Annotated in this window: 53 protein-coding genes, 1 rRNA gene and 1 pseudogene (1 of these 55 running past the window's edge); 19 read left to right on the top strand and 36 right to left on the bottom strand. The window is 53.3% G+C overall.

Annotated elements, in window-relative coordinates:
* Together NA389_RS04130 and NA389_RS04125 are read left to right on the top strand one after the other, a co-directional pair.
* Window positions 1–60, top strand: partial view of a hypothetical protein gene (locus tag NA389_RS04130; protein ID WP_000432213.1) — the final stretch only. 396 nt of this gene lie to the left of the window's left edge; only the last 60 of its 456 coding nucleotides appear in the window; the start codon falls outside the window, past its left edge; its stop codon occupies window positions 58–60.
* Window positions 47–385 (top strand): hypothetical protein, encoded by a 339-nt coding sequence (locus NA389_RS04125; RefSeq protein WP_000146586.1) that lies wholly within the window; start codon window positions 47–49, stop codon window positions 383–385. Before NA389_RS04130 ends, NA389_RS04125 begins: the two co-directional genes overlap by 14 nt.
* Here NA389_RS04125 and NA389_RS04120 read toward each other — a convergent pair whose 3' ends face one another.
* The 6 genes from NA389_RS04120 to dnaB form a co-directional block, all read right to left on the bottom strand.
* A complete protein-coding gene (locus NA389_RS04120) occupies window positions 386–742 on the bottom strand; it encodes an MmcQ/YjbR family DNA-binding protein (RefSeq protein WP_000155665.1) in 357 nt (118 codons plus the stop codon).
* 2 nt (window positions 743–744) lie between these two features.
* Window positions 745–1161, bottom strand: a complete 417-nt coding sequence (locus tag NA389_RS04115; RefSeq protein ID WP_000270392.1) for a secondary thiamine-phosphate synthase enzyme YjbQ — start codon at window positions 1159–1161, stop codon at window positions 745–747.
* Between the two features lie 128 nt (window positions 1162–1289).
* Window positions 1290–2003 (bottom strand): acid phosphatase AphA, encoded by a 714-nt coding sequence (aphA, locus tag NA389_RS04110; RefSeq protein WP_000724436.1) that lies wholly within the window; start codon window positions 2001–2003, stop codon window positions 1290–1292.
* 186 nt (window positions 2004–2189) lie between these two features.
* Complete coding sequence (tyrB, locus tag NA389_RS04105) at window positions 2190–3383, bottom strand: aromatic amino acid transaminase (RefSeq protein WP_000486913.1); 1194 nt, start codon at window positions 3381–3383, stop codon at window positions 2190–2192.
* A 185-nt stretch (window positions 3384–3568) separates the two neighbouring features.
* Complete coding sequence (gene alr / locus NA389_RS04100) at window positions 3569–4648, bottom strand: alanine racemase (protein WP_001147301.1); 1080 nt, start codon at window positions 4646–4648, stop codon at window positions 3569–3571.
* A 31-nt stretch (window positions 4649–4679) separates the two neighbouring features.
* Window positions 4680–6095, bottom strand: a complete 1416-nt coding sequence (gene dnaB, locus NA389_RS04095; protein ID WP_000918353.1) for a replicative DNA helicase — start codon at window positions 6093–6095, stop codon at window positions 4680–4682.
* Window positions 6096–6159: 64 nt separating this feature from the next.
* Between dnaB and NA389_RS04090 the strand changes: the two genes are divergently transcribed.
* A complete protein-coding gene (locus NA389_RS04090) occupies window positions 6160–7143 on the top strand; it encodes a quinone oxidoreductase (protein WP_000235555.1) in 984 nt (327 codons plus the stop codon).
* A 174-nt stretch (window positions 7144–7317) separates the two neighbouring features.
* Here the strand turns inward: NA389_RS04090 and pspG are convergent, their stop codons facing one another.
* The 3 genes from pspG to NA389_RS04075 all read right to left on the bottom strand — a co-directional run bounded on the left by pspG (window position 7318) and on the right by NA389_RS04075 (window position 10124).
* The gene (gene pspG, locus NA389_RS04085) at window positions 7318–7560 is read right to left on the bottom strand and encodes an envelope stress response protein PspG (protein WP_000891414.1); all 243 of its coding nucleotides are present in this window, start codon (window positions 7558–7560) and stop codon (window positions 7318–7320) included.
* A 167-nt stretch (window positions 7561–7727) separates the two neighbouring features.
* Window positions 7728–8726: a tRNA dihydrouridine(20/20a) synthase DusA gene (gene dusA, locus NA389_RS04080; protein ID WP_001182224.1), complete on the bottom strand. Its 999-nt coding sequence runs from the start codon at window positions 8724–8726 to the stop codon at window positions 7728–7730.
* 87 nt (window positions 8727–8813) lie between these two features.
* Window positions 8814–10124 (bottom strand): conjugal transfer protein TraF, encoded by a 1311-nt coding sequence (locus NA389_RS04075; RefSeq protein WP_001039323.1) that lies wholly within the window; start codon window positions 10122–10124, stop codon window positions 8814–8816.
* A 246-nt stretch (window positions 10125–10370) separates the two neighbouring features.
* Between NA389_RS04075 and zur the strand changes: the two genes are divergently transcribed.
* On the top strand, window positions 10371–10886 hold the full coding sequence (gene zur, locus NA389_RS04070; protein ID WP_000416271.1) for a zinc uptake transcriptional repressor Zur: 516 nt from the start codon (window positions 10371–10373) through the stop codon (window positions 10884–10886).
* A gap of 99 nt (window positions 10887–10985) precedes the next feature.
* Here zur and NA389_RS04065 read toward each other — a convergent pair whose 3' ends face one another.
* The 5 genes from NA389_RS04065 to NA389_RS04045 all read right to left on the bottom strand — a co-directional run bounded on the left by NA389_RS04065 (window position 10986) and on the right by NA389_RS04045 (window position 13916).
* On the bottom strand, window positions 10986–11195 hold the full coding sequence (locus NA389_RS04065) for a CsbD family protein (RefSeq protein WP_001030592.1): 210 nt from the start codon (window positions 11193–11195) through the stop codon (window positions 10986–10988).
* A 21-nt stretch (window positions 11196–11216) separates the two neighbouring features.
* Complete coding sequence (locus tag NA389_RS04060) at window positions 11217–11330, bottom strand: hypothetical protein (RefSeq protein ID WP_001575282.1); 114 nt, start codon at window positions 11328–11330, stop codon at window positions 11217–11219.
* Window positions 11327–12652 carry an MATE family efflux transporter DinF gene (gene dinF / locus NA389_RS04055; RefSeq protein ID WP_001128113.1) on the bottom strand — a complete coding sequence of 442 codons (1326 nt, stop codon included), beginning with the start codon at window positions 12650–12652 and terminating at the stop codon, window positions 11327–11329. The genes NA389_RS04060 and dinF overlap by 4 nt, the downstream gene beginning before the upstream one ends.
* A 178-nt stretch (window positions 12653–12830) precedes the next feature.
* Window positions 12831–13439: a transcriptional repressor LexA gene (lexA, locus tag NA389_RS04050; protein ID WP_000646079.1), complete on the bottom strand. Its 609-nt coding sequence runs from the start codon at window positions 13437–13439 to the stop codon at window positions 12831–12833.
* A gap of 108 nt (window positions 13440–13547) precedes the next feature.
* Complete coding sequence (locus NA389_RS04045; RefSeq protein WP_000002900.1) at window positions 13548–13916, bottom strand: diacylglycerol kinase; 369 nt, start codon at window positions 13914–13916, stop codon at window positions 13548–13550.
* Window positions 13917–14086: 170 nt separating this feature from the next.
* Between NA389_RS04045 and plsB the strand changes: the two genes are divergently transcribed.
* Window positions 14087–16507, top strand: a complete 2421-nt coding sequence (plsB, locus tag NA389_RS04040; RefSeq protein ID WP_000017360.1) for a glycerol-3-phosphate 1-O-acyltransferase PlsB — start codon at window positions 14087–14089, stop codon at window positions 16505–16507.
* A gap of 98 nt (window positions 16508–16605) precedes the next feature.
* Here the strand turns inward: plsB and ubiA are convergent, their stop codons facing one another.
* The 5 genes from ubiA to malK all read right to left on the bottom strand — a co-directional run bounded on the left by ubiA (window position 16606) and on the right by malK (window position 21807).
* Window positions 16606–17478 (bottom strand): 4-hydroxybenzoate octaprenyltransferase, encoded by an 873-nt coding sequence (gene ubiA, locus NA389_RS04035; protein WP_000455247.1) that lies wholly within the window; start codon window positions 17476–17478, stop codon window positions 16606–16608.
* Between the two features lie 13 nt (window positions 17479–17491).
* Window positions 17492–17989, bottom strand: coding sequence for a chorismate lyase (ubiC, locus tag NA389_RS04030; protein WP_000019217.1), 498 nt, complete (start codon window positions 17987–17989; stop codon window positions 17492–17494).
* Window positions 17990–18169: 180 nt separating this feature from the next.
* Window positions 18170–19087, bottom strand: coding sequence for a maltose operon protein MalM (gene malM, locus NA389_RS04025; protein ID WP_000782502.1), 918 nt, complete (start codon window positions 19085–19087; stop codon window positions 18170–18172).
* 163 nt (window positions 19088–19250) lie between these two features.
* Window positions 19251–20609, bottom strand: a complete 1359-nt coding sequence (locus NA389_RS04020) for a maltoporin (RefSeq protein WP_000973678.1) — start codon at window positions 20607–20609, stop codon at window positions 19251–19253.
* A gap of 88 nt (window positions 20610–20697) precedes the next feature.
* Window positions 20698–21807, bottom strand: a complete 1110-nt coding sequence (gene malK / locus NA389_RS04015) for a maltose/maltodextrin ABC transporter ATP-binding protein MalK (protein WP_000179176.1) — start codon at window positions 21805–21807, stop codon at window positions 20698–20700.
* A 361-nt stretch (window positions 21808–22168) separates the two neighbouring features.
* On the opposite strand from malK, the gene malE reads away from it, so the two are divergent.
* Entirely contained in the window at window positions 22169–23359 is a 1191-nt protein-coding gene (gene malE / locus NA389_RS04010) for a maltose/maltodextrin ABC transporter substrate-binding protein MalE (protein ID WP_000695415.1), read from the top strand.
* Here malE and NA389_RS04005 read toward each other — a convergent pair.
* A pseudogene (locus NA389_RS04005) lies at window positions 23308–23448 on the bottom strand (hypothetical protein); the annotation flags it as partial. The gene malE and the pseudogene NA389_RS04005 sit on opposite strands and share 52 nt — an antisense overlap.
* A gap of 42 nt (window positions 23449–23490) precedes the next feature.
* On the opposite strand from NA389_RS04005, the gene malF reads away from it, so the two are divergent.
* The 3 genes from malF to xylE all read left to right on the top strand — a co-directional run bounded on the left by malF (window position 23491) and on the right by xylE (window position 27735).
* The gene (malF, locus tag NA389_RS04000; protein WP_000382573.1) at window positions 23491–25035 is read left to right on the top strand and encodes a maltose ABC transporter permease MalF; all 1545 of its coding nucleotides are present in this window, start codon (window positions 23491–23493) and stop codon (window positions 25033–25035) included.
* Window positions 25036–25049: 14 nt separating this feature from the next.
* Entirely contained in the window at window positions 25050–25940 is an 891-nt protein-coding gene (gene malG, locus NA389_RS03995) for a maltose ABC transporter permease MalG (RefSeq protein WP_001252081.1), read from the top strand.
* Between the two features lie 319 nt (window positions 25941–26259).
* Window positions 26260–27735 carry a D-xylose transporter XylE gene (gene xylE / locus NA389_RS03990; protein ID WP_001091898.1) on the top strand — a complete coding sequence of 492 codons (1476 nt, stop codon included), beginning with the start codon at window positions 26260–26262 and terminating at the stop codon, window positions 27733–27735.
* A 45-nt stretch (window positions 27736–27780) separates the two neighbouring features.
* Here xylE and psiE read toward each other — a convergent pair whose 3' ends face one another.
* From psiE to pgi, 6 genes are all read right to left on the bottom strand, one after another.
* Window positions 27781–28191, bottom strand: a complete 411-nt coding sequence (psiE, locus tag NA389_RS03985) for a phosphate-starvation-inducible protein PsiE (protein WP_000982752.1) — start codon at window positions 28189–28191, stop codon at window positions 27781–27783.
* A 142-nt stretch (window positions 28192–28333) separates the two neighbouring features.
* Window positions 28334–30430 carry a YjbH domain-containing protein gene (locus NA389_RS03980; RefSeq protein WP_000750790.1) on the bottom strand — a complete coding sequence of 699 codons (2097 nt, stop codon included), beginning with the start codon at window positions 30428–30430 and terminating at the stop codon, window positions 28334–28336.
* On the bottom strand, window positions 30430–31167 hold the full coding sequence (locus NA389_RS03975; RefSeq protein WP_000977974.1) for a capsule biosynthesis GfcC family protein: 738 nt from the start codon (window positions 31165–31167) through the stop codon (window positions 30430–30432). The genes NA389_RS03980 and NA389_RS03975 overlap by 1 nt, the downstream gene beginning before the upstream one ends.
* Window positions 31164–31802, bottom strand: a complete 639-nt coding sequence (locus NA389_RS03970) for a YjbF family lipoprotein (protein ID WP_000824809.1) — start codon at window positions 31800–31802, stop codon at window positions 31164–31166. The genes NA389_RS03975 and NA389_RS03970 overlap by 4 nt, the downstream gene beginning before the upstream one ends.
* Window positions 31803–31865: 63 nt before the next feature.
* Window positions 31866–32108 (bottom strand): exopolysaccharide production protein YjbE, encoded by a 243-nt coding sequence (gene yjbE, locus NA389_RS03965; RefSeq protein ID WP_001541297.1) that lies wholly within the window; start codon window positions 32106–32108, stop codon window positions 31866–31868.
* A 443-nt stretch (window positions 32109–32551) separates the two neighbouring features.
* On the bottom strand, window positions 32552–34201 hold the full coding sequence (gene pgi / locus NA389_RS03960) for a glucose-6-phosphate isomerase (protein WP_000790032.1): 1650 nt from the start codon (window positions 34199–34201) through the stop codon (window positions 32552–32554).
* A gap of 387 nt (window positions 34202–34588) precedes the next feature.
* Between pgi and lysC the strand changes: the two genes are divergently transcribed.
* From lysC to NA389_RS03930, 6 genes are all read left to right on the top strand, one after another.
* A complete protein-coding gene (lysC, locus tag NA389_RS03955) occupies window positions 34589–35938 on the top strand; it encodes a lysine-sensitive aspartokinase 3 (RefSeq protein ID WP_000136392.1) in 1350 nt (449 codons plus the stop codon).
* 377 nt (window positions 35939–36315) lie between these two features.
* Window positions 36316–37905, top strand: coding sequence for a PTS sugar transporter (locus NA389_RS03950; protein ID WP_000716847.1), 1590 nt, complete (start codon window positions 36316–36318; stop codon window positions 37903–37905).
* Window positions 37906–37928: 23 nt separating this feature from the next.
* Window positions 37929–38768, top strand: a complete 840-nt coding sequence (locus tag NA389_RS03945; RefSeq protein ID WP_000472332.1) for a hypothetical protein — start codon at window positions 37929–37931, stop codon at window positions 38766–38768.
* 16 nt (window positions 38769–38784) lie between these two features.
* Complete coding sequence (locus NA389_RS03940; protein ID WP_000924656.1) at window positions 38785–39648, top strand: Cof-type HAD-IIB family hydrolase; 864 nt, start codon at window positions 38785–38787, stop codon at window positions 39646–39648.
* Window positions 39635–40393: a DeoR/GlpR family DNA-binding transcription regulator gene (locus tag NA389_RS03935; protein ID WP_001068171.1), complete on the top strand. Its 759-nt coding sequence runs from the start codon at window positions 39635–39637 to the stop codon at window positions 40391–40393. The genes NA389_RS03940 and NA389_RS03935 overlap by 14 nt, the downstream gene beginning before the upstream one ends.
* 210 nt (window positions 40394–40603) lie before the next feature.
* Window positions 40604–40876 carry a DUF3811 domain-containing protein gene (locus NA389_RS03930; protein WP_001207627.1) on the top strand — a complete coding sequence of 91 codons (273 nt, stop codon included), beginning with the start codon at window positions 40604–40606 and terminating at the stop codon, window positions 40874–40876.
* Here the strand turns inward: NA389_RS03930 and rluF are convergent.
* From rluF to NA389_RS03915, 3 genes are read right to left on the bottom strand one after another with little or no spacing between them, the layout of a single operon-like run.
* Complete coding sequence (gene rluF, locus NA389_RS03925) at window positions 40873–41742, bottom strand: 23S rRNA pseudouridine(2604) synthase RluF (RefSeq protein ID WP_000954619.1); 870 nt, start codon at window positions 41740–41742, stop codon at window positions 40873–40875. The two genes, NA389_RS03930 and rluF, sit on opposite strands and share 4 nt — an antisense overlap.
* Before the next feature lie 46 nt (window positions 41743–41788).
* A complete protein-coding gene (locus tag NA389_RS03920) occupies window positions 41789–42328 on the bottom strand; it encodes a DUF2058 domain-containing protein (protein ID WP_001096724.1) in 540 nt (179 codons plus the stop codon).
* 34 nt (window positions 42329–42362) lie between these two features.
* Window positions 42363–42464 carry a hypothetical protein gene (locus tag NA389_RS03915; RefSeq protein WP_001541281.1) on the bottom strand — a complete coding sequence of 34 codons (102 nt, stop codon included), beginning with the start codon at window positions 42462–42464 and terminating at the stop codon, window positions 42363–42365.
* A 71-nt stretch (window positions 42465–42535) separates the two neighbouring features.
* On the opposite strand from NA389_RS03915, the gene pepE reads away from it, so the two are divergent.
* Window positions 42536–43225 carry a dipeptidase PepE gene (pepE, locus tag NA389_RS03910; RefSeq protein ID WP_000421776.1) on the top strand — a complete coding sequence of 230 codons (690 nt, stop codon included), beginning with the start codon at window positions 42536–42538 and terminating at the stop codon, window positions 43223–43225.
* Between the two features lie 74 nt (window positions 43226–43299).
* Here the strand turns inward: pepE and NA389_RS03905 are convergent, their stop codons facing one another.
* Together NA389_RS03905 and metH are read right to left on the bottom strand one after the other, a co-directional pair.
* On the bottom strand, window positions 43300–44931 hold the full coding sequence (locus NA389_RS03905; protein ID WP_000956811.1) for a Na/Pi cotransporter family protein: 1632 nt from the start codon (window positions 44929–44931) through the stop codon (window positions 43300–43302).
* Window positions 44932–45197: 266 nt separating this feature from the next.
* Window positions 45198–48881 (bottom strand): methionine synthase, encoded by a 3684-nt coding sequence (metH, locus tag NA389_RS03900; RefSeq protein ID WP_000095984.1) that lies wholly within the window; start codon window positions 48879–48881, stop codon window positions 45198–45200.
* 303 nt (window positions 48882–49184) lie between these two features.
* Between metH and iclR the strand changes: the two genes are divergently transcribed.
* Window positions 49185–50009, top strand: coding sequence for a glyoxylate bypass operon transcriptional repressor IclR (iclR, locus tag NA389_RS03895; protein ID WP_000226434.1), 825 nt, complete (start codon window positions 49185–49187; stop codon window positions 50007–50009).
* Between the two features lie 10 nt (window positions 50010–50019).
* A complete protein-coding gene (locus NA389_RS03890; RefSeq protein WP_010989091.1) occupies window positions 50020–50427 on the top strand; it encodes an ASCH domain-containing protein in 408 nt (135 codons plus the stop codon).
* On the opposite strand, the gene aceK is transcribed toward NA389_RS03890, so the two are convergent.
* The 4 genes from aceK to metA all read right to left on the bottom strand — a co-directional run bounded on the left by aceK (window position 50391) and on the right by metA (window position 56379).
* The gene (gene aceK / locus NA389_RS03885; protein WP_001137275.1) at window positions 50391–52142 is read right to left on the bottom strand and encodes a bifunctional isocitrate dehydrogenase kinase/phosphatase; all 1752 of its coding nucleotides are present in this window, start codon (window positions 52140–52142) and stop codon (window positions 50391–50393) included. The genes NA389_RS03890 and aceK overlap by 37 nt on opposite strands.
* Before the next feature lie 101 nt (window positions 52143–52243).
* Window positions 52244–53548, bottom strand: coding sequence for an isocitrate lyase (gene aceA / locus NA389_RS03880; protein ID WP_000857878.1), 1305 nt, complete (start codon window positions 53546–53548; stop codon window positions 52244–52246).
* Between the two features lie 31 nt (window positions 53549–53579).
* Window positions 53580–55181: a malate synthase A gene (aceB, locus tag NA389_RS03875; RefSeq protein ID WP_001069371.1), complete on the bottom strand. Its 1602-nt coding sequence runs from the start codon at window positions 55179–55181 to the stop codon at window positions 53580–53582.
* Window positions 55182–55449: 268 nt separating this feature from the next.
* Window positions 55450–56379, bottom strand: coding sequence for a homoserine O-acetyltransferase MetA (metA, locus tag NA389_RS03870; protein ID WP_001122763.1), 930 nt, complete (start codon window positions 56377–56379; stop codon window positions 55450–55452).
* 156 nt (window positions 56380–56535) lie between these two features.
* Here metA and NA389_RS03865 point away from each other — a divergent pair, with 156 nt between their 5' ends.
* Complete coding sequence (locus NA389_RS03865; protein WP_000973248.1) at window positions 56536–56973, top strand: acetyltransferase; 438 nt, start codon at window positions 56536–56538, stop codon at window positions 56971–56973.
* A gap of 333 nt (window positions 56974–57306) precedes the next feature.
* Here the strand turns inward: NA389_RS03865 and rrf are convergent.
* A 5S ribosomal RNA gene (gene rrf, locus NA389_RS03860) occupies window positions 57307–57422 on the bottom strand.
* Window positions 57423–57671: the final 249 nt, after the last annotated feature.

Raw genomic sequence — 57671 nt, 5'->3', positions numbered from 1 at the left:
GGTGAGTGTCTGCATTGGGGCGCACGCTGTACTCAGGGAGAAGAAAATGGCGTCTATTAACGAAATACATAACCTGATGACCACCGCCCGGGCCGAACATCCTGTAGCCTCCTCGGCGATTGCCGAGTTTATCCAGGCGTATAAGCAGGCAAGAGAAGACAGCGACGACGGTATACGCGAGTCCGCTGCGTTTATCGCCCGCGCGCTTCAGGAACATGCTCGCGGCTGGCTGGACGACGACGATATGATTATTCTGCTGGAAGGACAGCGGGACCTCGCCAGGCTACGCGCCAATAATGCGCAAATCGCCCTCGACAGCCGTATCCGGTCTACGGTCATCCGCCTCATTGATATCGCCCTGGCGTTGTTGGTCGGCGCGCTATAATCAGGACTGCGGCAACTGCTTGCGTTTATCTTCCGGCAGCGCATTTACCGCCTGTTGATAAGAGGCATCGACCAGATAATAGAGTTGTGAATCCGGCAGCGATCCGTCCAGATAGACCGTGCTCCAGTGCGCTTTATTAAGGTGCCGACTCGGTCGTACATCGCTGTGCTGCTGACGTAACAACTCTGCCAGTTCCGGGCTGGTTTTGAGAGAGGCTGCCGGGCGTCCTTCAACTTCTTTTACCATCGCGAAAAGTACATCTTCCACTTTAATTTGCGTCGCTTTCCAGTCGCTGTGGACGCTCTGCTCTGCGCCAGGTTTTGCCATGCAGTATTGCAGTAATTCCGAAATGGTCATTATCATTCCCCTTGTAGTGTCGCGATGATTTTACGTGGACCGCCGTGAATACGGTGCTCTCCCAACCAGATACCTTGCCATGTTCCTAACTGTAAACGCCCCTGGCGTACAGGCAGCAGCAACGAGACGCCCAATACTGACGACTTAATATGCGAAGGCATGTCATCTGCGCCTTCGTAATCATGTTCATACGCCGCATTATCGGGAACGGTTTTCAGGAAATGGCGCTCCATATCAGCGCGCACGGTGGGATCGCAGTTTTCGTTTAACGTCAGCGAGGCCGAGGTATGTAGTAACAACAGATGCAGCAAACCCGTTTCGACAGGCGGTAAGCCAGACAATTTATCGATAATTTCATCTGTTATCAGATGAAACCCGCGCGGCTTCTCGCTCAGTGTAATGGTGCGCTGATACCACATAGGCTGCTCCTTCCTAAAAACAAACGTCTCCTGAATAGTGTGCAGCAAGTCTGGAAAAGGTAAAAGCCAGCGGGGCAAGTTTGTGCAAAAATCATGCAAAAAAGGAGAGCCTGTCGCTCTCCTGATTTTTAGTACTCCGAGTTGACAATGACTTCCTCGCCAAACGCTCCTGCCTGCGGCAGCGGTTTGTAGGTGGAGTTAGCCGCGCGCAGGATGCGAATACCGCGGATACCACAATCACGAGCCGCAGTAATATCGTTATCCGAATCGCCGTAGAAGATACGCATATTCTTCTCCTGCAGCCACTGAACTTTCGTATTTTGTCCCGGTTTATCGCCGGCGAAAATCACCGGATTCATATTCGCCGCCGGAATATGGAAGTTATCCGCCAGCGTTTTCGACACGGTTTCCGTTTTCGTCTGACTACGACCAGTGACAAAGTAAATACTGTCGCCACGGCGAACATGCATATCAATGAGCTGTCGGGCCACTTCTTTTGGAATACTGAACTCATCCCAGCCGTTGTTCATTTTTTCCCAAAAGGCCGGATTTTTCAGATAATCGTCGCTGTCCGGGGAGTAGGTTTTCTTTCCGCGCCAGAATCCGGGGCTGGAAAATAACACGGTGTCGTCAATATCAAAGCCGACCGCCATCGGCGGGCGTCCGGTGAGGCTGTTTTCAATCTGGGCGACAGAGACCCAATGGACAGGCGCTTGTTCCGCGAGTTTTGCAACGTTAGTGCCCGGATTGAGCGTCGAAGGGGAAGATACTAACGCATTCGCGGAATGGTTTAGCGTAAACAACAAACAGACGGCACTCAGCGCCAGGGTTATTTTTTTCATGCTTTTCCCTTAAAATTCAGAATATTATAGTTATTAAGATGAGTCTTTGCTCAAAAAACTATCTGACCATAACGCCAGTAACGGTCAAAAGGAAGGATTATCTGCGGTTTTGTTACGAAAAAAGAGGATGATCACAACAGCTATTGTCAGGCCGGAGGGCACTGTTATCGCCGTCCGGCCTGAATATTACATGACAGCGGCAAATGCCTTCGCCACGCGGTGTACATTTGAATCATTAAGCCCGGCGACACACATGCGGCCACTGGCAATCAGGTAAACGCCAAACTCATCGCGCAACCGCTCGACCTGCTCCTCGCTTAACCCGGTATAGCTGAACATACCGCGCTGCTCTAACAAGTAATCAAAGTTGCGGTCAGGCATCTCCGCCTTCAGCTCCTTCACCAGCGTCTGGCGCATCGATATAATGCGGTTACGCATCGCGTCGACTTCCGCCAGCCAGCTCGCTTTTAACGCCTCATCGCCCAGGACCGTAGCGACCACCTGAGCGCCGAAACACGGCGGACTGGAGTAAATTCGGCGCACCGTCGCTTTTAGCTGTCCCAGAACCCGCGCGGCGATTTCGGCATCTTCACACACCACGGACAGGCCGCCGACGCGCTCGCCGTACAGCGAGAAAATCTTCGAAAAAGAATTACTGACTAACGCAGGTAACCCGGCGCTGGCAATGGCGCGAATAGCGTAAGCATCCTCGTCCATGCCTGCGCCAAAACCCTGATAGGCAATATCAAGGAACGGAATCAGATCGCGCGCTTTCACTATCTCAATCACCGCATCCCATTGCGAAGGTGTTAAATCCGCCCCGGTCGGGTTGTGACAACAGGGGTGCAGCAGCACGATACTGCGTGCAGGTAACGTATTCAGCGTGGCCAGCAGATCGTTAAAACGGATGCCGTTAGTCGCGTCGTCATACCAGGGGTAAGTACTCACTTCGAATCCTGCCCCGGCAAATATCGCAATATGGTTTTCCCAGGTGGGGTCGCTCACCCATACGCCTGCGTCGGGGAAATAACGCTTCAGGAAATCCGCGCCCACTTTCAGCGCGCCGGAACCGCCTAATGTCTGGATAGTGGCCACGCGCTGTTGCTGAAGAACCGGGTGATCGGCGCCAAAGAGCAAAGGCGCGATAGTATGGCGATAAGTATTGAGTCCTTCCATCGGCAGGTACAGCGAAGCGCCATGCGGCTGCGCGTTAAGCCGGGCTTCGGCTTCGGCCACCGTTTTGAGCTGTGGGATAATCCCGTCTTCGTTGTAATACAGGCCAATGCTCAGATTTACTTTGTCGTGACGGGAGTCGTCTTTAAAACGCTCCATCAGTGAAAGAATCGGATCGCCGGCATAGGCGTCAACTTTTTGAAACACGCGATGGTTCTCCAGGTTTACAGAGGGCAGGAAATAACACAATAAACCGGAAGGACGAGAAGATCGAGAGGATGTTGTGGTGGATGCGCATATTGCCGGATGGCGGCGTGAACGTCTTATCCGGCCTACAGCCAATGCGCGAGACAAGCCGGATAAGCGCAAGCGCCACCCGGCCTGCCGCGTATTTAATCAATATACTTCATCGCCACCCTTGAAGTCAGGCGCGTGATAAGTTCGTAAGCACTTACTTTTGTCATTTCAGCGATACGTTCAACCGGCAGACCTTCGCCCCATAAGACCACCGGATCGCCCGCGTTATCCTGCGCGTTTGGCCCCAAATCCACGCAAATCATATCCATCGCCACCCGCCCGACAATCGGGACTTCACGACCATTGACCAGCACTGGCGTACCGGAAGGCGCCGCTCGTGGGTAGCCATCGCCATAACCCATCGCCACCACGCCCAGGCGTGTGTCGCGCTCACTCACCCATGTCCCGCCGTAGCCCACTGGTTCGCCCGCTTTGTGGTCACGCACCGCGATCAAACTGGAGGTTAAGGACATCACTGGCTGAAAACCAAAATCCGGCCCCCAGGGTTTGTGCTCCAGCGGCGATACGCCATACAAAATGATGCCCGGACGCGCCCAGTCAAAGTGAGACTGCGGCCACAGCAGGATACCGCCAGACGCGGCAATAGAGCGCTGCCCGGGTTTACCCCGACAGAAGGCATTAAAAATGTCGAGCTGATGTTCGGTAGCGCCGCATTCCGGCTCATCCGCACGGGCAAAATGGCTGACAATATTCACCGGCTGGCGTACATTTTTACAGTGCGTCAGACGCTGGTAGAACGCCTCCGCCTCTTCGGGACGCACGCCGAGACGATGCATACCGGTATCCAGTTTCATCCAGACCGTTACTGGCTCCGCCAGCTCCACCGCCTCCAGGGCGGCAAGCTGCTCCTGATTATGTACGGCGGTATGCAGACATTGCGCGGAAATGGTCGGCAGATCGGCGGCGTCGAAAAAACCCTCCAGCAGCAGGATAGGCTGCGTGATCCCGCCCGCTCGCAGACGTAGAGCCTCTTCAAGACGCGCCACGCCAAAAGCGTCAGCATCAGGGAGCGTTCGCGCGGTCTCCAGAAGACCGTGTCCATAAGCGTTCGCTTTCACCACCGCAACCAGCTTACTGGCAGGCGCCAGTTCACGCAGACGTTGCAGGTTGTGTCGCAGAGCGCGGCGGTTAATGACGACTGTTGCCGCTTGCATTTGAATTCCTTGTTAACAGAATGACGGAGAGTTACTCATCATCGTATTGCGGTCCCGCATAGTTATCGAAGCGCGACCACTGACCATTGAACGTCAGACGAACCGTACCGATAGGACCGTTACGTTGCTTACCAATAATAATTTCAGCAATGCCTTTTAAGTCGCTGTTCTCGTGATAAACCTCATCACGGTAGATAAACATAATTAAGTCGGCATCCTGTTCAATAGAGCCGGATTCACGCAGGTCGGAGTTCACCGGACGTTTATCCGCGCGTTGTTCCAGGGAGCGGTTAAGCTGCGATAGCGCCACGACTGGCACCTGAAGCTCCTTCGCCAGCGCTTTCAACGAGCGGGAAATTTCGGCGATTTCCAGAGTACGGTTATCAGAAAGCGACGGCACACGCATCAATTGCAGGTAGTCGATCATAATCAGACTTAACCCGCCATGTTCGCGGAAAATACGCCGTGCGCGCGAACGGACTTCTGTCGGCGTAAGACCTGAGGAGTCGTCAATATACATATTGCGTTTCTCCAGCAGAATGCCCATCGTGCCGGAGATTCGCGCCCAGTCTTCATCATCGAGTTGACCGGTACGAATACGTGTCTGATCGACGCGGGACAGCGAGGCCAGCATACGCATCATGATCTGTTCGCCGGGCATCTCCAGACTGAAGATCAGTACCGGTTTATCCTGCAACATCGCCGCATTTTCGCAGAGGTTCATCGCAAAAGTGGTTTTACCCATGGAGGGACGCGCCGCGACGATAATCAAATCCGAACGCTGTAACCCTGCCGTCTTTTTATTGAGATCCTGATAGCCGGTATCCACGCCTGTAACGCCATCGTGCGGTTGCTGGAACAACTGCTCAATACGCGCCACGGTAGCGTCGAGAATCTGGTCGATGCTTTTCGGGCCTTCGTCTTTGTTGGCCCGGTTTTCCGCGATCTGGAAGACGCGCGACTCCGCCAGATCCAGCAGTTCGTCGCTATTACGCCCCTGTGGATCGTAACCAGCGTCCGCAATTTCATGCGCCACCGCGATCATATCGCGGACCACGGCGCGTTCGCGCACAATGTCCGCATAAGCACTGATATTCGCCGCGCTTGGCGTGTTTTTAGACAACTCCGCCAGATAGGCGAAACCGCCGACGCTGTCCAGTTGGCCCTGCCGCTCCAGCGATTCCGCGAGCGTAATCAGGTCGATAGGACTGCCGCTTTCCTGCAAGCGCCCCATCTCCGTAAAGATATGGCGATGCGGGCGGGTATAGAAATCTTCCGCCACCACGCGCTCGGCCACATCGTCCCAGCGCTCGTTATCCAGCATTAAACCGCCCAACACCGACTGTTCCGCTTCAATCGAGTGCGGCGGCACTTTTATCCCGGCAACCTGCGGATCGCGGTCGCGGGCATCAGTCTGTGGTTTGTTGAAGGGTTTATTTCCTGCCATAGTGAATGGAGTTACCGAGATAGTGATTGGGTCGAAAGATTACCACATTTCTTTTGGAGGAAGCATGGCAACGCGTATTGAATTTCACAAGCATGGTGGTCCGGAAGTGCTTCAGACCGTGGAGTTTACGCCAACGGAACCGGCGGAACACGAAATCCAGGTTGAGAACAAAGCCATTGGTATCAACTTCATCGACACCTATATCCGTAGCGGACTCTATCCGCCCCCGTCGTTGCCTGCGGGCCTGGGAACCGAAGCTGCGGGTGTGGTCAGTAAAGTCGGCAACGGCGTGGAGCACATTCGCGTCGGCGATCGCGTCGTCTACGCGCAGTCAACGCTCGGCGCTTACAGTTCCGTCCATAACGTCCCCGCAGATAAAGCCGCGATTTTACCTGACGCCATTTCCTTCGAACAGGCGGCAGCCTCTTTTCTCAAGGGATTGACCGTTTTTTACCTGTTGCGCAAAACCTATGAAGTGAAACCCGATGAACCCTTCCTGTTTCATGCCGCTGCGGGCGGCGTCGGTCTGATCGCCTGCCAATGGGCGAAAGCGCTGGGCGCGAAGCTTATCGGTACCGTCGGTAGCGCGCAAAAAGCGCAGCGGGCGCTGGACGCCGGCGCCTGGCAGGTAATTAATTACCGTGAGGAGAGCATTGTAGAACGGGTAAAAGAGATCACCGGCGGCAAAAAAGTCCGCGTGGTCTATGACTCCGTGGGGAAAGATACCTGGGAAGCCTCACTGGACTGCCTGCAACGTCGGGGACTGATGGTCAGTTTCGGCAATGCGTCCGGCCCCGTCACCGGCGTGAATTTAGGTATTCTGAATCAGAAAGGTTCCCTGTATGCCACGCGACCTTCACTACAGGGGTATATTACGACGCGTGAAGAACTAACCGAAGCCAGCAATGAATTGTTCTCATTGATCGCCAGCGGCGTGATTAAAGTCGATGTGGCTGAAAATCAACGCTATGCGTTAAAAGATGCACGTCGCGCGCATGAGGTGCTGGAAAGCCGGGCCACACAGGGCTCAAGCCTGCTGATTCCGTAATAGCTCTGCAAAGAAATTGGGCTTCCACCCGGGAAGCCCTTTCTTTTTTTGTTCGGCTGTATGTAGGGTACAGCGCGATGAATTCGTTACCTGCGCAATCATGACAGATTTAATAATCGATTCCTATTTGCCTGTGAGGGCAAAGTTCCAGGTTGTGACGAACCGCTCAATACCTTAGTAAAACCGACGGTTATTGCGCTGATACTGTGGGATTTTTGGCGTTTTTACTGCTTTGATCACCCACACCACAGCCACCGCCAGCAGTAGCCACGGTAACAGCTTGATCATCAGGGCGAACATTCCGCCCAGGAACATGACGGCAGTCGCTACAACCAGCGCGGCCAGAATACCCAGCAAGGAGACGCCCGTCACCATTAACATCAGAAAAAAGCCAAGCACAAAAAGTAGTTCCAGCATAGTCGTTCCCCATAAAGATGGCATTGCCCGGCGGCATGGCGCTTACCGGGTCTGGTCAGGTAAGCTATTACAAAAATCATGCCAATATTTATATTGTTGATATATAAAGAAAATGCCCTGCAAAACTGCACAGAGCGTGGTGAGATTGACTAATTTTTGGCGAACTTTTAACGCTTGTCTGCCACCAGTTTTAGCGCCTGCTCCAGTACAGCAACATCCGCGCCAGCTTTATGGGCGTTTTCGCTCAGATAGCGACGCCACTGCCGCGCGCCGGGGATGCCCTGGAACAACCCCAGCATATGGCGAGTGATATGCCCCAGATACGCTCCCTGGCTCAATTCACGCTCAATATAGGGATACATCGCGCGAACCACCGCAACCGGGTCGGCATCGGTGGTATCGGCGCCAAAGATCTCCCGATCCACCGCGGCCAGTATACCCGGATTCTGATAAGCTTCGCGGCCAACCATGACGCCATCCATATGGCGCAAGTGCTCCTTCGCCTCTTCCAGCGATTTGATGCCGCCGTTAATGGACATGGTCAGGTGCGGAAAATCCCGCTTTAGCTGATAGACGCGCGGGTAATCCAGCGGCGGGATCTCACGATTTTCTTTCGGGCTTAAGCCAGAAAGCCAGGCTTTGCGCGCATGGATAATAAACATCTCGCATTCGCCCTGACCGGAAACCGTATCGATGAAATCACACAGAAACGCATAACTGTCCTGATCGTCAATACCAATGCGGGTTTTTACCGTCACCGGAATCGAGACGACATCACGCATGGCTTTAACACAATCGGCGACCAGTTGCGCATTGCCCATCAAACAGGCGCCAAACATACCATTTTGCACGCGATCGGAAGGGCACCCCACGTTGAGGTTAATTTCATCGTAGCCACGCGCTTCCGCCAGCTTTGCACAATGCGCAAGCTGAGCCGGATCGCTTCCACCAAGCTGTAGAGCGACCGGATGCTCTTCTTCGCTGTAAGCCAGATAGTCACCCTTACCGTGAATAATCGCGCCCGTGGTCACCATTTCGGTGTAGAGCAGCGTCTGGCGAGACAGCAAACGCAGGAAATAGCGGCAATGTCTGTCCGTCCAGTCGAGCATAGGCGCGATGGAGAAGCGATAAGCAGGAAAAGCGGAGGACTGGGTTTCAGGCTGCATGGCGAATAAATAAGCATCCGGTTAAAAAAGGGGCGTTACTATAGCATAACGCTAAACCGGAGGCGTAGCGCCTCCGGTGAAAGCACCTCAGAATGTCATTGTAAGCTGCGCGCCTGCCCCCCAGGTTTCATCTTCGCCGTACAGTCCCATTAAGTCGAGATGCACACGGTTAAAGGGCGCAAAGCCAAGACCGCCGGTAACCACATTGCTATCGTTATTTTTCACATCCGCACGATACCCTGCGCGCACCGCCAGCCATGACAACGGTCGAACTTCAGCGCCGACACCCACGTACTGTGAATTGTCTTCGCTCTTAAAGCCTTTCGTTTCCGTCAGATCGCCATCGGCACTTACGGTCAGCAAATCGTTATGCCATGCGATGCCCGCGGTAACCAGGGGGCGGATTTGGTATGTATCTTTGTAGTTGGTGGTTTCTCCCGTCATACCATTAGTGATGTAAATATCTTTCGTATCGATATCGCGAGATACCAAATTTTGCCCGCTCAGCCCCAGCGTCCAGTTTTCACCGATATCGGCAGCAAGCCCCGCATCAATGTTAAAACCCGTATCGTCATTGCGATAACGGCTGCTATTCCAGTCGCTACTGTCGTAGTTATAAATTGAGGTGGTGTAGTTATAGAGCCAGGTTTTTTGCAGTTTTGGCGTAACGCCAATGGAAACAGGCACCTCGCCCACCACAAACTGCTTCGCCAGCGCAATACCGTAGTCAGACACAATCGCTACCCGCCCCGACGCGGTAGAGTTTAAATGCTTTGTAATTTCGTCAGACCCCAGCAAAGCAGCGCGTCCTGCTTCACGAAGCGCGACACGTTCATCATGCTGGATATCACGCAGATACTGAATATCGTTCTGATCAATGGACGAACTCACGCGCCCATGCGCATAACCTTTGGCGATAAACGCCACGGAAAGCGTTTGTCCTGGAATACTTACCGCCAACCCGGCGCCGGCATTGGCGCGAGCGGTTTTCCCGTTGAGATATTCCAGCTCATCGGCCAGGTCGCGCGCGGCGCCCTGAAATTGATTCAGCACGCCTCGCGGATTGAGCAGAACTTGCCCCAGCGTAAGGTTATCGACGACCTCATCGTAGTAATCCACTTTATCGCTGATATCGTCAATTTCATCCTGGAGATTGTCTTTATCCGTAATCTGGACGCCGACCGCAGGAAGGACAACAGTGATATTGTCTTCCGGTTTGGCTTTTGCCAGTAACGCCGGATTTAACAGTACTCCGCTGCCATAATTCGCGGACGCGACGCCCGTCCCGCCCATTGCGTCATTACGCGCTTCCGTCCAGGTATTGGCGGCGCCCGCCTGCTTTGCCATAAAAAGCGAGACCGCGATAGCAATCAGTGAAAGTTTGACGTTTTTGTTCACAGTTAGCCCATCTTATTATCAGGTGAAGTAATCCCTCCGCCACGCTTTATCGGACAGAGGCGAACCATTGCTGTGAAATAGTGATGTTAAATCCTGTTGTTATAATATCGACCCTCATTATGTATAGATGAGAATACTGGCGCGGAAAAGCTTAGCAGGCGATATATTGTCGCGGGGTAATTTCAGAGTTTTAAGCAGCTCGTGGTAAAGTAGCGGATTAGACTTTCATGCCATTCGAGGTGCTACATGGAAAAGACCACAACGCAAGAGTTACTGGCGCAAGCTGAAAAACTCTGCGCGCAGCGCAACGTGCGCCTGACGCCTCAGCGCCTCGAAGTGCTGCGCCTGATGAGTCTGCAACAGGGTGCCATCAGCGCATACGATTTGCTCGATTTGCTGCGCGAAACGGAACCACAGGCCAAACCGCCCACCATCTACCGCGCGCTGGATTTTTTGCTCGAACAGGGTTTTGTCCATAAAGTGGAATCCACCAATAGTTACGTGGTTTGCCACCTGTTCGACCAGCCGACGCACAGCTCGGCCATGTTTATCTGCGATCGTTGCGGCGTGGTGAAGGAAGAGTGTGCCGAGGGCGTGGAAGACATCATGCATACGCTGGCGGCTAAAATGGGCTTTGCGCTACGACATAACGTTATTGAGGCGCACGGTCTGTGCCCTGCGTGCGTAGAAGTGGAAGCGTGTCGCCATCCGGGCGACTGTGGTCACGATCACTCGGTGCTGGTGAAGAAAAAACCACGTTAGCCTGAACGGAAAAACGGGCGGCAGTAGAGAGGGGCACGCCCGCATTCACAGGCAAACAGGGGGAAGCACATCCATGTACTCCTGGTAGGGGAAAACATATTACCAGCGATAGTTGTTACGGGTTTCCCAGTCAACAACCTCTTTTTCCGCCTGATCTTTCTGGTAACCGTAACGCTCCTGGATTTTACCTACCAGTTGGTCGCGTTTACCTTCGATAACGGTCATATCGTCATCGGTCAGTTTGCCCCATTGTTCTTTCATTTTACCTTTAAACTGTTTCCAGTTACCGCCGGCTTCGTCTTTATTCATCATCTTGTCCTCATCATTCGGTTAGGAATAGCAGGTGTTATTCGCCCAAATGCACTGCAATTTCTGCTGGACGTGATAATAATTGTAGGCAGGAATTCGGCCTTCGGTTTTATATTCAGAATTTTTAACCGTCACGATCTGGCAAACCATGTACCCTCGCGCCAGTGACGACGCCAGATAAGGCTCAACGACAGACCGCGAAGCGCCAGGAACACGGTTAATGCCAGCCATAAACCATGATTTCCTAATACCGGCAGGGCGAAGAGCGTCAGCGCAAATCCTCCCGCGGCGACTGCCATGCTATTGCGCATTTCGGCGGCGCGCGTCGCGCCAATAAACATACCGTCGAGCAGATAGCACCATACGCCCACCAGCGGTAATACCACCTGCCAGATAAGATACCGATCCGCCAGTAGCTGTATTTGCGGCAATGAGGTCAGTAACGCGACAATATGTTCGCCTGCCAGGGCATAGACTGTGGAAAACAACAAGGCCACAATTCCTGACTGACGACACGCCGCTCGCCAGACGTCCAGTAGCTTGCTACCGTCACGCGCGCCGTAAGCCTGACCGGAGTGCGCCTCCACCGCATAAGCAAAACCGTCCAGCGCATAGGCCGTAAAGGTGAGTAAGGTCATCAGGACTGCATTTACCGCGATAATATCGCTGCCCAGCCGCGCGCCTGACACCGTGATTGCGCCAAAACAAAGCTGAAGGAGCAATGAGCGCAGCATGATATCGCGATTGAGCGCTAAAAGGCGGCGCACGTTGCCGCGCCAGGCCTGTTTTAGCATATCCAGCGACACACCGCGGAGATGGAGAACTTTACGTACCATCATGAGGCCGATCAGTAACGTGGCATATTCTGCGATGACCGTCGCCAGGGCGGCACCCTGCACGTTCATATGAAGTCCCATCACCAGCCACAGGTCGAGCGCGATGTTGAGGATATTGCCCACGACCAACAAGATAACCGGCGCCCGCGCATACTGAACGCCTAACAGCCACCCGAGCAGCACCAGATTCGCCAGTGACGCGGGAGCGCTTAGCCAACGAATTTCAAGGAAGCGTCTCGCCTGCACCAGGACAGCGTCGTTCCCGCCGACAATATGTAAAGCCAGCTCGATAAGCGGCGTGCGAAATAGCACAATCATCACGCCTGCGCCCAGCGCCAGCAATAACGGTTGAATGAGCGCCCGGGCTAACGCCTGCGGATTTTTGGCGCCAAATGCCTGCGCCGTTAGGCCGGTGGTGCTCATACGTAGAAATAGCAGCAGCATGAAAAGAAAGCTGGTGGCAGTCGCGCCCACCGCCACGCCGCCCAGGAAAACCGGGCTGTCCAGATGACCAATCACCGCCGTATCGACCAGCCCCAGTAAGGGGACGGTGATGTTAGAAAAAATCATCGGCAGCGCGAGACGCCAGAGAGCTTTATCAGAGGAGGTAAAAAGCGGCATGGAGAAAAGCCTGACAAGGAGTTAAACGAAACGAGCGCATTGCCGGATGGCGACGTAACGCCTTATCCGGCCTACAAATTAATCATCTCAGGAACTGCATTCCCGTAGGCCTGATAAGCGCAGCGCCATCAGGCTGCACGATTGCCGGATGACGGCTTACAAGGAGATTAAAAAGAGATTACAACCATTCCCCGTTGCGAATGACGCCTACCGCCAGCCCTTCAATCGTAAAGCTTTGTTCGCGCAGATCCACCACTATCGGTGTAAACTCACTGTTTTCCGGCAGCAACTCCACTTTATTGCCCTGCTTTTTCAGGCGTTTTACTGTCACTTCATCGTCAATGCGAGCGACAACCACCTGGCCATTACGGACGTCCTGCGTTTTATGTACCGCCAGCAAATCCCCATCCATAATACCGATGTCTTTCATCGACATACCGCTCACGCGCAGCAGGAAATCGGCGCTGGGTTTGAACAGTGAAGGATCGACCTGGTAATGGCCTTCAATATGCTGCTGCGCCAGAAGCGGTTCACCCGCCGCGACACGCCCGACAAGCGGTAATCCATCCTCTTCTTCCTGTAACAGACGGATACCTCGCGATGCGCCGGAAACAATTTCAAGCACCCCTTTGCGCGCCAGCGCTTTAAGGTGTTCTTCCGCAGCGTTTGGGGAACGGAACCCCAAACGCTGCGCGATTTCCGCACGCGTCGGTGGCATACCTGTCTGGCTGATGTGATCCCGGATGAGATCAAACACCTCTTGTTGCCTGGCCGTTAACGCTTTCATTCCGCCCCCTGGGTGTATATACAGTCATGCTGTGAGTATATACAGTTAAAGGTGATTTTGGAACCACAAACGGCGCAAAAAACAAGAGATTTATAAAATTTGGAACCTTTATCGAAAATGTGACCATAACAGGATGCCCCAGGTCATCAGGGCAACGAAAATAGACAGTAGCACCGCAGCCGATCCCATATCTTTCGCACGGCCGGAAAGCTCATGGTATTCAGAACCGATGCGGTCAACGACCGCTTCAATAGCGCTGTTGAGGATTTCAACAATCATGATAAGTAAAACGGAACCTATCAATAACACACGGGTAATCGCATCCACATCCAGCCAGCAGGCGATGATGACGCCCAGCAATACCGCGATACTTTCCTGGCGAAACGCCGCTTCGTGAGTCCATGCGGCGCGAAATCCTTTCCAGGAATATCCTGCCGCTTTGATAATTCTGGTGAATCCAGTGGTATTATTGGCCATCAAAAGAACCTTTTTACATTATTAACGTCAATGACATTATACGGTTGCCCTGCACGATTCGGACTGCCGTAACGCAGCGCGAAGTATGACGGGATACAACAGAAATTCGCTAAACTTTCTGATATCCTTGCACCGCATTTGCATTATTAACCAGAGGCTTTACATCGTTTATGTCCGGCTGGCCACGAATTTACTACAAATTACTGAATTTACCATTAAGCATACTGGTAAAAAGCAAGTCTATTCCGGCGGAACCCGCCCAGGAATTGGGGCTCGATACTTCTCGCCCCATTATGTATGTCTTGCCATACAACTCAAAAGCGGACTTACTGACGCTGCGGGCTCAATGTCTGGCGCACGATCTCCCGGATCCGCTGGAGCCGCTGGAGATCGACGGCGCGCTGTTGCCACGCTATGTATTTATTCACGGCGGACCGCGTGTCTTTACCTATTACACGCCAAAAGAAGAGTCGGTGAAACTTTTTCACGATTATCTCGATCTGCATCGGAGTAATCCGGCTTTGGACGTGCAGATGGTGCCCGTTTCCGTGATGTTTGGCCGCGCGCCGGGTCGTGAAAAGGGAGAAGATAACCCGCCTTTACGTATGCTGAACGGCGTACAGAAATTCTTTGCCATCTCCTGGCTGGGTCGCGATAGCTTTGTCCGATTCTCGCCGTCCGTCTCATTGCGTCGTATGGCTGATGAACACGGCACCGATAAAATCATCGCGCAGAAGCTGGCTCGCGTGGCGCGTATGCACTTTGCCCGCCAGCGCCTGGCGGCGGTTGGCCCACGCCTGCCCGCTCGTCAGGATCTGTTTAACAAACTGCTGGCCTCGAAAGCGATCGCCCGCGCGGTAGAAGACGAAGCGCGCAGTAAGAAAATCTCTCATGAAAAAGCGCAGCAAAACGCCATTGCGCTGATGGAAGAGATCGCGGCGAACTTCTCTTACGAGATGATTCGTTTGACCGACAGGATTTTGGGGTTTACCTGGAACCGACTGTACCAGGGGATTAACGTGCATAACGCCGAGCGCGTACGCCAACTGGCGCACGACGGGCATGAAATCGTCTATGTGCCCTGTCATCGCAGCCATATGGACTACTTGCTCCTTTCTTATGTGCTGTACCATCAGGGACTGGTTCCGCCGCACATTGCCGCCGGTATTAACCTTAATTTCTGGCCCGCTGGCCCGATTTTCCGTCGTCTGGGCGCGTTCTTTATTCGTCGCACCTTTAAGGGGAATAAACTCTATTCCACCGTCTTTCGCGAATACCTGGGCGAGCTGTTCAGCCGCGGCTACTCGGTTGAGTATTTTGTCGAAGGAGGACGTTCGCGTACCGGACGTTTGTTAGACCCGAAAACCGGCACCCTGTCGATGACTATACAGGCGATGCTGCGCGGCGGTACCCGTCCAATTACGTTAGTGCCTATTTACATCGGCTATGAGCACGTCATGGAAGTGGGCACCTATGCGAAAGAGCTGCGCGGCGCGACAAAAGAGAAAGAGAGCCTGCCGCAAATGCTGAAAGGCTTGAGCAAGCTGCGCAATCTGGGTCAGGGCTACGTTAACTTTGGCGAACCGATGCCGCTCATGACGTACCTGAACCAGCATGTGCCGGAGTGGCGCGAATCTATCGACCCTATAGAGGCCATACGCCCAGCCTGGCTGACGCCGACGGTAAATAGTATTGCCGCCGATCTGATGGTGCGTATTAACAACGCTGGCGCGGCAAACGCGATGAACCTGTGTTGTACCGCGCTGTTAGCGTCGCGTCAGCGCTCGCTCACCCGCGAGCAGCTCACCGAGCAGCTTGATTGCTATCTCGATCTGATGCGCAATGTCCCTTATTCCACAGACTCAACCGTTCCTGCCGCCAGCGCTGGTGAGCTCATCGCTCACGCGCTGCAGATGAATAAGTTTGAGGTCGAGAAAGACACTATTGGCGATATCATCATTCTGCCGCGCGAGCAGGCGGTGTTGATGACCTACTATCGTAACAATATCGCGCATATGTTGATTATGCCTTCGCTGATGGCGGCGATTATCACCCAGCATCGTCGCATTTCGCGTGATGCGTTGCAGCAGCATGTTGAAGCGCTCTATCCGATGTTAAAAGCGGAGCTGTTCCTGCGCTGGGAGCGCGAGGAGTTAGCCTCGGTCATTGACGCGCTGGCCAGTGAAATGCAGCGTCAGGGGCTAATTACCCTGCAGGATGATGAACTGCATATCAACCCGACGCATTCCCGTACACTGCAACTGCTGGCGGCAGGCGCGCGTGAAACGCTACAGCGTTATGCCATTACGTTCTGGCTGTTGAGCGCCAATCCGTCCATCAACCGCAGTACGCTGGAGAAAGAAAGCCGTACCGTGGCGCAACGTCTGTCTGTCCTGCACGGTATTAACGCGCCGGAGTTTTTCGACAAAGCAGTGTTCAGTTCACTCGTATTGACGCTACGGGATGAGGGTTATATCAGTGATACGGGCGATGCCGAACCGGCAGAAACGATGAAGATATATCAGATGCTTGCCGATCTGATTACCTCTGATGTCCGTCTGACGATTGAAAGCGCGACGCAGGGCGAGTAAGCCAGTGCCTGAAATGCCCGATGGCGTAAGCTCATCGGGCAACTGATATGACGTATTGAAAATTTTGGCTTTGCAGGCCGGGTTCGCCCGGCATGACATCAGAAGTGCCAGTAACTCATCGCCAGCCCTAAAAATAGCACCAGGCCAACGTAGTTATTGTTCATAAAGGCTTTAAAGCAGGCTTCACGTTCACGGTTCGCAATCAGTTTTTGCTGGTAGACAAACAGCGCGCCCGCCACCAGCACAGCCCAGTAATATCCCCATCCCAGACCATTCAACCAGCCGATCAGCGCCATTAACGCCATGACGCCAAACTGCAGAATCCCGATAATCAATGTGTCATAACGACCAAACAGGATCGCCGTCGATTTAATGCCTATCTTGATATCATCATCTCTGTCGACCATCGCATATTGCGTATCGTAAGCCACCGCCCAGAGAATATTGGCGAGGAACATCAGCCAGCAGCTCAACGGCAGGGATTCGCTCACCGCGGCGAACGCCATGGGGATTGACCAGCCGAAAGCGGCCCCCAGCACGACCTGCGGCAGGTGGGTGTAGCGTTTCATAAAGGGATAAACCCAGGCCAACGCCAACGCCGCCACGGAAAGCAGAATCGTCATGGCGTTCAGCGTCAGCACCAACAAAAACGCCAGCAGCACCAGTACCACAAACAGGTTGCGCGCTTCTTTCTCTGTCACGGCGCCGCTGGGTAAAGGCCGGTTGACCGTACGTTTTACATGTCCGTCAAATTTACGATCGGCGTAATCATTCACCACGCAGCCCGCCGCGCGCATTAACCACACGCCAGCGACAAAAACCGCCAAAATCCACAGCTGAGGCATACCCGGCGTCGCCACCCATAGCGCCCAAAGCGTCGGCCAGAGCAGCAGCAACGCGCCAATAGGCTTATCTGTACGCATCAAACGGTGAAACGCCAGCAGCTTACTCTGCGTCAGACTCCACTCCATCTTTATCTTCCTCTCAGTACAGCGGCGATGCAGGTAAAAAAAGCTCGGTAAGCAACAGTGGCTTTCCGCTCAACCGCAGTCGAGAGCGGCGCCCCCATAGCGTTGCATCGCGTCCAATTTCAATAAAATCGCGGGTCAGTGTCGATGATGTAAATAGATAACGTCCAAGCGGGGTTTTACCCAGATGTTGTAAGACCTGTTCAGGTCCGCACAGCGTGGATTCCGGTACCACGGTACGTCCGGCAAGCCAGGGCTCGCCGTCAGCGCAAAGCAGTATCTCACGTAACCAGTAACGGGATTCGGATGGCAGTAAACCTGACGCTTCCTCGACCTCACTTTGGCCGACAAACGCTTCCCGAATCAGCGTCACGCTTACCCGCTTTCCCAGTTGCTCAAAACGTTTAGTCATAGAATCTTCCAGCAACAGCCAGTCCAGCAAATGGGGTTCAAGCGCAGGAATCGCATCAAAATAGCGCAGCGCACGCAGTTGCGTTAACGCAGGGTGTGACATGCCTTACTCTCCGATTCATAACCTAAAGTCATTGTATCTCAGAAAAGACATTACGGGGGGCGCAATCACAATTAAGTGATCTGTTGCGCAACAAAAAAATAACAATTCGCATGAAATGATAAAAAAAGGTGCGCCAGGAGACGCACCAGTTGCTGCAAAATCAGCACTGTGGGGAAACAATTACCCCTTGCCTTTTACACTGCTGATAAAGGTGGAACGGGCAGATGTCGATCCCAGACGTTCGGCCTCATCAAGCAGTTTCAGCGCTTTATCGACGTCACCTTTCGCTACGGCATCCTTAATCGCTTTATTAAAGTAGCTTTCCGTATCGTTCAACATCGGTTCGCTTTTCTTCGGCGCGACTGGCGCTGGCGCAGCGACCGGCGCGGCGGTATTGCCTACCGTTACCGGCCCGGCACCGGACGAGCCAAACAACGGCCCGACCAATACGCTGGAGCTGCTGTTGGTTTTCACCTTCAGTTTCACCACGCCGTCAGTGGTATGGCGAGCAACTGGATCGGGAATATCCGGGATAGAGTTACCGACGCCTTTGGCATAGGCTTTTGCCGGATCGAGCAGTGTAGTGGTTTGCTGAAGATCTTTTTCGGTCGTAAACACCAGAACATAGAGTTTCTGCTGCCCCAACGCAGGCGTCAGGCGCATCACGCCTTCCAGCCGGTCTGCGCTCATGACGCCCGGCTGCTGATAAGTAAAGTAACTGCTGGGGAAGAACGCCGAAGGCGTCATATTTTGGTCAAGAATCAACACGTTTGGCGCAAAAACGCTGGCTTGCTTATTGACCTCGCTGGTCAGAGTTAATGTCAGCTCGCCGATATTCGCCGGAACGCTATAAGCGGCGACCGGGCCGGTAATGCCGGCGACGTCAAGGCGCTGGCCGCCAGTCGCCAGTTGGGTAGACTGCGTTTTTGACTGTTCTACAGGCGTCCAGGTTAATTGCTGTAGCGCAGCAGCAGGAATAGCAGGCGCGGCGCTGGTATTTTGCGGTACATAGTTCACTTCCGCCAGGCTGATACCCGGCACGCTGGCGAACAGCCCTGCGGTTAAACAGAGGGCGACGAGACTTTTCTTCATTTTCATTATTCTCACCTCAATAAGGCGGGTTCAGCGGTAGCCAGGCAATAGCGCGCCAACCCAAACATATCGCCGAATGGCGGCTGGCGCCTTATTCGGCTTACAAGCATCATCAGACCTGATGTTTCAGAGGGGCTTGCGCCCCTCGTTACGTCAGATGACCATCGTATTACCACCAGATTTCCATCTGGGCGCCGAAGGTCCACTCATCGCTATCGCCACGGCTATTGGTGGAAATGCCGGAGTTAGTCGCTGCGGCATAACGGGAAATGTTATCGCCGTCTTTGATATAGCCCCATTTCTCATCCCATTTCGCGTAGGTGGCGAAAATACGGATAGCCGGACGCGACCAGATGCTGTCGCCCGCCTGCCACTGTTGCGCCAGGGTAATTTTATATTGATTGTTACGATCGCCGGTCTGCTGAGATTTCACGTTGTCGTAGCCGACTTCCAGCAGGGTACTCATGATTGGCGTCCACTTGTACATTGGACGTACGCCCACGGTCCACCACTCAGTACCCAGGTTATTATCCCAATCGATATTCTGGTACATACCGACGTACATCAAATCCCATTTATCACCAAGCGAGATGGCGCCATGATCCAAAATACGCCACATATCGCCATTATTATTGATGACCTTATTGGCATAATTAATTTTGGTTCCATCAGGCAATTCTTCAGTGAAAGATGAAGAACCGTCGGAACCACGCGCCTGGCCTTTACCCTGCGTGGTCATGGCATCGGTGGCATATTGCACGACAAACTTGTTATAGCCTTTCAACATGCTTTGCGTGTGTTCGGCGGTGAACATCCAGCCGTCTTTCGATGCCCCATCAGCCAGCTTATAACCATCGGTCGTATTGGCGCGACCGTAATCAACGCCCAGCTCCAGTACGCCGTCCGGGTTCGTTTGCAGACCAGCCAGACGTACGTCAAAGACGTCGTTAGCGGTATCTTTCACTTCATCATAAATATTCTGGCTGCTGAAGGTGTAAGAGCCGCCCGCTTCAGTAGAGCGGGTCGCCGCCAGTGAAAGCTTACCGAAGCCCAGATCGATATTTTCGATACCCGCGCCAGGACCTGAAATATCCCAGTAGTAGAAGTCGATCATGTGTACGTCATGACGCTGATAGAAGCGCTTACCGGCCCAGATGGTAGAGCCCGGCAGCCATTCAATCAGGTTTTTACCCTGCACGTTCGCTTCGCGGAAGGCGGGATCGGTCGATTCCCAGTCGTTCTGCTGGTTAACCGAATAGGCGACGTTGGTGTCAAAATAGAAGCTCTTATCGCCCTCTTTCCACACTTCCTGGCCCAGTTTCAGTTCCGCATAGGTTTCACATTCGTTACCGAGACGGTATTTACTTTGTGCACCGGTCACCTGGAAACATTGTTGTTCGCCGCCGCTTCCCGTCCAGCCAATACCGGAACGGGCGTAACCGTGGAAATCGACAGCCATTGCCTGAGCGGACATTACGCCCGCTGCGACAGCAACCGCCAGAGGGAGTTTGCGCAGAGTAATCATCATTCTATCTCCTGAGATCATTGCTTTTCTTTAAACGCTGCCACCTTCTAAAACTGCGAATGGTTTTGCGTTTCGTTTTTTTATGGAGGCCTTAAACACCCGGCTCTTGATGCAGACGACGACATGCGCTGCCATCCTCGCGGAACAGATGACAGCGCTCTGGCGGCAGGCCGATAGCGAATGTGGCGCCCTCTTCTACCAGCACCACGTCATTCTGGCGATAAACCAGGTTTTGACGGATGGCGGGGATCTGGATATGAATTTGTGTTTCGTGCCCTAACTGCTCGACCACCTGGACTTCACCTTCCAGGGTGACATCGGCGATATCGCTCGGCAGCAGGTGTTCCGGCCGAATGCCTAAAGACATATTGGCGCCGACCTGCACGCCGCGACTTTCGACCGGCAGCCAGATTTGCTGGCGATTCGGCAGTTCGACCTGGACTTGTTCAATTGCGGTGGCGGTCACTTTCACCGGCAGGAAGTTCATCTTCGGCGAGCCGATGAAGCCCGCGACAAAGCGGTCCGCCGGATAGTGGTACAACTCCAGCGGCTTACCGACCTGCGCGACGCGACCGGCGTCCAGCACCACGATTTTGTCGGCCAGCGTCATCGCCTCGACCTGATCGTGGGTGACGTAAATCATCGTGCGACCCAGACGTTTATGCAGGCGAGAAATTTCAATGCGCATCTGCACGCGTAGCGCGGCGTCCAGGTTAGAGAGCGGCTCATCCAGCAAAAACACACGCGGCTCCGCCACCAGCGTGCGGCCAATCGCTACGCGCTGACGCTGCCCGCCGGAAAGCGCTTTTGGCTTACGTTCCAGCAGATGCGCCAGTTGCAGCACTTCCGCCACCTGGTTGACGCGTTGATTCATAACCTCTTTTTTGGCGCCCGCCAGCTTGAGGCCGAAAGACATGTTTTCTGCAACGGAGAGATGGGGATAGAGCGCATAAGACTGGAATACCATGCCCACGCCGCGCTCGGCAGGCGGAATATCATTCATACGGGTTTCCCCGATAAACAGGTCGCCACTGGTAATGGTTTCAAGCCCGGCGATCATACGCAGCAAGGTCGATTTACCACAGCCTGACGGTCCGACAAACACCACGAACTCCCCGTCATGGATATCGAGGTTAATATCTTTCGATACCACCACGTCACCCCAGGCTTTCGTTACATTTCGTAGCTGTACGCTCGCCATGCCCTTCTCCCTTCGTTACAACCTGTCATTGACAGCAACATTCATGATGGCCTGACTATGCGCGATCCCTGACTGGGGTAAATCCTCCACCCCCCGGCTTTTTTATGGGGGAGGAGGCGGGAGGATGAGGGCACAGCGCCTGAGACCACGGGCGCGGGCAGAAAAGGAATTTCGTGATGCCGCCCGCAAAAATCGGCGTGTTTTTGTGTGCGCCAGCACGCATTACTCACATTTATGCAACACAGATCACATAAAGCCGGGGTGGGGCGTAGGGGCGGGGAGGATGGAAAGAGGTTGTCGTATAAAGAAACTAGAGACCGTTAAACCACCTCTGTGTACATCACCAAAAAGGATGGGAGATATGAAGATTAAAACTGGCGTAGGCATCCTCGCATTATCCGCACTTACGACGATGATGATTTCCGCCCCGGCTCTCGCCAAAATTGAAGAAGGTAAACTGGTTATCTGGATCAACGGCGACAAGGGCTATAACGGTCTGGCCGAGGTCGGTAAAAAATTTGAGCAAGACACCGGCATTAAAGTGACCGTTGAGCACCCGGATAAGCTGGAAGAGAAATTCCCGCAGGTGGCTGCCACCGGCGACGGTCCTGACATTATCTTCTGGGCGCACGACCGTTTTGGCGGCTACGCGCAGTCTGGTCTGCTGGCGGAGGTCACTCCGGATAAAGCGTTTCAGGACAAACTCTATCCGTTCACCTGGGATGCGGTACGCTATAACGGCAAGCTGATCGCCTACCCCATCGCCGTTGAAGCCCTCTCCCTGATTTATAACAAAGACCTCGTCCCGAACCCGCCGAAAACCTGGGAAGAGATCCCGGCGCTGGATAAAGAGCTAAAAGCGAAAGGGAAGTCGGCGATAATGTTCAACCTGCAAGAGCCGTATTTCACCTGGCCTTTGATCGCCGCTGACGGCGGTTACGCGTTCAAATTTGAAAACGGCAAGTATGACGTGAAAGACGTTGGCGTCGATAACGCCGGCGCGAAAGCGGGCCTGACTTTCCTGATCGATATGATCAAAAACAAAAATATGAGCGCCGATACCGATTACTCCATCGCCGAAGCGGCCTTCAATAAAGGCGAAACGGCAATGACCATCAACGGTCCGTGGGCATGGTCGAACATCGACAAGAGCAAAGTCAACTACGGTGTCACCCTGCTGCCGACCTTCAAAGGCAAACCCTCGAAACCGTTCGTCGGCGTGCTGAGCGCGGGGATTAACGCTGCCAGCCCGAATAAAGAGCTGGCGAAAGAGTTCCTCGAAAACTACCTGCTGACCGATCAGGGTCTGGAAGCGGTGAACAAAGATAAACCGCTGGGCGCTGTGGCGCTGAAATCTTTCCAGGAGCAGTTAGCGAAAGACCCCCGTATCGCCGCCACCATGGATAACGCCCAGAAAGGCGAGATCATGCCGAATATTCCGCAGATGTCCGCCTTCTGGTATGCGGTACGTACGGCTGTGATCAACGCCGCCAGCGGCCGTCAAACCGTGGATGCCGCGCTGAAAGATGCACAAAGCCGTATCACTAAGTAATGCCGCGAGCCTGTGCCGGATGGCGGCATAAATGCCTTATCCGGCCTACAACACACCGTAGGCCTGATAAGCGCAGCGCCATCAGGCACATCTCCGGCCAGGAAGTTTCAACGCTGTAGAGGAAAACCCCCATGGATGTCATTAAAAAGAAACACTGGTGGCAAAGCGACCAGCTTAAATGGTCAGTAATTGGTCTGCTGGGCCTGCTGGTGGGTTACCTTGTAGTTTTAATGTACGTACAAGGGGAGTATCTGTTCGCCATCATGACGCTGATTTTAAGCTCTGCTGGCCTGTATATTTTCGCAAATCGTAAAACCTATGCCTGGCGCTACGTTTACCCTGGCCTCGCCGGCATGGGGCTGTTTGTGCTATTCCCGCTGGTGTGCACCATCGCCATCGCCTTTACTAACTACAGCAGCACCAACCAGCTCACCTTTGAACGCGCCCAGCAAGTGCTGATGGACCGTTCTTATCAGGCGGGAAAAACCTATAACTTCGGTCTTTACCCGACCGGCGACGAGTGGCAACTGGCCCTCACCGACGGAGAAACGGGCAAACATTACCTGTCTGACGCATTTTCCTTCGGCGGCGAACAGAAATTACAGCTGAAAGAGACTGATGCCCTGCCGGGCGGCGAACGCGCCAATCTGCGAATAATCACCCAGAACCGTCTGGCACTGAACCAGATAACCGCCGTCCTGCCGGATGAAAGTAAAGTGATTATGAGCTCGCTGCGTCAGTTTTCCGGTACCCGTCCGCTGTACACACTGGCTGATGACGGCCTGCTGACCAATAACCAGAGCGGCGTAAAATACCGGCCAAACAACGATAGCGGTTATTATCAGTCGATCAACGCCGACGGAAGCTGGGGTGATGAAAAACTCAGTCCTGGTTATACCGTTACTATCGGCGCGAAAAACTTTACGCGCGTCTTTACCGACGAAGGGATCCAGAAGCCTTTTTTCGCTATCTTCGTCTGGACCGTGGTCTTTTCGGTTCTCACTGTGGTGTTAACCGTGGCGGTTGGGATGGTATTGGCCTGCCTCGTACAGTGGGAAGCGCTGAAAGGTAAAGCTATCTACCGCGTCCTGCTGATTCTGCCCTACGCCGTACCGTCGTTTATTTCAATTTTGATTTTCAAAGGGTTATTCAACCAAAGCTTTGGCGAAATCAATATGATGCTGAGCGCGCTGTTTGGCATTAAACCTGCCTGGTTCAGCGACCCCAACACCGCGCGGGCAATGGTGATTATCGTGAATACCTGGCTGGGCTATCCCTACATGATGATCCTGTGCATGGGACTGCTGAAAGCGATTCCGGATGACCTGTACGAAGCCTCCGCAATGGACGGCGCCGGTCCATTTCAGAATTTCTTTAAGATCACCTTACCGCTGCTGATTAAGCCGCTAACGCCGCTGATGATCGCCAGCTTCGCTTTTAACTTTAATAACTTTGTCCTGATTCAGTTATTGACCAACGGCGGGCCAGACCGTCTCGGCACCACCACGCCTGCCGGTTATACCGATCTGCTCGTCAGCTACACCTACCGTATCGCCTTTGAAGGCGGCGGCGGTCAGGACTTCGGTCTGGCGGCGGCCATTGCCACGCTGATCTTCCTGCTGGTAGGCGCGCTGGCCATCGTGAACCTGAAAGCCACGCGTATGAAGTTTGATTAAGGGAGATAATAACAATGGCTATGGTCCAACCCAAATCTCAAAAATTACGTCTCTTCATCACGCACCTGGGGCTGCTGATTTTCATCGCGGCGATCATGTTCCCGCTGCTGATGGTCATCGCTATCTCGCTACGTGAGGGGAACTTCGCCACCGGAAGCCTGATCCCGGATAAAATCTCCTGGGAACACTGGCGGCTGGCGCTGGGTTTCAGCGTGGAACATGCGGATGGTCGGGTAACGCCGCCTCCCTTCCCGGTCCTGCTGTGGCTGTGGAACTCGGTGAAAATCGCCGGTATTACCGCCATCGGCATCGTGGCGCTCTCCACCACCTGCGCCTACGCTTTCGCACGAATGCGTTTTCCAGGTAAAGCAACACTGCTCAAGGGGATGCTGATTTTCCAGATGTTTCCGGCGGTTTTGTCTCTGGTGGCGCTGTATGCGTTATTTGACCGCCTGGGACAATACATTCCATTTATCGGTCTGAATACGCATGGCGGCGTGATCTTCGCCTATCTTGGCGGCATTGCGCTGCATGTCTGGACGATTAAAGGCTACTTCGAAACTATCGACAGCTCGCTGGAAGAGGCCGCCGCGCTGGATGGCGCAACCCCGTGGCAGGCATTTCGCCTGGTGCTGCTGCCGCTTTCCGTACCGATTCTGGCGGTGGTGTTTATCCTGTCGTTCATCGCGGCGATTACCGAAGTTCCGGTCGCCTCGTTGTTACTGCGCGATGTGGACAGCTATACGCTGGCCGTGGGTATGCAGCAATATCTCAACCCGCAAAACTATTTGTGGGGCGACTTTGCCGCCGCCGCCGTCCTTTCCGCTATTCCTATCACCCTGGTGTTCCTGTTGGCGCAGCGTTGGCTGGTCAACGGCCTGACGGCAGGGGGTGTGAAAGGTTAAGTCTTATCGAAGTACCTGCCCGGCAACGGGCAATGCCACTGCCCTCAACTTATGTTATCCCCACTTATGGTCGTATTTTGGCGCTCTTCGGAGCGCTTTTTTTATGTTATTTTGCATTGCTGTTACGATTATTTCCTTTCGTGGCCCCCATCACTGCAATTATATTTACCGCCTGAAAACAGACAAATTAAACAGAATTAAGATCACAGAAAAGACAAAACATAATTGCAATGTAAAAAATGATAATTGTTTTCCCTGCCTGTTAAATTCACCATCACGACACTGATCAAAAGAGCTGTATCCTCTAAGGCAGGTCTGAATGAACACCCACTATAATTCCCGCTATATTTTTTCCATTACCTTAGTCGCAACATTAGGAGGGTTATTATTCGGCTATGACACTGCCGTCATATCCGGAACGGTAGAATCCTTAAATACCGTGTTTGTCGCTCCGCAACATTTAAGTGAATCCGCCGCCAACTCGCTATTGGGCTTCTGCGTCGCCAGTGCGTTGATTGGCTGCATCATCGGCGGTGCGCTGGGCGGTTATTGCAGTAACCGCTTTGGTCGTCGGGACTCGCTGAAAATCGCCGCTCTGCTGTTCTTTATTTCCGGTATTGGCTCCGCATGGCCAGAATTAGGATTTACCACGATTAACCCAGATAATGCCGTACCTGTTTATTTGGCCGGATATGTCCCCGAATTTGTTATTTATCGCATCATTGGTGGTATTGGCGTTGGTTTAGCCTCAATGCTCTCACCGATGTATATTGCTGAACTGGCTCCAGCGCATATTCGTGGGAAACTGGTTTCCTTTAACCAGTTCGCCATTATTTTTGGTCAACTGTTGGTGTATTGCGTTAACTATTTCATTGCCCGCTCTGGTGACGCTAACTGGCTGAATACCGATGGCTGGCGATATATGTTTGCTTCAGAAAGTATTCCCGCCCTGCTGTTTTTACTGCTGCTGTATACCGTACCGGAAAGCCCGCGCTGGCTGATGGCACGTGGCAAACACGAACAGGCGGAGGGCATTCTGCGCAAAATTATGGGTAGCAGCCTCACTACCCAGGCCATGCAGGAGATCAACCAGTCTCTGGAGCATGGTCGTAAAACCGGCGGACGCCTGTTGATGTTTGGCGTGGGCGTGATAGTCATTGGCGTGATGCTGTCCGTCTTCCAGCAGTTTGTCGGCATTAACGTCGTGCTCTACTACGCGCCGGAAGTGTTTAAAACGTTAGGGGCCAGCACCGACGTGGCGCTCTTGCAGACCATTATTGTCGGCGTAATCAACCTGAGCTTCACCGTGCTGGCCATCATGACGGTAGATAAATTTGGTCGCAAACCGCTGCAAATTATTGGCGCATTGGGTATGGCTCTTGGGATGTTCAGCCTTGGCACCGCGTTTTACACCCAGGCTTCCGGGCTGATAGCGCTGCTGTCGATGCTGTTTTACGTCGCCGCATTTGCCATGTCCTGGGGACCGGTTTGTTGGGTGCTGCTGGCAGAAATCTTCCCGAACGCGATTCGTGGCAAAGCGCTCGCCATTGCCGTCGCCGCGCAGTGGCTGGCGAACTACTTCGTCTCCTGGACCTTCCCGATGATGGACAAAAATTCGTGGCTGGTTTCCCATTTCCACAACGGTTTCTCCTACTGGATTTACGGTTGTATGGGTATTCTGGCGGCGCTGTTTATGTGGAAGTTCGTGCCGGAAACCAAAGGCAAAACGCTGGAAGAACTTGAGAAGTTATGGACGCCAGCAGAAGAGAAAACGCCGAAAGCCGCCATACAATAAGCTGATTTATCGCCACGCCGTACGTCCGTTACGGTGTGGCGACGCCTATTCTCGCCGTAGTCGGTTCGAATTACATAACCACAACGTGATAACCAACAGGAGGATCGCCGCCGAATAGAGTAATACATCCATTGGCGTTTTATGATCGACAATGATCAGGCGCACAATCGCCGTGATCCCAATGTACACGAAATAGCGCAGCGGAAAGTGAAGGCCAGACTTAAAGTACTTCACAATCAGCGCAATAAATTCGAAATAAAGAAAGTAGATCACCAGCCCTTCCACCAGTTCATATTTGCTGGCTTGCTCAGGCACGAATAATGCATCCGCCAGATGCACCGTCTCTTTACCGAGAAAAACGACCAGGATCAGACCGAGGGTAAGCAGCCCCAAATTTAGTACGTTTTGTAAAATCGTGGCGATAAACTCAAGACGTGAGCGCGATAATGGCATCATAACAGCCCCCTCTTTCTCTGCGGCGAGGTTTCTGTATAACGCACAAATGTGACGAGCATCTATATTTTTTATTTATGTTTATATTTTGTTCAATAAGATAATTTGCCGGATAGCGCTTTGAACGCCTTATCCGGCCTGAGTATTAACGGAAATTTACGCTCCTGTCACTGGTCATATCATACAGGCCAAACTTACGCCCAAGCTGTTGACCACCGTCACGCGTCAGCGGCGTCCAACCAATTGCCGCACGACTTCGGGTTGGGCCGGACGAGAAGAGATCCAGCGGCACGGAAACATATACGCCTTTGGTAAAATCCCCTTCCCCATATTCATCCGGCGACGCATCGGTAATCGTCGCGTAACCGCCGACAACGACGCCGCTATCGAAGCGTTTGGCGATCTCCAGCGTACCGCCTTTATCGCCCGCCAGATACTGACCAACGCTGGCTTTCACCAGCACATCCTGGGCGAACGACGGCGTCCAGTATGCGGTCAAATGTCCGGTCTTCACGCTGTAATCGGTAAACTTCATCATATCCTGCGCGCTACGCCAGTCACGCTGTTTCACGTAGTTGGCATCCAGACCAAACGCCCAATTGCTGTCTATCGGGCGATACAGGACTTCCGCCCCGGCACCGCCAAACATGGTCTCCAGATAACCACCGTAGACCTGCCCATAGAAACCATTGCCAAAATACTGGAAGTAGTTGGCCTGTAGGTTATTCACATAAACATCATTCTGCACATACTCACGGACATGCGTACGCACCCGCGGCAGATGCGAATCCTTCGGCGGATTGGTGTAGTTAAATTTGTCGTAGTTGTTGGCGATATTGGCAAACACGCTGCCCGTGGTGAGCAGATGATCCGTGACCCACAGATCCGCAGTTCCCATTACGCCAAACTGATACATATAGAAGTTTTCCGGGCCGCCTACCGACTGATTCAGCACGGGATCAAGATGAAAATCAACGTGCGACTTGTCGATATACCAACCCTGTTCAGTACTCTCTGGCACGATCGGCTCCACGCGTTTTTGCACCAGCGGGGTTTCATGTCCCAGCGGTTCGCCTTCCAGATGGCGTTTCAGGCTGGCGACATCGGTTTCAGTGGTGACCTGCGGCAGATTAAGGCGGTTTTCCGTCACGCGGATCGTGCGGATCCCCTCCGGCAGATCGTTCATGACGATCCGGTTAGCGCGCACGATCCCTTCACGGGAGTCGCGGTACTTCACCTGTTCGCCAGTAACGTACAGCGTATCGCCTTTGACCTGGATTTTCGGGTCCGCCAGACCGGCATTATATTTCAATAACGTTAATTGATTAGCCACTACCGAATGTTGCAGGATGGCATCCTGCGGCTGTGGTCGGTATTGCGGGCGTGAATTGTCATGATACGCGGGACGTAAATCGTTGAAATTGGTGCGCAGCGTAACGCCAAACATAAAGGTGTTGCCGCGCTCGTAGCTGAGGTTAACGTCGGCCCAATCGGTGACGCGGTAAATGGCGCCGACGTTAAACTTGCTCTTCTGCTCCAGTTTACCCGCAAAATCCTGCTGATAGTTATTGCCTTCATACTCCAGCTTCAGGCGTAGCGGTTGCCACGGGGTCTGGTATTCCACGCCGCCAAACAGCGAGGCCGGGCCGTGAAACATATCGCTACCGTCAACGGAACCTGCCTCTTTATAGCTGTTATCACGCGAACAGAATTTATCACTATACGAACAGAAAGGATTAGACACATTGCCGCTGGTGCCAAGATAGCCCCAGCCAAGACCTAATGAAAAATCAAACGGCCCCCAGGCCTTACTCGCTACAATATATTCCGCATCAAACAGCCCCGTCCCGCCGATATCGCGCGCGCCAACCGCCACCTGCGGCATCCAGTAACTCTCTTCCCACAACCGCAGTTTCACATCAAACGCTTTATCTTTGTAAGTCTGGTCGCCGGAGAATGATTCCACGCTGCTGTACTTTTTCGTACGGACATCGGTATAGCGCAACGTGGTTTCCAGCCACGGGAAAAGCTGAACCGAAGCCGAGTAGTAGCGGTACTGATCGTTATCACGATAGTTCAGGCTCATCTCCCCCTCACGCGCCATACGCGCTGTCGGCGTTTGCAGCAGGCCCACGCCGCCAAAGTCAGATTGTGAAGGCCCAATAGGGGCTGGATATGTTTCGGCATGGCAGGCCGCGCTAATACCCAGCGCCAGCACGCTGAGCAGATGTGTTTTTTTCATTATTCCGGTATCCGCTGCGTCAGGGTATGAAGAATGTCGGCATTTATCGCCTCCGGCGTGCCGCGCCAAAGGGAATCGGCAAAACCGACAAAAATAATACTGCCGGGCATTGGCTCGATATGACGTTTATTCCAGTAAGCCACCGGCGCTTTTTGGCTGCGTCCATCAGGGTAAACCACCCAGGCATAGCTACGATCCGCGCCGCTGAGTAAGCGCTGACCCTCGAGATAACTGGCGACGTCCCGCCCAGGGACGAACGGCTGGCTGCCCGGCTGGCTAATCAAGCCAAAGAGCGTCACCTGCGTGGGTTGCGGCCCGACCCAGAGCGTGTAGTGACCTTGCAGCGGCGGGTTACCTCGTTCGCTCACCCGAACTACGTCAGGATCAAGATTCACGAATTGTCTGCCCGTCACCTTCACCGCCTGAATCTGTCGGCGCAGTGTATTTATCGCCGCCGCCGCATCACCGTCTTCCTCAGCGCTGAGCGCCGCCAGTCGCCCGAGAAGTTCCTGTTGCTGCTGACGCGCCGTCACGGTCGCCTGTTCTTCGCCTATCACCGCCGCAGGCCACCAGCTCGTTGCCAGGCGCGGCTGTCCGACTAAATCGAGCAGACGCTCAGCGTCTGTCAGCGTTTTAGGCTCGCTATTACCTTGGGTAAAAACGGTAACAGTGCCGCTGGCAAAGGCGGATGACGCGACAAAGGCCAGCGCCAGCGCGCTTATCGTCCTTTTCATCATGATTTTGCCGCCTTAATCAGCGTGGTTTTCACCGGAAAGTAATTCGCGCCCAAATACTGTTCCGTCTGGCGAATTTGGCCTTCGCTATCAACCCAGTAGCGATTACGCCAACGCGTTTGATCGGTCGTCACTTCTTCATCCAGCACCCGCACGGCGGTCTCTTCACTGCCGACGCTAACGCTATCGGTCCCTCGCCATGTAAAAACGGAACGGGCGGTGGCGTAACGCACCTGGCGATGTTCGGTCCAGCCCAGGGTGCGAGTCCAGGTCGCGCCATCGATAATCTGTCCTGGTTTCGCCAGCGGGTCGGCCGCCAGATTATTCACATCGATCAGGTTGTCGCCGCTGAGCAGCGTTTTGACCAGACGGCCATGCTGCGTCACGATCGTCGCGCCATCCTGCGTCACCCATTTCTGCTGCCCGTTTTCCGAGAAAGCGAGCACCACAAACAGTTGAGGACCGCCGTTAAGCTGCATGTACTGGCTGGCATAAGGCATGTTTTGAATATCGTCATCCGTTAGCTGTACGCCTGGCGTACCGAACAAACTGTCCCACAGTGAATCGCCCAAGCCTTTAGTGGTGGCCGAACACGCCTGTAATAGCAGGCAAATCAGGATAAGTGCGAGTCGCTTCACGACGCTTCTCCAGAGGGGCAAAATAACCACACCGGAGTGTGGTTATGGTTAAACGTACCGATACTACTGGGTACTGGTGGTCGTGGTGGTCGTGGTTCCGGTATTGGAACCATCGCCGCCGCCGGTTGCCGCTAACGCGACGCCCACCGCCGAACTTACGGTGCTAACGCTGGTGGCGGAGGAACTTCCCGCCGATACCGACGTCGCTGCCGACCCTGCCGCTTCACCCACCTGAACGGGGGCTGCCGAGACAGATGTCGCCGCAAGCGCGGTTATGGCAAAAATGCCATACAGTACTTTTTTCATCATAATTTCCCTTCATTGAATGAATGGAGATTTACCCAAAAGAATTTCGGGCGCTACCGAGTATACACAACCAAAGCAGGCGGATTATGTCCGGGAGAAATAACAGCGAGGTTTTAGGATAATTAAACTTTAAAGAAGTAACGCCTACATTGTTTAATTAACAAACAAATAAAATCAATAAGTTAAAATTAAAATAAAAGACATCGGCATCCGTATAATCTGAAAGTAACGCAGAGTGATTTTCTGGTTATTGCTTATTTTAGGATTAAGCTCAATATAAAATTGTGGGGATAAAGACGGACAAGCGGAATTATCTTATAAAAAAAGCCGATGTGAATATCGGCTTTTTTATTATCTTATTCTCTTTTTGCCGGATGGCGGCGAAACGCCTTATCCGGCCTACAGACGCTATGCATTACGTAGACCGGATAAGCGCAGCGCCATCAGGCGCGCCAGGCTTTATAACGGTTAATCAGACCGTTGGTAGAGCTATCATGGGACGAAATAGCTTTATCATCGCCCAGCTCCGGCAGAATACGGTTAGCCAACTGTTTACCCAACTCAACGCCCCACTGGTCGAAAGTAAAGATGTTCAGGATGGCGCCCTGCGTAAAGATTTTATGCTCATACAGCGCAATCAGCGCGCCCAGGCTGAATGGCGTAATTTCGCGCAGCAGGATAGAGTTGGTCGGGCGGTTGCCTTCAAACACTTTGAATGGCACAACGTGTTCAAGCTGCGCCGGATCTTTACCCTGATCGCGATATTCCTGCTCAACCACCTCGCGGGATTTACCAAACGCCAGCGCTTCGGTCTGCGCGAAGAAGTTAGACAGCAGCTTCTGATGATGATCGGATAGCGGGTTATGGGTGATAGCCGGGGCGATAAAATCACACGGCACCATTTTAGTACCCTGGTGAATCAATTGATAAAACGCGTGCTGACCGTTGGTGCCTGGTTCGCCCCAGATAATTGGGCCTGTCTGGTAATCCACGGCGTTGCCGTTACGGTCAACGTATTTACCGTTGGATTCCATGTTGCCCTGCTGGAAGTAGGCGGCGAAACGGTGCATATACTGGTCGTACGGCAGAATGGCTTCGGTTTCCGCGCCGAAGAAATTGTTGTACCAGATGCCAATCAACGCCAGCAGAATGGGTAGGTTTTTCTCCGCCGGAGTGGTGGAGAAATGCTTGTCCATCGCGTGCGCGCCGGAAAGCAGCTCGACAAAGTTGTCGAAACCGACGGACAGAATAATGGACAGCCCGATGGCAGACCACAGCGAGTAACGACCGCCGACCCAGTCCCAGAACTCGAACATATTGGCCGTGTCGATACCAAATTCGCCGACCGCTTTGGCGTTAGTGGAGAGCGCAGCAAAGTGTTTCGCCACGTGTTTTTCATCGCCTGCACTTTTCAGGAACCAGTCGCGCGCGCTGTGGGCGTTGGTCATGGTTTCCTGCGTGGTGAAGGTTTTCGACGCCACCAGGAACAGCGTGGTTTCCGGGTTCACTTTTTTCAGCACTTCAGCGATGTGGGTACCATCAACGTTAGAGACGAAGTGCATAGTCAGATGATTTTTATACGGACGCAGCGCTTCCGTCACCATGAACGGGCCGAGGTCGGAACCGCCGATACCGATGTTCACCACGTCGGTGATGGCCTTACCGGTGTAGCCTTTCCACTGACCGGAGATAATCGCTTGCGAGAAAGTTTTCATTTTCTCAAGCACGGCGTTCACTTCCGGCATCACATCTTTGCCGTCCACGATGATCGGCGTATTGCTACGGTTACGCAGCGCCACGTGCAGCACGGCGCGGTCTTCGGTGCGGTTGATCTTCTCGCCGGAGAACATGGATTTAATCGCGCCGGCCAGATCGGTCTCTTTCGCCAGATCCTGTAATTTTGCCAGCGTCTCTTCGGTGATGCGGTTTTTGGAGAAGTCCACCAGCATCAGATCGTCAAACGTCGCGGAAAATTTAGCGAAACGGTCGCTATCGTTCGCGAAAAGCTCAGCGATCGTAACGTCTTTCATTTCATCGTAGTGTTTCTGGAGCGCCTGCCAGGCAGAAGTCTGCGTTGGATTGATGTTTTTCATTAGCAATACTCTTCTGATTTGAGAATTGTGACTGGGATCGATTGTAACGCCAGTCACAGAAAAGTGTGATTGTTTTAGTGCCGTTGCCCCAGGCACTGTCGAATGAGGATAAAAAGTATATACCCTAAATAATTCGAGGTGCAGAAAGGCAGCAAGTGGGTGAGTCGCCGGGCGCATAGATAAGCCAACATACTACAAACGGGTATCGGGGTTATAAGCGCTGTTACTGAGCCTAAACTCAGCATAAAAAATCCGCATAATCCCAACGTTGACAGTCCAGGCCACAACTTTTATTTATAAATACGTTACTTGCATTTGCGCCTGCACCGGTTTCTGTTCTGCCCTTGTGCCATGGTCGCGTTTTTCATTTCCTGACACGAGGTTGATATGACAGAGATCGTTGTTTCCAAATTTGGCGGTACCAGCGTCGCTGATTTTGACGCCATGAACCGTAGCGCGGATATCGTACTTTCCGACGCCAATGTTCGTTTAGTCGTGCTTTCCGCGTCTGCCGGCATCACTAATCTGCTGGTGGCGCTGGCCGAAGGGATGGAGCCTGGCGAACGTTTCGCTACGCTCGACGCCATCCGTAAAATCCAGTTCGATATCCTTGATCGTCTGCGTCATCCGAATGTCATTCGCGAAGAGATTGAACGCCTGCTGGAAAACATCACTATTCTGGCGGAGGCGGCATCGCTGGCGACATCGGCAGCCCTGACCGATGAACTGGTCAGCCACGGCGAGCTGATGTCTACCCTGCTATTTGTTGAGATCCTGCGTGAACGCGACGTACAGGCCCACTGGTTCGACGTGCGCAAAGTGATGCGTACCAGCGATCGCTTTGGTCGTGCGGAACCGGACGTCGCAGCGCTTGCGGAACTGGCCGCGCAGCAGTTGCTCCCGCGCCTGAACGAAACTTTGGTCATTACTCAGGGCTTTATCGGCAGTGAAAGCAAAGGCCGCACCACGACGTTAGGCCGCGGCGGCAGCGACTATACGGCAGCGTTGCTGGCTGAAGCGCTCCACGCCGCGCGGGTTGATATCTGGACAGATGTGCCCGGTATTTACACCACCGACCCGCGCGTGGTGCCCGTCGCGCAGCGAATTGATGAAATCGACTTTGAAGAAGCGGCGGAGATGGCAACCTTCGGCGCAAAAGTACTGCATCCAGCCACCTTACTCCCGGCCGTGCGCAGCGATATCCCGGTCTTCGTTGGCTCCAGTAAAGATCCGCAAGCGGGCGGTACGCTGGTGTGCAATAAAACCCAAAACCCGCCGCTGTTCCGCGCGCTGGCGCTGCGCCGCAATCAAACGCTATTGACGCTGCACAGCCTGAATATGCTGCACTCGCGAGGTTTCCTGGCTGAGGTGTTCGGCATTCTGGCGCGGCATAATATTTCGGTAGATCTGATTACCACTTCGGAGGTGAGCGTCGCGCTGACGCTGGATACTACCGGCTCCACCTCCACGGGCGATACGTTACTGACCCAATCCTTATTGATGGAGCTTTCCGCGCTGTGTCGGGTAGAAGTCGAAGAAGGACTGGCGCTGGTCGCGCTGATTGGCAACAACCTGTCAAAAGCCTGCGGCGTTGGTAAAGAAGTGTTTGGCGTCCTGGAACCGTTCAACATTCGCATGATTTGTTACGGCGCCTCCAGCCACAATCTGTGCTTCCTCGTGCCGGGAGACGATGCCGAGAAAGTGGTGCAAAAGCTACATCAGAACTTATTTGAATAATCGCCCTGACACGACAGCGGGTGAGCGCTATCAGGCAATACGCTGCCGGATGACGACGCAGGCACGTCATCCGGCGGTTCCCGCGCCAGGCGCTGCCGGCGGAATACTGCTCAGGAATCCGCAACACCCTACTCGTCCCACCAACATGGGCAACTTTCCCCTATTTATGCACTCCCCATTTTGAACCTCGTCACAAAACCACACAAAACAACACAAAGCAAAAACATAAATTAATCATTATATTTTAATGAGTTACATTTAAAAAATTGATATCTTTTGGTATAAGCCCACTTTTTCATTGTTGCTTTATTTTGTTTTGGTTGGAATTATGATTGCACTACAACACAGATAACCCCCTTACCCTATTTGAGGCCGCTATGAAAAAAATTGCGATTATTGGAAGCAGTGGAGGCAACCTCTACAACCTGGGTGGCGCCGAGCCAGAGAAGTTACTCCAGGAGATTTATCAGCAGTGTGAGGCTGCGGGCGTGAATGTGGCCGCCGTACAGTTTATCGCGGCAGAAGCCTCGATGGACGTCGCCAAACCCGATACCCCGGCATCGGTTTATGCATTAACCACAGAAAACCAACAAAAACCACAGCGCATATTTCAGGGCAAACTTTCGGAGGTAAACACCTCGGTAGTAGAAAGCGATCGCCAAATCGCTGAGATGATCCGCTGCGGTGAGATCGATGGGATCGTGGTAATGAGCGCCGATCCGGTAAAGGCGAACCAGGCCGTTTTTGCCGCCGCCGTTGAGATGAAAACACCGATTGTCGGCACCGGGGGAACCTCCATGGCGCTGGTGGCGGCAAAGGGGGCGAATGTGGTCGCGACCTCCGGAACAACCGGCACCACCAGCCGTACCCGCGCCGTCTCCTTCGTGGCGTCACTGTGTAAACATTGGGGTATCAAGTACAAACCACAGTTGGGTAGCGCTTCGCCCTCGCAGAGCGGTTCCGGAAAAAGCCTGCTCAAACGTTTTAACATTCGTAGCATCATGATCCCTGCGCTACCAGGCTTTATCGCCATGGCGATTGTACTCGCCCTGAGCCACATACCAGGACTGGAAAAACTTAACGATATCTTTGAAATATTACTAAAAGGTCTGCCGGTGTTAGTCGCGGTACTGGCGGCAAAACAGATTTCCGAACTGGATGAAGTTTCAATTGTGGCCGGAGTCGTCGCTGGCGTGCTTTCCGTAGAGGGCGGTCTTATCGGCGGCATTATCGGCGGTGTAATGGCGGGGATTTTCGTCCGTTGGCTGTTCGAGCTGTGCCTGAACTGGCGCTTCCCAATGACTACCGTCAACATCGTCGCCGGTGGGATATCGGGCCTTGCCGCTGGGTTAATCATGCACTATCTGCTGAGTCCGCTGGCGCTATCTGCGGGTAATTACATCAAACTGGCTATCGAAAGCACGCTGGCATTCAGCCCAATTCTTGCCGGGCTGCTGGCTGGTCTGGTTATCTGGCCTGCCATTCTCGGCGGCGTCTATCACGCGGTGATCCTGCCGTTGGTGCTGCTGGAGATGGAAAAATCCGGCGTCAGCTTCCTCGGCGCGGTCGATATGGTCGGTCTGGTGATGGTGGCCGCAGGTATTAACCTTGCCAATGTGATCGCCCCGCGTGAAAAAAGCGAAGCTGCCGTTGCTACGCCGGGCCTGCTCATTAACCTGGGCTTTGGCACCTTTGTTGAATCCGCCTATCCCTTCATGTTCGCCAACAAAATTGTTTTTGGCTCCGCCATTTTTTGGGCCGGAATGGGCGGCATGATGCTGGGCTTTTTTAACGTCAAAGGCGTGGCCTATGTTCCGGCTTTCGCCTCACCGTTCTTATCCAGTAATGCGCTCCAGATGGCCATCGTAATGATTGCCACAATGGCGATGACCTGCCTTACCACCATTATTGCTAACCGTTTCAAACCTGTCGTACAGAGCGAATCAACAACGACAGCCGTTAATTAATGCACCAACACCAGAGGTACACCATGTTTAAAGGCGATATGAATAAAAAACGCGCCAAAGCGTTACAGAAAGTGAAAGAAGCCATCACACTTCACGGCGGGCAAACCATCCTCAGCACAGGAATAACCGGCGACGATGCGCGCCTGGCGAAAGCCGTGTGTGAGGCTGGCGTTAAGCTACTGGAGCCGAACCACCCTGCGTTGGCGCTGGCGCGTGGACACAAAGGCGTGAGCAACATGCACGCGGCGGAGCAGATTCGTCACGAAATCACCAATAGCCAGATGGCTGAGGCCGTACACGGTGTGCGTAATGTGGTCCCGGACGATATTTTTATCACCGTTGGTATCGCCGGCGGTTTTACCGAAACCTTACCGGTGCCGCTCAGCGAAACGGAAATTCTGGAGATTGCCCGCGCTGGGGCCGACGGTTTACATACGCATAAATCCGACTGGGACGATCTGCAGGACATCGTTAATCTCGCCCATCAGTATGGTCTGACTGTCGATGCCTACATTGGCCATCCTGACGATCTGCATACTTTCGGTATTCCTGCACGCACGCCGGAAGAGGTCGCCAGCGTGGCGAAGCGAATGCAGGATATCGGCGTGGATATGATTGGTCTGATGACAGGCATGAGCTATGAAGGCGTAGCGGCAGGCGATATCCCGCAGATGATTAAAGATCGCCTGCGGGCGTTGGTCGGCGCGGTGGATGTTCCGACGCTGGCGGAAGGCGGGATTAACCTCGCCAACGCGAAAGCGTTTAAAGATACCGGGGTCAATATTCTGGTGGTCGGTACTGCTATCGACAACATGGTGTGCAACGCCGCCAAAGAAGCCGTTACGCCGTTTATTGTTCATTGATATCAGGGAACGAGAGATGTTGTTGATCACCGATCTGGATGGAACATTACTCACCTCGCAGAAAACAATCAGCCCGCGCACGCGCCAGGCGCTGATTGCGTTCCGCCAGAACGGTGGTCTGCTGGCGGCATGTTCCGCCAGACCGGTCTCCTCAATGGTACGCCTGCTACGCCAACAACAGGTTGATACGTTGTTTAGCTGGTGCGCCGGTTTTAACTGCGGACGCCTGCTGGAGATGGCGGGGCCGCGCATTATTCATGCTGCCCCGCTGACCGCCACAGATCTATGGAATATTGACCAACATATTTCTCTTTCCCGCTATCACCACCACTTTTTTAGCGCCGAAGCAATTCACCATCGTGACGATAGACTAATTGCGCCCTGGACAACATATGAAGCCCGCTTATTTGGGTTACCGCTTATAACTGAAACTGCAGAAAATATCTTTAATCGTCGCAATATATATAAAATTACACTTGTTGCCGCATCTTCGAAGATAGATACTCTGTGTACAGAAGTGAATAATCACCTGCCTTGTGGATATTATGCGGTTGTCACGGGAGAAAATTATATTGATATTCAAAGATCCGATATAAATAAAGGGTTCATAATCGATAAATTAATTCATTATTTAAATATATCTTCTGACAAGGTAGTCGCGATTGGCGATCAGCAGAATGATGTCAGCATGTTTGCCGCTGCCGGAATCAGTATCGCAATGGGCAATGCGCCGGATGCAGTAAAGCGGCAGGCCGGCTATGTGACTGCCACGAATGATGAGGAGGGTATCGTCCATGCATTGGAGTGGTTGCGTTGCCTGACGCATCCAGTTACCATGCGCCAAAGGTTGACGGCGGCGAAAGATAATGAATCCAATTAAAAGACGAAAACATATTCTTGATGAATTAAACAAATTCGGTGAAGTCACCGTTATTAAATTATCGGAAATGCTCAACGTCACCTCGGAAACCATTCGTCGCGATCTCTCCTTACTGGAATCTGAAGGCAAAATCACTAAGATTCATGGGGGCGCAGTCAAAAAGCAAGTTGTCCAGGAGGATGCGTTTAGCGCAAGAATAGAGGCGCATCGCGAAGAGAAAATAGCGATTGGCAAACTTGCCGCCGAAATGGTCAGTGAACGGGATACATTGTTTATTGATTCCTGTACAACTAACCTTATTCTGGCCGAGCAATTACCGCCTCTCGCTTTTTCCGTGATTACCAATTCAGCCCTGATTGCCGATAAAATTAAAGAGCATAACCTGCAGGCCCGCGTGTATGTATTAGGCGGCGAATATGATTACCATTTTCGCGCCAACCTCGGCGTCTCGGTGTGTCAGCAGATTAACGCGATTCACGCGGATATCTGTTTTATTGGCGCTGGCGGCATTTCTCCCCAGCATGGCGTGTTGGTGAAGAGCTTTGAAGAAGCCTACGTTGCCAAAGCCATGATTGCGATGAGCAAAAAATCAGTGATTCTTGCCGACCATACCAAATTTGGTCAGGACGGTGTGATGTGCATCGCAAGCGTAAAAGAAATCGATAACATCATCACGGATAAAGGATTTACGTCAACGGGTTATACGCCACAGGATTTCGCCGGAAAGCTGCGGATTGCTGACTGAGCGCTATCCGCCCGTTGCGTATTGCCGTAGACTAAGAGCCTATCCCACCAGGCGTTATTGGCGCAGCCAGTTTGGACACGGACAGCGCGCAAAAACCGGAGCGTACACGTAGTACGTGAGGATTTTGAGCACTGCCCAGGTCTAAAATGGCAAGTAAAATAGCCCTAATGGGATAGGCTCTAAATGCATCGGCTAACTGAGGGCACCCGTATGGCACTCCCCCGCATTACCCAAAAAGAGATGACCGAGCGCGAACAGCGCGAACTGAAAACGTTGCTGGACCGCGCCCGTATTGCGCACGGGCGTCCGCTGACCAATTCTGAGACCAACAGCGTAAAAAAGGAGTACATCGATAAGCTGATGGCGCTGCGTGAGGCTGAAGCGAAAAAAGCCCGCCAGTTGAAGAAAAAGCAGGCGTATAAACCCGATACGGAAGCGTCATTCTCCTGGTTGGCGAATACGCCGACGCGCGGCAGACGTTAACGTCCTTTCTTCTTTCGTCCCGGCGAGGTAAAGCGCTTACCGCTTGATGTCGGGCGCGCTTTCTCATTGCTTTTTTCGATCGCAACGACCGGTCGCTTAATACCCGTGGTCTTCGGCTTCGCTTTGGCCTTTGGTTTGGCTTCGGAAGAGGAACGCTCAATCAATTTAAACAGATCGATCAGCTCATCGTCCGTCAGATCGCGCCACTCGCCCAGCGGAATCCCGCTCAGGCTGACGTTCATAATGCGCGTACGCTCCAGTTTCGTCACTTCATAACCAAAGTATTCACACATACGGCGGATCTGACGGTTTAATCCCTGCACCAGGGTGATGCGAAAGACAAACGGCGCCTCTTTTTTCACCTTACATTTTTTGGTGACGGTACCCAGAATCGGCACGCCAGCGCCCATACCGCGAATAAACTCGTCGGTAATCGGTTTATCCACCGTCACCAGATACTCTTTTTCGTGATCGTTACCGGCACGTAGAATCTTATTGACCAGATCGCCGTGGTTAGTCAGAAATATCAGCCCCTGCGAGTCTTTATCCAGACGACCAATCGGGAAGATACGTTTGCTGTGGTTCACAAAATCGACAATATTGTCGCGTTCGCCGTCTTCAGTGGTACTCACAATGCCAACCGGTTTATTCAGCGCAATCAGCACTAAATCATCCGCTTCTCGCGGCTCAATCAACCGACCATTTACTTTAACAACATCCCCGGCGACCACCTGATCGCCAATGGCGGCGCGTTTGCCGTTGATAAAAACATTGCCCTGTTCGATAAAACGGTCCGCCTCGCGACGCGAACAGATGCCGCTTTCACTGATATATTTATTAAGCCGGGTAGATGTGTCAGTCAGCATATTTACTCTCTGAGAAATTTTTCTACATAAACGTCGGGAATGTGACTTACCACATCAAATCGTCAGGAACTTTAAAATCGGCATACGGATCATCTTCGTCCTGCTCTTCCTGACTCAGCGCACTGTTTACGACAATACTGTCCGCATCTCGTTGTGCGATTTTATCGGCGACGCTCGCGGGAATAATCGCATATTCACATTCACCGCTGTTATTGATAACCAGACGCGCAATCGCGAGACGCCCATTAATCAGTTGCGTCTGGGTGAGCTTATCCACGTCTATTTTTTTGATGACGTTATTATCGGTGAAGTTAAAACCAATATCGCCTTTAGAGACATTGATTCTATTCATTTCAATAAGTTGCTTAACCTGAGCTTTAAACTCTTTCGCTAAAACCGCTTGTTTTTGCTGTTCACTAAGTTGTTTATCACGCTCAAGTTGCGCCTTTTTATTTTCTTCCACCGCTTCTCTGGCCTCACGAGCCTGAACGCGTGATTTTTTAGCCGTGCGTTGGACTTTGGCCATTTTTTTGCTGGTCACTAATCCCGCTTGTAGCAGTTGCTCTTGTAAGGTCAGTTTTGCCATTTTCGTCTCTAAACGTGTTAAATAATTTTGCGGATTATACCTGTAATTTTTCAGGCGATACCAGATGGCAGATCTGGCCTGTCGTCACTTTTAGCGACCGCGCTTTGCCTGTAACACGCGTAACATCATGAGCCATATCAGTAAGACATTAAATGGATAATGGTAGCATTATTACGTTTTGACATTTCCTGATGAGGTGGAGAAGTAATGGAACTGCTTTTATTAAGTAACTCGACGCTGCCGGGTAAAGCCTGGCTGGAACACGCTCTGCCGCTGATAGCGAATCAATTGAACGGTCGACGTTCAGCCGTGTTTATTCCGTTTGCCGGCGTCACGCAAACATGGGACGAGTACACGGATAAAACCGCAGAGGTGCTTGCGCCATTAGGGATAAACGTCACAGGGATTCATCGTGTCGCCGATCCGCTTGCGGCGATTGAGAAAGCGGAAATCATTATTGTCGGTGGCGGAAATACCTTCCAGCTACTGAAAGAATCGCGTGAACGCGGGCTGCTGGCGCCGATGGCGGACAGGGTAAAACGCGGCGCGCTGTATATCGGCTGGAGCGCAGGCGCCAACCTTGCCTGCCCGACTATCCGCACGACCAACGATATGCCGATCGTCGATCCAAACGGTTTCGACGCGCTGGATCTGTTCCCGCTGCAAATTAATCCTCACTTCACTAACGCCTTGCCGGAAGGTCATAAGGGCGAGACCCGCGAGCAGCGTATTCGCGAACTGCTGGTGGTCGCGCCGGAACTGACAGTGATTGGTTTGCCGGAAGGTAACTGGATTCAGGTGAGCAACGGCCAGGCGGTTCTCGGCGGCCCGAATACCACCTGGGTGTTTAAAGCAGGCGAAGAGGCCGTGGCGCTGGAAGCGGGTCATCGCTTTTAATCCCTGGCACATTGAATGCCGAATGGCGGGCCTACACGCATGTTCTCCGTAGGCCCCGCCATCCGGCATTTCACTTAATACTCGCCCCGTTCCTCGTCCTGATCCGGCTGTTCCAGTACGCTATAGGCGACCGAACAGAACAGTGAGTTAAGACGCTTCATGTCGCCCAGCAGCCCTAAATGGAGCGAGCTGGTTTCAATGCTTTGCACGTTCTGCTGGTGCAGGCGGTCGACATGCGCATGTGAGTATCGGCGATTAAGTATACGGAAGCGATGTTTACTGCGGCGCAACCGACGGGCGCTGGTGACATCGCCGGAGAAAAAGACCGACATCGCCAGTTGCAGATTACTGAGCAGTTGATCGTAAAGCGCATCCAGCTCTTTCAATCCTTCTTCTGAAAATGCCCGACGCGCCGCCAGCGACTTGTCGGCAATCTCGCTGCCCATTCGCTCGATAATATCCGACGCCTGTTCGAGGTTCAGGGCCATCTCAATAATCTCCGCCCACCGGCGGGACTCCTCCGCTGCCAGCTCGTCTTTCGGCATTCGCGCCAGATAAAGCTTAATCGCGGTGTAGAGCACGTTAACGTCATCCGCCAGCTTGCGCAGCGCTTTCTCTTCACGCGGCTCGCCGTGCATGACCTTTTTTAGCCCTTCCATCATCTGTTCCATCGCATCGCCAATGCGCAGCACCTCGCGGGCAGCATTAGCCAGCGCCAGCGTTGGCGTATCCAGCGCGCTGACATCCAGATGTTTCGGCTTCAGATGGGTATCCAGTTCAGGCTCATCACGAATAATTCGTTTACAAAAACGCGCCATCAGCTCGGCAAATGGCACCATCGCCAGGCAGCGCACCAGGTTATAGAAAACGTGGAAATAGATCACCAGCTCTGATTTCGGTAGCGATAGCTCATCCATCAGATTCGCCAGCGGATGGACAAACGGCAGGATGACCAGGCTGCCGATCAATTTGAACAATAGGCTGCCGAGCGCTACGCGACGCGCGGCAGCATTGGCGGCGCTGTTATTGAGCATCGCCAGCAGCCCCGATCCCAGATTGGCGCCGATGACCAGGCACAACGCCACCGGGAACGATATAATCCCCGCCGCCGTCAGGGTCGCCGTCAGCAACACCGCCGCCAGGCTGGAATAACTGATAATAGCGAACATCGCGCCAATCAGCGCATCCAGCATAATGTCGCCCGTCAGCGACGCGAAAATGACCTGCACGCCATTAGCCTGAGTGATCGGCGTCACTGCCTGCACAATCAGCTCCAGCGCCAGTAGAATCAGGCCAAGCCCGATACCGACGCGACCCAGCTGCCCGGCGCGGGACTGCTTACGTCCCAAAAAGAAAATCACGCCAATAAAAATCAGCAGCGGCGATAGCCACGACAAATCAAAGGTGAGAATACGCGCCATTAGCGCAGTACCCACATCAGCGCCCAGCACAATCACCAGAGCTGGCGTCAGGGCGACAAGATCCTGGGCGACAAACGACGTTACCAATAAAGTGGTGGCGTTACTGCTTTGTACCAGCGCGGTAACACCGATACCCGCACAAAAGGCGAGCGGTTTCTTTTCCACGCTGCGGCTGAGGACAGTGCGTAGACGCGCGCCAAACACGCGCATTACGCCAGTACGAACGATATGTGTTCCCCATACCAACAGCGCAACGGCAGAAAGTAGATGGAGCAAAGTTAACACGGCGTCAGGTTCTCCTTATCGTTATACGTTTTCCTGAAGCTCACTTGCGATAAATTGCCTGATGGCGCACAGCGTTAAGGCCTGCTGGCGTTGCACGCCACCGGGCTTACCATACGTAATACGGTATGCTGGATAAGGCGTTTACGCCGCCATCCGGCAAATTCAGCGTAGAGCCTTCCTTCAGTATAAGGGTTTAATTGTAAGAAAGAGACAAGGCACCCAATGAGTGCCTTGTATGTTGTAAGGAAAAGTGACGATTTTATGAATCAGTCCGCATCGTAACCCAGGTTCGGCGCCAGCCACCGCTCAACGTTCTCAACGCTCATTCCTTTACGGAAAGCATAATCTGTCACCTGATCGCGTTGAATCTGCGCTACCGCGAAGTATTTGCTCTCAGGATGGCTGAAGTACCAGCCGGAGACCGACGCGCCAGGCCACATGGCGAAAGATTCGGTGAGCTTCATCCCGGTATGTTTTTCGACATCCAGTAGCTGCCAGATAGTGCCTTTTTCGGTATGTTCCGGGCAGGCAGGATAACCCGGCGCCGGGCGAATCCCCTGGTAGTTTTCGCGGATTAATTCGTCGTTACTCAGGCTCTCGTTCGGCGCATATCCCCAGTAAACCTTACGTACACGCTCATGCAGGTACTCGGCAAACGCTTCCGCCAGACGGTCGGCAATCGCTTTCACCATGATCTTGTTATAGTCGTCGTGTTGCGCTTCGTAAGCATCAGCCAGAGCGTCTTCTTCAAGACCGCCGGTGACGGCAAACGCGCCGATGTAGTCCGCTTTTCCGGACAGTTTCGGCGCGACAAAATCCGCCAGACAGTAGTTAGCAAAACCAACTTTCTCGGTCTGCTGGCGCAGGTGGTGGCTGACCGTCAGAACATGAGTACGGGTTTCGTCGCGATAGATTTCGATGTCGTCACCCACACGGTTCGCCGGGAACAGGCCCACCACGCCACGCGGATTCAACAGTTTCTCGGCGCTCAGTTTATCCAGCATATCATTGGCGTCTTTAAACAGACGCTGCGCCTCAACGCCCACCACCTCATCTTCCAGAATGCGCGGGTATTTGCCGGCCAGCGACCAGGTCATAAAGAACGGCGTCCAGTCGATGTAGTTGCGCAGAGTTTCGATGCTGGCTTCCACTTCCTGCACGCCCAGACGGTGGGCTACTGGCGGGGTGTAGCGTTCCCAATCGAATGCCAGATCGTTATCGCGCGCCGCTTCCAGCGTGACCGGCGGCGTGCGCGGTTTTTTGCGGGCGTGCTGAATACGCACGGTTTCGTACTCTTTGCGGGTACGGGCGACAAAGTCATCGCGCTGGGTGTCGGAGAGTAGCGCCGCCACCACGCCCACGGTACGCGAAGCATTCTGCACGTAGACCGTCGGACCGCTGTAGTTCTGCTCGATTTTCACCGCGGTGTGCGCTTTCGAAGTGGTTGCGCCGCCGATCAGTAGCGGAATAGTAAAGCCCTGACGCTCCATCTCTTTCGCCACGTTGACCATTTCGTCCAGCGACGGGGTAATAAGCCCGGAAAGACCAATCAGATCGGCATTCACTTCACGCGCCGTTCTGAGGATTTTCTCCGCTGGCACCATCACGCCAAGATCGACGATTTCGTAGTTGTTGCATTGCAGCACCACGCCAACAATGTTCTTGCCAATGTCGTGCACATCGCCCTTCACGGTGGCGATGACCATCTTGCCGTTGCTGGAGCCTTTTTCTTTGCTGGCTTCAATAAACGGCTCCAGGTAAGCCACCGCTTGTTTCATCACGCGAGCGGATTTCACCACCTGCGGCAGGAACATTTTCCCTTCGCCGAACAGGTCGCCGACCACGTTCATGCCGTCCATCAGCGGCCCTTCAATCACCTCAATCGGGCGGGAGGCCTGCTGGCGGGCTTCTTCGGTATCCTGTTCGATAAATTCGGTAATGCCTTTCACCAGCGAGTATTCGAGACGCTTTTTCACGTCCCAGCTACGCCATTCCGCCTGCTGGGCGTTGGCAGCTTCGTCGGTTTTGCTGCCGCGGTATTTCTCCGCCAAATCCAGCAAACGCTCAGTGCCGTCATCGCGACGGTTAAGAATGACATCTTCAACCGCATCGCGCAGTTCGGCAGGCAGGTCGTCATAAATCGCCAATTGCCCGGCGTTGACGATGCCCATGTCCATGCCGTTGCGGATGGCGTAGTAGAGGAATACCGCGTGGATAGCCTCACGTACCGGGTCGTTGCCGCGGAACGAGAAGGACACGTTAGACACGCCGCCGGAGATCAGCGCATGCGGCAGCTCGCGTTTAATATCTTCGCAAGCGCCGATAAAGTCCTGCGCATAGTTGTTGTGCTCTTCAATACCGGTCGCCACGGCGAAGATATTCGGGTCGAAGATGATGTCTTCCGGCGGGAAGCCCACCTCTTCGGTGAGAATTTTGTACGCCCGGCGGCAAATCTCGATTTTACGCTCGCGGGTATCGGCCTGCCCCTGCTCATCAAAGGCCATCACCACCACTGCCGCGCCGTAGCGACGTAGCAACTTCGCATGATGAATAAAAGCTTCCACGCCCTCTTTCATCGAAATAGAGTTGACGATGCCTTTACCCTGAATGCACTTCAGCCCTTTTTCGATAACCTCCCATTTGGAGGAGTCGATCATGATTGGTACACGGGCAATATCCGGCTCACCGGCAATCAGGCTGAGGAAACGCACCATCGCCGCTTCGGCGTCGAGCATCCCCTCATCCATGTTGATATCAATAATCTGCGCGCCGCTTTCGACCTGCTGACGGGCGACATCCAGCGCTTCGCTGTATTTCTCTTCTTTGATCAGCCGTTTAAATTTGGCCGAGCCGGTGACGTTGGTACGTTCGCCGACGTTGACAAACAGGCTGTCGTCGCCAATGTTCAGCGGCTCCAGGCCGGAAAGGCGGCAGGCAACCGGGATATCCGGCAGCTGGCGCGGCGGCAAACCGGCAACGGCGCGGCTCATCGCCGCAATATGCTCCGGCGTGGTGCCGCAGCAGCCGCCAACGATATTCAGGAAGCCCGCTTCCGCCCATTCGCGAATCTGTTTCGCCATGGTGTCGGCGTCAAGGTCGTACTCGCCGAAAGCGTTCGGCAGGCCAGCGTTCGGGTGCGCGGTGACGTAGCATTCGGCAATCCGCGACAGTTCCTGGACGTACTGGCGCAGTTCATCTGGCCCCAGCGCGCAGTTAAGGCCAAAAGTGAGCGCCTCGGCGTGGCGCAGCGAGTTATAAAAGGCTTCGGTCGTCTGGCCGGAGAGGGTACGACCAGAGGCGTCGGTGATGGTGCCGGAAATCATGATCGGCAGATCAACGCCCAGCGCTTCAAACTCTTCTTTCACCGCAAACACCGCCGCTTTCGCATTCAGGGTGTCAAAGACGGTCTCAATCAGAATCAGATCTACGCCACCTTCCACCAGCGCTTTAGTGGATTCACGGTAGGCCGCCACCAGCTGATCGAAGGTGATATTACGAAACGCCGGGTCGTTGACGTCCGGCGAAATGGAGGCCGTGCGGTTAGTTGGACCAAGCACGCCCGCAACAAAGCGTGGTTTTTCTGGTGTTCGCGCCGTCCATTCATCGGCGCAGGCGCGCGCCAGTTTGGCCGCCGCATAGTTAATTTCCGCCGACAGGGATTCCATCCGGTAATCCGCCATCGCAATGGTTGTCGAGTTAAAGGTGTTGGTTTCGATGATATCCGCGCCAGCCTCAAAGTAGGCGTTGTGGATAGCGGCGATCACCCCCGGCTTGCTGAGGACCAGCAGGTCATTGTTGCCTTTCAGGTCGCAGGGCCAGTCGGCAAAGCGCTCCCCGCGGAAATCTTCTTCATGTAGACGATAGCTCTGGATCATGGTGCCCATACCGCCGTCCAGCACCAGAATACGTTCATTTAACTGCGCACGCAGTTGTTCAACTTTGCTGCTCACACTCGCTCCCGACAACGCTCCACGTAACGGGCCATACTGGCACAAAGCGTGCTGGCGGAAAAGAGAACAACGGGCAACATGAGACATGTTCAGCTTGCCACCCACTTCTGTCGCTTTGCCGGATGGCGGCGCAAGCGCCTTATCAGTCTACAAATTACTTTGGCGGCTCCCAAAGCGTAGGCCTGATAAGCGCAGCGCCATCGGGCATCCTGTGATGTCACTCATCCGATCAGTTCAGGAACTCTTGCATTATAATTGAATAAAACGAAAATGATTTCCACGATACAGAAAAAGGAGTCTGCCATGGTTGCCCCTGTTCCCGCGAAACGCGGGAGAAAACCTGCCGCTACCACTGCACCCGTAACCGGGCAGGTTCAGTCTTTAACTCGCGGTCTGAAGCTGCTGGAGTGGATTGCCGAGTCCAACGGCAGCGTCGCGCTGACCGAACTGGCGCAACAGGCGGGTTTGCCTAACTCCACGACTCACCGTCTACTCACCACCATGCAGCAGCAGGGTTTTGTCCGCCAGGTTGGTGAGCTGGGCCACTGGGCCGTAGGCGCACACGCGTTTATCGTCGGTAGCAGCTTCTTACAGAGCCGTAATCTGCTGGCGATTGTCCATCCGATTTTGCGCAAGTTGATGGAGGACTCCGGCGAAACGGTAAACCTTGCCGTACTCGACCAGAGCGACCATCAGGCCATTATTATCGACCAGGTGCAGTGCACACAATTGATGCGCATGTCCGCCCCTATTGGCGGCAAGCTGCCCATGCACGCCTCTGGCGCGGGCAAAGCGTTTTTATCACAGCTCAGTGAGGAACAGGTTACCAGTCTGCTGCACCGCAAGGGGTTGCACGCTTATACCCATGCGACGCTGGTGTCGCCGCTGCATCTGAAAGATGACCTCGCCCAAACACGCAAGCGCGGCTATTCCTTTGACGACGAAGAACATGCGCTCGGTCTGCGCTGCGTGGCCTCGTGTATTTATGACGAACATCGCGAACCGTTTGCGGCCCTCTCTATTTCCGGCCCCTGCTCACGCATTACTGACGATCGCGTCACCGAACTTGGCGCCATGGTGATTAAAGCGGCGAAAGAGGTGACGCTGGCCTATGGTGGAACTCGCTGAAATGAGCAGCCTGAAATTATACTGGCAGGAGAAGTACCCACAGGCCTTCTGTTGGTCTTTCGGTGATTCGCCGGCGCTGGCCGACGAGCTGGCGGCGCTAGTGGTCGCCGGTAAAAAGCGTGGCACCTGTAGCTCGCTGGTTAGCTATCAGAAAGAGCAGCCCCCTGTCACGCCCGGGTCATATCACATTGTGCTCAACGGCACAGGCGACGCCGTGTGCGTCATACGCACGCTGGCGCTCAGGCTGATCCGTTTTAACGAGATGAGCGCCGATCTCGCCGCACTGGAAGGCGAAGGCGATCTTAGCCTGGCGTACTGGCAAGCGGCACACCGAGCCTTTTTTGAGCGCGAGGGTAATTGGTCGCCGGAGATGGAACTGGTTTACGAAGAGTTCGCCGTACTTGAGATCGCGCCGTAACGCACGCTAAAGCGCTGGCGACGACGATAGGCATACACATCTTCTACATGCCCTTCTTTAATACGCGTCTGTAGCGCGCGCCAGTAATCGGCGCGAAACAGGTCGGCATGCATCTCTTCAAACAATGGCCCGATACGCGGATCGGCACACAGCCAGTGACGAAACTCCTCCGGGAAAACATCACCCGGCGAGACGCTATACCAGGGTTCGCTGGCCAGTTCGTCTTCCGGATAACGCGCTGGCGGAATATCGCGGAAATTCACTTCCGTCATGTAGCAAATTTCATCGTAGTCATAGAACACCACGCGACCATGACGGGTAACGCCAAAGTTTTTAAACAACATATCGCCGGGGAAAATATTAGCGGCGGCAAGCTGGCGAATCGCATTACCATATTCTTCTATCGCATCGCGCAACTGCTGGCCTTCTACCTGTTCCAGCCAGATATTGAGCGGCACCATGCGCCGTTCAATATAGAGATGGCGAATGACGATATGTTCCCCAAGATCGGTAATCTTCTCTGGCGCTTCTTGCCGTAACAGCGCCATCAGCGCCGGATCAATTTGCCGTTTATCCAGTACGAAATTCTCAAACTCCTGGGTATCCGCCATACGACCGACGCGATCATGCTCTTTTACCAGTTGATAACAGGCACGCACATGGGCGGCAGACATCTCTTTCTGCGGGGCGAATTTGTCTTTAATGATTTTAAATACCCGGTCGAAACCTGGCAGGGTAAACACCAGCATCACCATGCCGCGGATACCAGGCGCCTCAATGAATTTCTCATCGCTTTCAGCCAGATAACACAAATATTCGCGGTAGCTTTCGGTTTTCGCATGTTTCTGGCAGCCAATCGCCATATACAGTTCGGCAGTGGTTTTACCCGGCAGGATTTCACGCAACCACTCAACCAGCGCGGCAGGTAGCGGCGCATACACCATAAAATAAGAGCGGGCAAAACCAAACACAATGCTCGCTTCTGCCGTGGTGGTCAGGCAGGTATCGACAAACAGTTCACCCTCATCAGTGCGATGAATCGGCAATAAAAACGGCAGCGTACCGTCAGGTGTGGTTAATTTACCTACCAGCCAGGCCGCTTTATTACGGTAAAACAACTCATTCGCCACCTGGACATGGCAGCGAGGTAGCGCGTCCTCGCCCAGTGTTTCAGTCAGGTGCGCGATAATATAGCGGATATCCCGGCTTTTATTCTGCCAGGGCAGACGCAGCGGTAAATCACTGAGTATGCGCATCAACAGCGTCTCCCAACCGTGATCGGGAAAGAAGTCTTTGGCCAGCGGGCGCGGGATAGTACGGAAGCGACGCTCCGGTTGCGAACTGAAAATAAACAACCGCTCGGGTGTTAACGAGCGGTGGTCAAATAACCGGCAATAAACGGAGTTGAAAAAGCTCTCCGCAATCTCGAAGCGCGGGTAATCCGGCAACAGCCGGGTGTAATGCTCTTTAACGCGTAAAAGGAAATCCGCGTCGGTACTTTTGCCATCGGTAATACAGCGCAGTTGCTCCACCACCAGACCCACATGATGATCATAGAGGTGGATACGGCTTTTCATCGCCTGTTGGACGGCGTGCCAGTCGGCCTGTTCAAAACGCTGCTGCGCGCCGGAAGTCACTTCCAGAAATCGACCATACTGCGCGTCAAAGCCTTGCAGGATGGTTTGAGCAATCAGTAATTCCAGGCCACGCGGCATTTTTTTCCCTCATCCGGCACCACATCATGCCGGATGGCGCGTTCGCTTATCCGGCCTACGCTATCTGTAGGCCCGGTAAGCGCAGCGCCACCGGGCATCAATCAAAACTGCGATTCTTCGGTAGAACCCGTTAATGCGGTAACGGATGACGCGCCGCCCTGAATAATGGTGGTGACTTTGTCGAAGTAACCTGTGCCCACTTCCTGCTGGTGGGAAACAAAGGTGTAGCCATCTTTCGCCGCGGCGAACTCGGGTTGTTGAACCTTCTCAACATAGTGTTTCATGCCCTCGCCCTGAGCGTATGCATGCGCCAGGTCGAACATGTTGAACCACATGCTGTGGATGCCCGCCAGGGTAATAAACTGGTATTTGTAACCCATGTCCGACAACTGCTGCTGGAAGCTGGCAATGGTCTTGTCGTCCAGATTCTTCTGCCAGTTGAAGGATGGCGAACAGTTATAGGCCAGCAGTTTGCCCGGATACTTCGCGTGGATAGCATCGGCAAAACGACGCGCCAGTTCGAGATCCGGCGTAGAGGTTTCGCACCACACCAGATCGGCATACGGGGCATACGCCAGACCGCGGCTGATCGCCTGCTCAATGCCCGCATGGGTGCGGTAAAAACCTTCGCTGGTGCGTTCGCCGGTAATAAAACCGCTGTCATAGGGATCGCAGTCGGAGGTGATCAGATCTGCCGCATCCGCATCGGTACGCGCAATCACCAGCGTCGGGACGCCCATCACATCAGCGGCCAGACGCGCAGCAATCAGTTTCTGAATCGCCTCCTGCGTGGGGACCAGCACCTTGCCGCCCATATGGCCGCATTTCTTCACCGACGCCAGCTGATCTTCGAAGTGAACGGCCGCTGCACCGGCTTCAATCATCGATTTCATCAGTTCGAAGGCATTCAGAACGCCGCCAAAACCGGCTTCCGCATCAGCAACGATCGGCAGAAAGTAATCCACATAGCGCGGATCGTTGGGTTCAATACCGGATGCCCACTGGATCTGATCTGCACGACGGAAAGTGTTGTTGATCCGATCCACTACCGCCGGAACAGAGTTTGCCGGGTACAACGATTGATCCGGATACATGCTGGATGCAAGGTTGGCATCTGCCGCCACCTGCCAGCCTGAAAGATAAATCGCCTCAATACCGGCTTTCGCCTGCTGCAACGCCTGACCGCCAGTCAGCGCGCCAAGGCTGTTGATATAGCCTTTTTTCGCTTCACCGTGCAACAGCCGCCACATTTTCGCGGCGCCGAGCTGCGCCAGCGTGCATTCCGGGTTAACCGAGCCGCGTAATTTCACCACCTCCTCCGCGCTGTACGGGCGGGTGATGCCTTCCCAGCGCGGTTGTGTCCACTCTTTCTGTAATTCTTCGATTTGTTGAGTACGGGTTTTCATGTGCAGATGCTCCATATTGTTATGTGGTGAATTAAGCCAGTAAGCGATAGCCCGGCAGGGTGAGGAAGTCGATTAAGTCATCTGAGGTGGTGATTTGCTCCATCAGACGTGCGGCATCGTCGAAGCGCCCGCTGCTGTAGCGGTGCTCGCCCAGTTCGTCCTGGATTACCCGCATCTCTTCCGCCAACATTTCGCGGAAAAGCGCTTTCGTTACGGGTTTTCCATTGCTCAGCGTTTTCTCATGGTGAATCCACTGCCAGATAGAGGTTCGTGAGATTTCCGCCGTCGCGGCATCCTCCATCAGACCATAAATCGGTACACAGCCATTGCCGGAGATCCACGCTTCAATGTACTGCACTGCCACGCGAATATTGGCGCGCATTCCCGCTTCTGTGCGTTCGCCTTCACATGGCTCCAGTAACTGCTCGGCGGTAATCGGCGCATCTTCATCACGGGTAATGAACAGCTGATTTTTGTGCTCGCCCAGTACCTCGTTAAAGACGGCCATTGCGGTATCCGCCAACCCGGGATGCGCAATCCACGTGCCGTCGTGGCCGTTGTTCGCTTCCAGCGCTTTATCCGCTTTCACTTTGGCAAGGACCTGATTGTTGCGTTCAACGTCTTTGCTCGGGATAAACGCCGCCATACCGCCCATCGCGAACGCGCCGCGCTTGTGACAGGTTTTGATTAGCAGGCGCGAGTAGGCGCTCAGAAACGGTTTGTCCATCGTTACCACCTGCCTGTCCGGCAAGACGCGATCCGGGTGATTTTTCAACGTTTTGATATAGCTGAAAATATAATCCCAGCGACCACAGTTGAGACCGACGATATGATCACGCAGCGCATGAAGAATCTCATCCATCTGGAAAACAGCCGGCAGCGTTTCAATCAACAGGGTCGCTTTGATCGTACCGCGCGGCAGGTTAAAGCGGTCTTCGGCGTAGCTGAAGACTTCGCTCCACCAGGCTGCCTCCTGCCAGGCTTGCGTTTTCGGCAGGTAAAAATACGGGCCGCTACCTTTAGCGAGCAGCGCTTTATAGTTGTGGAAAAAGTACAGAGCAAAATCAAACAGGCTGCCGGGAATGGCTTCCCCCCGCCAGGTAACATGTTTTTCTGGCAGATGTAGACCGCGTACACGACAAATCAATACGGCCGGATCGGGCTTGAGCTGATAGATTTTTCCGGCTTCGTTGGTATAGCTAATGGTGCCGTTCACCGCATCACGCAGGTTGATTTGACCATCAATAACTTTATTCCAGTCCGGCGCCAGCGAGTCTTCAAAATCTGCCATAAACACTTTCACATTTGCGTTCAGGGCATTAATCACCATTTTACGTTCAACCGGCCCGGTAATTTCTACTCGGCGATCCTGTAAATCCGCCGGAATACCACGAATCTGCCAATTACTTTCTCTAATGGAAGTGGTTTCCGAAATAAAATCAGGCAACTTACCGTTATCAATATCCTGCTGTTGCTGGATACGTGCAGCCAGGAGTTTATTGCGTTTTGGCGTAAAACGGGTAACTAACTCCGTCAAAAACTCGACTGCCTCAGCGGTCAGGACTTGCTTTTCCAGCTCGCCTTGCGGCCTGGTAAAGGTTAATTCATCAGTTGTGGTTGCCTGTGGATTCATCATGCAGCTCCTCGTTGTTGATCCAGATACGTCCCCAATGCGAACGAAGGATCACTGTGCGCTTTTCGTTCAACACAACTAAGACTACTCAATTAAATTTCAAAATCAAAAACAATTTCCATTTTTAATTTAATTATGCATTAACCTATTGATAACAATATAAATTAAATTTAATTACATGATGAGGTGCGTTTCGGAAATAAAAAAGGCACCCGAAGGTGCCTGATTCAACATGCTGAAACGCTTTAGGATCGTCAGAAGCAGAAGATTAATCCAGGGTTGGATTCATGTGACGCAGATCATATGGCGTAATCTGGTAGACATAATAGTTGAGCCAGTTAGTAAATAGTAAATTACCGTGGCTGCGCCAGGTTGCGCGCGGTATGTTTTGCGGATCGTTTTTCGGGAAATAGTTGTACGGAATATCCGGATTTAACCCGGCCTCAACGTCACGAAAATATTCACCCGCTAACGTATGAGCGTCATATTCAGGATGACCGGTGACAAACGCAATACGTTTATCTTTGCTGGCAAACAGGTACGCATCCCCCTCTTCTGTTTCGGCCAGAATTTCAAGATCCGTATAATCCCGTATTAGCGCCGCCGGGAAATCGGCATAGCGTGAGTGTGGCGCCAGAAACGAATCATCAAAACCACGCGTCAACAGAGCATGAGGATGAAGGATGTGATGTTCATAGACGCCGGAAAGTTTATCTGTACGGGTCTGCTTAGGGATACCATAAAGAATATTGAGTGCAGCCTGGACGGCCCAACAGACAAATAGCGTCGAAGTAACGTGATCTTTCGCCCATTCCAGCACCTGCCTAATCTGCGGCCAGTAAGCCACGTCATTAAATTCCACCAGACCCAGCGGCGCTCCGGTCACGATAAGCCCATCAAAGTTCTGATCGCAGATATCGTCGAAGTTACAGTAAAAGTTGTTCAGGTGCTCAGCTGGCGTGTTCCTCGACTCGCGGGCATCTATCCGCAGTAGTTGAATATCGACCTGCAATGGCGAGTTCGATAGCAAGCGCAGAAACTGATTTTCCGTTTCAATCTTCTTCGGCATCAGGTTAAGGATAAGTACCTTTAGCGGGCGAATTTCCTGACCTGATGCGCGAGAAGTCGTCATGACGAAGACATTCTCCTCACGTAAAAAATTGACGGCGGGTAGCTCGTCCAGCACGCGAATCGGCATAACCTGATAACCTCACGACATACGTTTAAACGTTTAGACATCCAGATAGCTGAAGATACTCAGAAATCAGGCGAATGTCGAGTCTGCAAGTTCAAGGTGAGAAAGTTTCACGACAGCATTTGCATTAGAATAGAAGTAAGCAAAAAAGGAGTGAAGATGATGATTAACATTCGCCGTTCAAGGCATGAGGAAGGGGAAAAACTGATTGCGATCTGGCGTCGCTCAGTCGATGCCACGCACGATTTTCTGTCAAACGCTTATCGGGCCGAACTGGAAGAGCTGGTGAGCGATTTTCTGCCAGAAGCGCCACTATGGGTTGCCGTGACCGATCAGGATGAGCCGGTAGGATTTATGCTGCTTACCGGCGAACATATGGATGCGCTGTTTGTCGATCCGGACGTGCGTGGTCAGGGTATCGGTAAGAGATTAGTTGAACATGCGTTAACACTGGCGCCGGGGTTGACAACCAATGTTAACGAGCAAAATACACAAGCTGTTGGATTTTATAAGAAAATGGGATTTAAGGTGACGGGACGTTCGGAGGTTGACGATCTTGGGAAACCGTATCCATTGTTGAATTTAATTTATCCGTGAGTAGTGGTGCTGCCTGATAAGTGCATACAGGCCGGATAAGGCGAAACTGGCATCCGGCGGTGCCGGTTGCCTGATGGCGCTGCGCTTATCAGGCCTACATTTTTACAGTTACCACACACGCAAAGAAGCCCGTCCAGACGGACGGGCTTCTTCACTTGTCTGATGCCTGGCAGTTTATGGCGGGCGTCCTGCCCGCCACCCTACGGGCCGTTGCTGCGCAACGTTCAAATCCGCTCCCGGCGGATTTGTCCTCCTCAGGAGAGCGCTCACCGACAGACTACAGACAAAAACAAAAGGCCCTGTCTTCCGACAGGGCCCTTCGCTTAATTTGATGCCTGGCAGTTCCCTACTCTCGCATGGGGAGACCCCACACTACCATCGGCGCTACGGCGTTTCACTTCTGAGTTCGGCATGGGGTCAGGTGGGACCACCGCGCTAGTGCCGCCAGGCAAATTCTGTTGCCGGAAACGAATCTTTTACACCGATGCTGCGTTGGCTGCATTCGCAAAGTCAGTCACATACTTCAGTATGCTCCTTCCTTTCCTTCATTTGCCGCCTTGCCTCAGCGTAAAATCTTTCGTTCCCGAAAATCCGGAATCAGTGCTGAAAATCGTCTCTCAACCGCCAAAACATCTTCGGCGTTGTAAGGTTAAGCCTCACGGTTCATTAGTACCGGTTAGCTCAACGCATCGCTGCGC

This window comes from Salmonella sp. NW645, assembly GCF_051703725.1.
GTDB classification, from domain to species: domain Bacteria; phylum Pseudomonadota; class Gammaproteobacteria; order Enterobacterales; family Enterobacteriaceae; genus Salmonella; species Salmonella enterica.
The sequence above is the reverse complement of the archived record's forward strand: the minus strand, read 5'-3'. Positions and strand labels throughout refer to the sequence as shown.

Bases quoted from the DNA above. Each gene is read 5' to 3' on its own strand.
- NA389_RS04125 (WP_000146586.1), top strand. From the start codon at position 47: ATGGCGTCTATTAACGAAATACATAACCTGATGACCACCGCCCGGGCC.
- NA389_RS04120 (WP_000155665.1), bottom strand. From the start codon at position 742: ATGACCATTTCGGAATTACTGCAATACTGCATGGCAAAACCTGGCGCA.
- NA389_RS04115 (WP_000270392.1), bottom strand. From the start codon at position 1,161: ATGTGGTATCAGCGCACCATTACACTGAGCGAGAAGCCGCGCGGGTTT.
- aphA (WP_000724436.1), bottom strand. From the start codon at position 2,003: ATGAAAAAAATAACCCTGGCGCTGAGTGCCGTCTGTTTGTTGTTTACG.
- alr (WP_001147301.1), bottom strand. From the start codon at position 4,648: ATGCAAGCGGCAACAGTCGTCATTAACCGCCGCGCTCTGCGACACAAC.
- dnaB (WP_000918353.1), bottom strand. From the start codon at position 6,095: ATGGCAGGAAATAAACCCTTCAACAAACCACAGACTGATGCCCGCGAC.
- NA389_RS04090 (WP_000235555.1), top strand. From the start codon at position 6,160: ATGGCAACGCGTATTGAATTTCACAAGCATGGTGGTCCGGAAGTGCTT.
- pspG (WP_000891414.1), bottom strand. From the start codon at position 7,560: ATGCTGGAACTACTTTTTGTGCTTGGCTTTTTTCTGATGTTAATGGTG.
- dusA (WP_001182224.1), bottom strand. From the start codon at position 8,726: ATGCAGCCTGAAACCCAGTCCTCCGCTTTTCCTGCTTATCGCTTCTCC.
- zur (WP_000416271.1), top strand. From the start codon at position 10,371: ATGGAAAAGACCACAACGCAAGAGTTACTGGCGCAAGCTGAAAAACTC.
- NA389_RS04065 (WP_001030592.1), bottom strand. From the start codon at position 11,195: ATGAATAAAGACGAAGCCGGCGGTAACTGGAAACAGTTTAAAGGTAAA.
- dinF (WP_001128113.1), bottom strand. From the start codon at position 12,652: ATGCCGCTTTTTACCTCCTCTGATAAAGCTCTCTGGCGTCTCGCGCTG.
- lexA (WP_000646079.1), bottom strand. From the start codon at position 13,439: ATGAAAGCGTTAACGGCCAGGCAACAAGAGGTGTTTGATCTCATCCGG.
- NA389_RS04045 (WP_000002900.1), bottom strand. From the start codon at position 13,916: ATGGCCAATAATACCACTGGATTCACCAGAATTATCAAAGCGGCAGGA.
- plsB (WP_000017360.1), top strand. From the start codon at position 14,087: ATGTCCGGCTGGCCACGAATTTACTACAAATTACTGAATTTACCATTA.
- ubiA (WP_000455247.1), bottom strand. From the start codon at position 17,478: ATGGAGTGGAGTCTGACGCAGAGTAAGCTGCTGGCGTTTCACCGTTTG.
- ubiC (WP_000019217.1), bottom strand. From the start codon at position 17,989: ATGTCACACCCTGCGTTAACGCAACTGCGTGCGCTGCGCTATTTTGAT.
- malM (WP_000782502.1), bottom strand. From the start codon at position 19,087: ATGAAAATGAAGAAAAGTCTCGTCGCCCTCTGTTTAACCGCAGGGCTG.
- NA389_RS04020 (WP_000973678.1), bottom strand. From the start codon at position 20,609: ATGATGATTACTCTGCGCAAACTCCCTCTGGCGGTTGCTGTCGCAGCG.
- malK (WP_000179176.1), bottom strand. From the start codon at position 21,807: ATGGCGAGCGTACAGCTACGAAATGTAACGAAAGCCTGGGGTGACGTG.
- malE (WP_000695415.1), top strand. From the start codon at position 22,169: ATGAAGATTAAAACTGGCGTAGGCATCCTCGCATTATCCGCACTTACG.
- malF (WP_000382573.1), top strand. From the start codon at position 23,491: ATGGATGTCATTAAAAAGAAACACTGGTGGCAAAGCGACCAGCTTAAA.
- malG (WP_001252081.1), top strand. From the start codon at position 25,050: ATGGCTATGGTCCAACCCAAATCTCAAAAATTACGTCTCTTCATCACG.
- xylE (WP_001091898.1), top strand. From the start codon at position 26,260: ATGAACACCCACTATAATTCCCGCTATATTTTTTCCATTACCTTAGTC.
- psiE (WP_000982752.1), bottom strand. From the start codon at position 28,191: ATGATGCCATTATCGCGCTCACGTCTTGAGTTTATCGCCACGATTTTA.
- NA389_RS03980 (WP_000750790.1), bottom strand. From the start codon at position 30,430: ATGAAAAAAACACATCTGCTCAGCGTGCTGGCGCTGGGTATTAGCGCG.
- NA389_RS03975 (WP_000977974.1), bottom strand. From the start codon at position 31,167: ATGATGAAAAGGACGATAAGCGCGCTGGCGCTGGCCTTTGTCGCGTCA.
- yjbE (WP_001541297.1), bottom strand. From the start codon at position 32,108: ATGAAAAAAGTACTGTATGGCATTTTTGCCATAACCGCGCTTGCGGCG.
- pgi (WP_000790032.1), bottom strand. From the start codon at position 34,201: ATGAAAAACATCAATCCAACGCAGACTTCTGCCTGGCAGGCGCTCCAG.
- lysC (WP_000136392.1), top strand. From the start codon at position 34,589: ATGACAGAGATCGTTGTTTCCAAATTTGGCGGTACCAGCGTCGCTGAT.
- NA389_RS03950 (WP_000716847.1), top strand. From the start codon at position 36,316: ATGAAAAAAATTGCGATTATTGGAAGCAGTGGAGGCAACCTCTACAAC.
- NA389_RS03945 (WP_000472332.1), top strand. From the start codon at position 37,929: ATGTTTAAAGGCGATATGAATAAAAAACGCGCCAAAGCGTTACAGAAA.
- NA389_RS03940 (WP_000924656.1), top strand. From the start codon at position 38,785: ATGTTGTTGATCACCGATCTGGATGGAACATTACTCACCTCGCAGAAA.
- NA389_RS03935 (WP_001068171.1), top strand. From the start codon at position 39,635: ATGAATCCAATTAAAAGACGAAAACATATTCTTGATGAATTAAACAAA.
- NA389_RS03930 (WP_001207627.1), top strand. From the start codon at position 40,604: ATGGCACTCCCCCGCATTACCCAAAAAGAGATGACCGAGCGCGAACAG.
- rluF (WP_000954619.1), bottom strand. From the start codon at position 41,742: ATGCTGACTGACACATCTACCCGGCTTAATAAATATATCAGTGAAAGC.
- NA389_RS03920 (WP_001096724.1), bottom strand. From the start codon at position 42,328: ATGGCAAAACTGACCTTACAAGAGCAACTGCTACAAGCGGGATTAGTG.
- NA389_RS03915 (WP_001541281.1), bottom strand. From the start codon at position 42,464: ATGGCTCATGATGTTACGCGTGTTACAGGCAAAGCGCGGTCGCTAAAA.
- pepE (WP_000421776.1), top strand. From the start codon at position 42,536: ATGGAACTGCTTTTATTAAGTAACTCGACGCTGCCGGGTAAAGCCTGG.
- iclR (WP_000226434.1), top strand. From the start codon at position 49,185: ATGGTTGCCCCTGTTCCCGCGAAACGCGGGAGAAAACCTGCCGCTACC.
- aceK (WP_001137275.1), bottom strand. From the start codon at position 52,142: ATGCCGCGTGGCCTGGAATTACTGATTGCTCAAACCATCCTGCAAGGC.
- aceA (WP_000857878.1), bottom strand. From the start codon at position 53,548: ATGAAAACCCGTACTCAACAAATCGAAGAATTACAGAAAGAGTGGACA.
- aceB (WP_001069371.1), bottom strand. From the start codon at position 55,181: ATGAATCCACAGGCAACCACAACTGATGAATTAACCTTTACCAGGCCG.
- metA (WP_001122763.1), bottom strand. From the start codon at position 56,379: ATGCCGATTCGCGTGCTGGACGAGCTACCCGCCGTCAATTTTTTACGT.
- NA389_RS03865 (WP_000973248.1), top strand. From the start codon at position 56,536: ATGATGATTAACATTCGCCGTTCAAGGCATGAGGAAGGGGAAAAACTG.